Genomic DNA, 56129 nt, shown 5'->3' with positions numbered 1-56129 from the left:
GCGGCTCCTCGGCGGCGTGCTCGGCAGCCCCCGCGCCTGGCGCGTGCTCGACGCGGTGATCGCCGTCGTCATGATCGTGCTGGGCATGTCGCTCGTGCTCCCGCGCTGATCTGGTCCTCCTGTCGATCCGGTCTTCCCCCGTTCGTCGTGGGTGCATACCGTGTTGACAAGAGAGGACACCACCATGGAATACCTGCTGATCGTCGCGACCGACCCCGACGCCGAGCCGTTCGTGCCCGAGGAGGACAACGTGGGCGACTGGGTCGACGACCTCGAGGCCCGGGGCATCCGCATCCGGGGCCAGCGACTGCGGCCGCCGGCGGATGCCACGCTCGTGCGCGTGCGCGACGGGGAACTGCTCGTGACCGACGGGCCGTTCACGGAGTCGAAGGAGTGGATGGCCGGCTACGACATCCTCGAGGTGGAGAGCCTCGACGAGGCCGTCGAGATCGCCTCGCGGCATCCGATGGCCCGCTTCGGTCGCATCGAACTGCGCCCGGCGTGGCCCATGGACGTGCACGAGCCCGGCGCCGAGCGCCACGCGCGCGAACGGGCCGAGGAGACCGCGGCCCTCGGATGACGCACGGCGCACCCGCGCACCACGACGCCGTCGCCCGCGCCCACCGAGACGAGTGGGCGCGGGTGGTGGCGACGCTCATCCGCCATACGGGCGACTGGACGCTCGCCGAGGAATGCGCGGCGGAGGCGTTCGCCCGTGCGGTCGAGCGCTGGCCCGCGGAGGGCGTGCCGCGCAACCCCGGCGCGTGGCTCACGACGGTGGCTCGGAACCTCGCGATCGACCGTCTGCGCCGGCGCGCGAACGAATCGGCCAAGCTGCGTGAGGCGGCGGCGTTCGACGAGGTCGAGGGCGGCCGGAACGTCGGGCGGCGGGCGGGCGTGCCTTTGCCCGCGTCCGGCGACGATGCGTCCGAGGCGGAACCGGGGCTCGACTGGGGCGACACCGCCCGAGACGGTGTCGACGACCGTCTGCGCCTCGTCTTCACGTGCTGCCACCCGGCGCTCGCGCTCGAGGCGCGCGTCGCACTCACCCTCCGCACGCTCGGCGGCCTGACCACGGCCGAGATCGCCCGCGCGTTCCTCGTGCCGGAACCCACGATGGCGCAGCGCATCGTGCGGGCCAAGCAGCGTATCCGCAACGCGGGCATCCCGTACCGGGTCCCGGATGCCGCGGCGCTGCCCGAGCGGCTCGGCGGCGTGCTCGCCGTGCTTTACCTCGTGTTCAATGCGGGCTACTCCGCCTCGGGCGGCGACGCCGAGCGGCGCGGCGCCCTGGCCGACGAGGCGATCCGGCTCTCGCGGCTCGTCGTGCGGCTCATGCCCGAGGCGGCCGAGGCGGCGTCCCTCCTCGCGCTCATGCTGCTGCAGGACTCGCGACGGCGTGCGCGCGTCGACGCCAACGGGGAGCTCGTGACGCTCGACCTGCAGGAGCGGGCGCGGTGGGACGCCACGGAGATCGCGTCGGGTCTCGCGATCCTGCGGAGCCTCGAGCGCCGGCCCCGCGGCATCCGCGGCCGGTACCGGCTGCAGGCCGAGATCGCCGCGTGCCACGCCACCGCGCCGACCGCCGACGCCACCGACTTCGAGCGCATCGCGTCGCTCTACGACGCGCTCGCCGCCATCGACCCCTCACCCGTGGTCGCACTGAACCGCGCGCTCGCGCACGGATTCGCGGGGCGCGAACAGGCCGGCCTCGACGAGCTCGACCGGCTCGCGGCATCCGGGGCCCTCGGCCGCTACCACCTGCTGCCGGCCGCGCAGGGCGAACTGCTCGCGCGGCTCGGGCGAGCGGATGCCGCGGCTGCACGCCTGCGGGCCGCGCTCGAGCTCGCGCCCACCGACGCCGAGCGCCGCGCGCTGCGGCGACGCATCGACGAGCTCGCGGCGGCATCCTGAGCGGCCTGCTGGGCTGACCGGGCCCCACCCCTCCCCGGCCCCCACCCGTTCGCGAGTCGTCACGGACTGCTGGCTCCCAGAGGTGAGAAGCAGCCATCCGTGACGACTCGATCGCGGGCGATGGAGCACGGCTTCCTGGGCTGTCCGGCCGCGTGCGAGACGGCCAACCTCGGCGCAACCCCCTGACGGGATGCAGCGGACGGCATACCCTGAGCGCGTGGCCTTCCGGAACCTGCGCGTCGCGGTGCGCCGTACGCGCATCCTCCCCGAGTGGGTGCGGCGAACGGATGCCGCGGCCGCGCGAGCCGTGAATCGGCGCCACACGCATCCGCACGTCGACGCCTTCTGGTCGCGGCTCACGGGCTTCGCCGACCGCGGCGTGCTCTGGTGGACGCTCGCGGGGGTGTTGGCCGTCACCGGGCGACGCCGCGCCGCCGGCCGCGGCCTCGGCTCGCTCCTCGTCGCGAGCGGGCTCACGAACCTCATCGCGAAGCAGGTCTTCGGCGGCGACCGGCCGCTGCTCGCCGACGTGCCGATCGGGCGCCGGCTGCCGGTGCCGCCGATCACGCCGCCGTTCCCATCGGGCCACTCGGCGAGCGCGGCGGCGTTCGCCGCGGGCGTCGCGATCGAGCGACCGAGCATCGGGGCCGTGCTCGCGCCACTCGCGGTCGGCGTCGGGTACTCGCGGCTGCACACGGGCGCGCACTGGCTCTCCGACGTCGTGGGCGGACTCGGGCTGGGCGCGGCCGTCGCCGGGCTCGGCGCGCTCGTGGTGCGCCCGGGGCGCGACGCGGCGACGCCGGGCCGGGATGAGCGGCCCGAGCGACCTCCCGGGGTCGATCGGCCGCTGCCCGCGTCGCCTGACGGCGAGGGCGTCTTCCTCGTCGTGAACCGCTCGTCGGGCACGAGCGTGGTGCGCACCGACCCGCTGCGATCCATCGCCGACCGGTTGCCGCACGCAGAGGTGCACGTGCTCGACGAGGACGAGAGCCCGAGAGAGGCGGTGTGGGCGGCCCTGGCCGGCACGACACCGCCGCGCATCCTCGGCGTGTGCGGCGGCGACGGCTCGGTGGCCGCGGTCGCGCACGAGGCGATCGCGGCGGGCCTGCCGCTCCTCGTCGTGCCGGGCGGCACGTTCAACCACTTCGCGCGCACCGCGGGCGCGGTATCCGTCGATCTCGTCATCGACGCGGTCAAGCGCGGGGAGGGGGTGCGAGTGGATGTCGCGGAGCTGGCCTTCGGCGACGATGATCCGATCACGGTGCTGAACTCGGCATCGGTGGGCGTCTACCCCGACTTCGTCGCCGTGCGCGAACGACACGAGCACCGTCTCGGCAAGTGGCTCGCCGCCCTGGTCGCGGCCGCGCGCGTGCTGCGCCGCTCGCAGCCCGTGACCATCGTCGTGAACGGGCGCCGCGCACGGGTGTGGACCCTCTTCGTCGGCGTGGGCGCGATCGAGCCCGGCACGCTGGCGCCGCTGCAGCGTCGCCGGCTCGACGACGGAGTGCTCGACGTGCGGCTGCTGCACGCGGGCTCACGCACCGGAGCGGCCGCGTCGCTCGCCTTCGGCCGACGCGCGAGTGCCGTGTTCCGCGCCCTCGGGCTGCTGCCCCGGCACATCGAGGTGTTCCGGACCGAGTCGATCGAGGTCGTCGTGCGACCGCGGGAGGGCCAGCCTCCCGGCTTCGCGCACGACGGCGAGGTCGCGATCGCGGCCCCGCTCGAGGCGACCGCCGCCTACCCGGGGCGCGGGTACCGCACGAGGATTACGATCGCACGGGGGGCGCTCGACGTGTATCGACCGGCGAGCGGCGGCAACCACCCGGTGAGAGGCGAGCAGTGAATCCGTACGAACAGCGACCGTGGCTGGTGCACTACGCCACGGGCGTCCCGCACGAGATCGAGGAGCCGACGCAGACGCTCGTCGACATGATCGACGACGCGGTCGACCGGTTCGGGCGGCGTCCCGCGCTCGAGTTCTTCGGCGCCGAGACGCGCTACCGCGAACTCGGCGAGCAGATCGCGAAGGCCGCCGAAGGACTCCGCCGCCTGGGCGTCGGCGCGGGCGACCGGGTCGCCCTCGTGCTGCCGAACTGCCCGCAACACGTTGTGGCGTTCTACGCCGTGCTCCGGCTCGGCGCCATCGTCGTCGAGCACAATCCGCTCTACACCGCGCGGGAGCTTCGCCACCAGTTCGAGGACCACGGCGCGACGATCGCGATCGTCTGGAACGCGGTCGCCGACACGGTCGCGGACTTCCCGCGCGACATCCGCCCGGCGCACATCATCGCGGTCGACCTCAGCCGCGCCCTGCCCTTCGCGAAGCGGGTGGCGCTGCGCCTGCCGATCCCCAGGGCGCGCGCCTCGCGAGCCGAGCTCACGACGAAGCCGACCGCGCGCGGCATCCTCGAGTGGGACAAGGTGGTCGACACCCGCCCGATCTCGAAGCGGCATCCGCGGCCGGTACTCGGTGACACCGCGCTGCTGCAGTACACGACCGGCACGACGGGCAGCCCGAAGGGCGCCGTGCTCACCCACCGCAACCTGCGGGCCAACGCCATGCAGGGCCGCGCGTGGGTGCCGGGCCTCCGCGACGGCAAGGAGGTGTTCTACGGGGTGCTGCCGCTCTTCCACACCTACGGCATGACGCTGTGCCTGACGTTCGCGATGAGCCTCGGCGCCCGGCTCGTGCTGTTCCCGAAGTTCGACGTCGACCTCGTGTTCCAGGCGGCCAAGCACTCGCCACCCACGTTCCTGCCGGCCGTGCCGCCGATCTACGACCAGTTGGCGCGCACGGCGGAGCATCGCGGCACGGCCCCGCTCCGGGGCATCCGGTATGCGATCTCCGGCGCGATGGCGCTGCCGCCGGCGACGGTCGACCGCTGGGAGACCGTGACCGGCGGCCTCCTTGTCGAGGGATACGGCATGACCGAGTCCTCACCCGTGGCCATCGGGAACCCCATGGGCCCGACCCGTCGCCCCGGCACCGTGGGCGTGCCGTTCCCGAGCACCGAGATCCGGGTCGTCGACCCCGAGCACCCCGACGAGGATCGCCCTGCCGGCGAAGAGGGCGAGCTCCTCCTGCGCGGACCCCAGGTGTTCGAGGGCTACTGGCGCCGACCGTCCGAGACGGCCGAGACGCTGCTGCCGGGCGGTTGGCTCCGTACGGGCGACATCGTGCGGGTCACCGACGACGGCTTCGTCATGATCGTCGACCGGGTCAAGGAGCTGATCATCACGGGCGGCTTCAACGTGTCGCCGTCGGAGGTGGAGGGCGTGCTGCTCAGCCACCCCGACGTGCGCGGCGCGGCCGTCGTGGGCCTGCCTCGGGCGGCGGGCGGCGAGGATGTCGCGGCGGCCGTCGAGCTGCGCGAGGGTGCCGTGTTCGACGCCGGCGCGATGCGCGACTTCTGCCGCGAAAGCCTCACGCCCTACAAGGTGCCGAAGCGGATCGTCGAGGTGGACGAGCTGCCGCGTTCGCTCATCGGCAAGGTGCTGCGGCGCCGGGTGCGCGACGACCTCATCGCCGCGCGCGGGGCCGGATGAACGCGACGGCCGCGTGTATGTTTCCGTTCCCGCGCGGTGTGCTTGGTCGACAGGGCACACAGCGCGGGAACGGAGACGTTCGGTGCGCGATCGCAGACGCCCTTCAGAGCAGCCGGCGCGCACTCGCCCACGCCGTGAGCTCGTGCCGGCTCGAGAGCTGGAGCTTGCGCAGCACCGCCGAGACGTGCGTCTCCACGGTCTTCGTCGAGATGAAGAGCTCGGCAGCGACCTCCTTGTAGGCGTAACCGCGGGCGATGAGCCGCATGACCTCCTGCTCACGCGCCGAGAGCCGGTCGAGCTCGTCGACGGCCGCCGCCGTCTCCCCCACGGCCGCGCCGAACGCGTCGAGCACGAACCCGGCGAGCTTCGGAGAGAACACCGCGTCGCCGCCCGCGACCGCGTGCACCGCGCGACTGACATCGGCGCCCGACGAGCCCTTCGTGATGTAGCCGCGAGCACCCGCGCGGATCACGCCGACGACGTCCTCGGCCCGGTCCGACACGCTCAGGGCCAGGAACCGCGTGCCGGGCACCGCCGGCGCCGCGCGCCGGATCACCTCGGCGCCGCCACTCGTGCCGGCGGGAACGGATGCCCCGGGCAGGTGCACGTCGAGGAGTACGACGTCCGGCGCGGCATCCGTCACCGCGGCGACCGCCGACTCGACGTCGTGCGCCTCGCCGACGACCACGATCGTGTCGTCGAGGTCGGCCTTCAGGCCCGACCGGAAGATCGAGTGGTCGTCGACCAGGACCACGCTGACGCGCTCAGCCACGGGTCGCCTCCTCGGCCGGGAAGCGCAGCCGCACCTCGGTGCCGACACCACCTGCGCCCGGTCGCACCGTCGCCGATCCGCCGGCACGGCGCATCCGCCCGATGATCGACTCGCGCACGCCGAGCCGGTCGCCCGGCACCGCCGCCAGCCTGAATCCCGGTCCGCGGTCGCGCACGAACACCTCGACCGCGTCGGGGCGTGATTCGACGTACACCGAGACCTCGCCGCCGGCGTGCCGCGCGGCGTTCAACATCGCCTCCCGCGCCGCGGCCGCGAGTTCGCCGCTCGCGGGCTCCCGCGACTCCCCCACCACGACCAGGTCGACGGTCACGGGATAGTCGATCTCGAGCGCCGAGGCGAAGTCGCGCAGGTCGGCGACGAGGTCGCTCTCTCCTGGGGCATCGCCCGCGTAGAGCCAGTCGCGCAACTCCCGCTCCTGCGCCCGGGCGATGCGGGCCACCTCGCTCGTCGCACCGGCCCGATTCTGGATGAGCGCCAGCGTCTGGAGCACCGAGTCGTGCAGGTGGGCGGCGATCTCGCTGCGCTGCTCCTCGCGGATGCGCTTCGTGCGCTCGCCGGTGAGGTCGCGCCAGTGCGCGATGAGCGTGGGGGCATACACGAGCCCGATGCCGAGCACCGCGGCGAGCGCGGCTGCGAACGCCGGAACGGGGCCGAGTGGGGCGACCGGACCGAACACGAGCGCGAGCGCCGTCACGACGAGCAGTGCCGTGGCGGTGCCGCGCACGGCCAGTTCCGAGCGGGGTCCACGTTCGGGGTCGGGCCGGTCGATGAAGGTCGACCAGGCGCCGGAGGCCACGGCGAGTCCCACCCCGGCGAGGGTCGCCCAGAACCACCACGACCAGGCTTCGCCCTCGCCACTCACGAGCGGCCGACTCAGGATCCACGCGGCGACCATGACGGCGACGGATGCCCCGACGAGCAGCCAGGCGACGGGCGACCGCCGCCTGGGACGCGCCTCGGGCGACTCGCCTGGGGTGGCCGACCACGGCACGAATGCCCACAGCCACGCGTAGAGCAGGAGACCGGCGCCCGCGACGGGAGTGAGCGCGACGAACGCGACCCGCACGATCCAGGCCGGCCAGCCGAGGTGCAGGGCGAGGCCCGCGGCGACGCCGGTCGCGACGCAGTCCCGCGGGCGGGCGAGCGGCGGCCGCGCGCCTGCGTCGGGGCCGTCGGGGGAGTCGGGGGCCGGGGTGTCGGGCGCAGCGGCGGCGGTCGCGTCATCCGCCGTGATGTCCTGCGCACGCGACCCCATGGCTGCCATCCAAGCAGACGCAAGCGCAGCCGCCGATGCCCCGGGCCCGCGAATCAGGGTCGAGTCAGGGTTCCACCCCATAGCGGCCTCCGCGTCGTCGCTGCCAGCATCGGGGCATGGAGACGAACCCGACCGCCCCCGAGACGGACCCCGCCCCAGACGACGTGAAGGGGGACTCCACCTCGCCCGGCGGACCCGCCGACGGGGCGGTCGGTTCGGCTCCGCCCGGAATGCCCGAGGAGAGCGGCGACGGCTTCTTCGGATGGCTGCGCGGCCTCGGCGTGCCGCGTCGCCCGGGATGGCTCGGCGGCGTCGCCGCGGGCGTGGCGGCCCGGCTCGGCATCGACCCGATTATCGTGCGTGGCATCGTCGTCGTGGTCGCGGTGCTCGGCGCGCCGTTCGTGCTGCTCTACGCGATCGCGTGGCTGCTGCTGCCCGACATCGACGGGCGCATCCACCTGGAGCGCCTCCTCCGCGGCACGGTCGACCCGGCGATCGTCGGCATCGCCGTGATGGGCGTGATCGGCCTCATCCCCCTCGTGCAGGGCGGCTGGCTCGGCTGGCGATGGTGGCCGGACTGGCCGTCGATCTGGGTGGGCGGGATCGACGTGCTCGCGCCCATCCGCGTGCTCTGGGTGCTCGCCGTCATCGTGGGGATCACGGTGTTCGTCATCTGGCTGATCCGACGGGCGAATGCACCCGCGACAGACGCGCCTACCGTGCCCGACGCATCCGGTGTCGCCGCGATGTCCGCGGCCACCCGCGCGCCCGCGGCATCCGCCCGATCCGATGCGGATGCGACATCCGCATCGCCCATCGCGCTCATCCCCACCCCTGGTCCCGGTCCGGCTCCCGAACCGCCCGTGCCGGCCATGGGCGCCGACGCCGGCGAGATCGCCGCGTGGCGAGCGCAGCACGAGGCATGGCGCCGGTCGCATGCCGAGTGGCGGCAGTCGCAGCAGGATTCAGACCGCGCCGCCCGCGCCCGTGCCGCTGCCGAGAACAAGGCGAGGGCCGTGGCGCTTGCCGCGGAGTCAGAGGCGGCGCGGCGCCGCCGACGCGCCGAGCGGCCGCGGGCCGGCGCCGCCTACGTGTTCACCGTGCTCGGCATCGCCCTCGTGGGCGGTTCGCTGGCGGCGATCTGGGCGCTCGGCTCGCCCGAGCTGACCGCATACGTCTCCGCGTTGGCGCTCGCCGTCGCCACCCTCGTGCTCGCGCTCGGTATGTTCGTCGCGGCCGTGCGCCGGCGGCGCGCCGGGTTCCTCGCGTTCGTCACGACCGTCACGACCCTGGTGATGCTCGGAGCGACGATCGCCCCCGCGCGCACCTTCGTTCCGCCCGGCTACGGCATCTCGATGCTCGAGTCCCAGTCGTTGGTGCAACCCATAGGCGATGCCCACCTCGTGGCATCGGCTGAGCTGCGCAGGGTCCCCGGCATGCCGACGATCGACATCGAGCAGGGCATCGGCGATGTGTACCTGACCGTCCTGGACGGCACGCAAGTCGTCCTCGATGCACGGGAAGCCGGGCGGGTCGACGTCACGTGGGTTTCCGCTGATGGGAGGGCGCGGGCGGCGACGACCGGCGACGCCGACGTCATCCACACCCTCGGCCGCACCAGCGGGGCGTCCGCTGACGCGCGCCTCATCGTGCACCAGCCGCCGGGCGGCACCATCTACGTGACAATCCACGAGGGAGACGAACGATGAGCGACACGAACCTTTCCGGCCCCGGCGAACTGGCTGACACTGCGGTCATCGGCGCACCGGAAGCGCCGGCGACCCGCCCTGCGGCATCCGATCCCGAGGCCTCGCCCCTGTCACGACCCACCGTGCGATGGGGTGCGCTCGTGTGGAGCCTGATCTTCGGCGCCGTCGGCGCGACGAGCCTCTGGGTGGTCGTCGATCGGGATAGCCGCGACGCCGTCGACGAGTGGCTCCTCGACCTGACGCCGCTCGCGGCGACGCTCTACCTCCTGCTCGCGCTCGGCGCTCTCATCGCCGTGTTCGGGCTCGTCGCCCTGATCCGGCGCGGCGAGCGCGCGCGGGTCTGAACGCTGCGCCCCGCACCCACAGCCTCCGCCTCTACCGCGGGGCCCTTCGACTCATCGGCCCATCGGCTCATCGGCTTGAGTGGAATACGCGCGGGTGAGTACCGACCGTTGCGTACTCAGTCGCATCACGCTCACTCAGGCGCAGCACGACGCCGACCGATCGGGGCTACAGCTCGACACCGATGAGCACCGGCTCCGGCCGCAGCATGATGCCGAACTCGGACTGCACGCGGCTCTGCACGAAGCGGGCGAGCTGCGCCACCTCCTCGGCCGACGCGCCGCCGCGGTTGGTGAGCGCGAGGGTGTGCTTCGTCGAGATGGCCGCCCGCGACCCGGGCAGCGCGAAGCCACGACGGATGCCACTGTGCTCGATCAGCCACGCGGCCGAGAGCTTGACGAGCGGCTCACTCGGTGCGGCACCCGCTGCGCCACCGGATGCCGCGAGCGACGCCTGGTGTGTGAAGAACTGGTCGAGCGGCGATTCGTCGAGGCCCCCGGCGGCGATCGACACGACCTCGTCGGCGCGGTCCTCCTCGAGGTACCAGCGCGGGGCGTCGCCGGGCAGCGTGCGGGCGACACGCTCGGTGACCATCGGGTTCGTGAAGAACGACCCTGCGCTCACCGAGTCGGGGTCGGACGGGTCCAGCACCATGCCCTTCGACGCGCGCAACGCGAGCACCGCCGCGCGGACGCGCGCGATGGGCACGCGGTCGCCGAGGTTCACGTGCAGCGCGTCGGCGAGCTGCCCGTAGGCGATCGGCTGGCCGAGCGGTTCACCGAGCACGGCGCGCTCCGCCGCGGTGTCGTGCAACCGGAGCTCCACCGACACCACGACGCCGCGAAGCCGCCGCTTCAGCACTGACGTGCGGTACCCGAGCTCGAGTTCGGCCGCGCTCATGCGGCGTGGGACATCCGCCCCCTCCTCGAGGAACTCGATCACCACGAGCGTGGACTCGAGCTCCTGACCGTAGGCGCCGATGTTCTGCACGGGCGCGGCGCCGACCGAGCCCGGGATGCCGGAGAGCGCTTCGATGCCGGAATACCCGTGTTCGACGGTCCAGGCGACGAGGTCGTCCCAGTTCTCGCCCGCCTGCACGCGGACGCGCACGGTGCCCCGGGCGGGTGCGTCGAGCGCGTTCGGAGCGGCACTCGGCGGCGAGTCCGGCGGCACATACGGACTCGGCAGCACCTCGATACCCTTCGTCGCCACGCGGATGACCGTGCCGTCGAACCCGTCGTCACCGATCAGCAGGTTCGAGCCGCCGCCGAGCACGAGCCATGGCTCGCCTTCGTGCCACGCCTCGACGGCGAGGTCGACGAGGTCGGCTTGCGTGGACGCGGTGGCGAGCCGGCGGATCGGCCCGCCGACCCTGAGCGTCGTGAACTCCGAGAACGGGATGTCGGCGGTCATGTCAGTCGAGCAAGACCCGCGCCTGCGCCTTGCCGAGCACCGTCTCGTCGCCGACCTTCACGGTGAGGTCGATGCGGGCGGCTCGGGACTCGGCGTCGAGTTGCCCGACCTTCGCGATGACCTGCACGACCGCTCCGAGCTTCGGGTCGACGACGACGGGTCGGGTGAAGCGGGCCTGGTAGTCAACGATCCGGCCCGGGTCACCGGCCCAGTCGACGACGGGCTGCACCGCGAACCCCATCGTGAGCATGCCGTGGGCGAGCACGCCGGGCAGCCCGACCTGGTGCGCGATGTCGTCGCGGTAGTGGATGGGATTGAAGTCTCCGGATGCCCCGGCGTATCGCACGAGCGAGTCGCGTGTCAGTGCGAACGACTGCTCGGCGACGATGTCGCCGGCGGCGAGGTCGTCGAAGGCGGGCATCAGTCCTCCCCTCGCACCACGAGCGTGGAGATCGCCGTGACGACGTGGGCGCCCGAGGCATCCACGATGCTCGATTCGGCCGTCACCATCGAGTGCGCGCCGAGCGTCTTCACGCTCGAGACGGTGAGCGTCGCCGTGAGCAGGTCGCCGGCGACGATCGGCCGCGTGGAGGTGAAGCGCTGGTCGCCGTGCACGACCCGCGAGAAGTCGATACCCGAGTCCGGTTCGGCCAGCAGTTGGGCGAGGGTCCGCTCCTGCACGACGACCGCGAAGGTGGGCGGCGCGACGACGTCAGCGTACCCGGCGGCGCGCGCGGCCTCGGGATCGAGGTTGATCGGGTTGGTCGCGAAGACGGCGCGGGCGAACTCGCGCACCTTCTCGCGTCCGACGAGATACGGCTCGGTCGGCGGGAACGTCCGCCCCTGCAGCTCGGGGTTCACTGGCACCCCGACAGTCTATGCGGGCGCCTGCGCACTTCCTTCGAGCCGGTCGCGAGCTGGCGGGAGCCGGCCGGAGCAGATCGCCGGCCGGTCGCGAGCAGGCCGGCGCCGGTCGCTCAGCGCTTGCCACCGCCGAGGAGCCCGCCGAGGATGTCGCCGAGCCCGCCGCCCGAGCCGCCGGAGCCGCCGGAGCCGCCGGAGCCGCCGCCCATGAGCCCGCCCAGCAGATCGCCCAGCCCGCCGCCGGAGCCGCCCGACCCCGATTGGGATCCGCCACCGAGCAGGCCGCCGAGGATGTCGCCGCCCGAGCCTGACTCCGCCGGTTGAGCTGCCGGCTCGGCCGTCGGCTCCTTCTTGCTCATGAACTGCTTGGCGAGGAAGGCCAGGACGATCGGCGCGAGGATCGGCAGGAGCTTCTTGATGAGGTCGCCCGTGCCGGTCTCCTTCTTCTCCTTGGCGTCCAGCGCCTGCACCACCTGGTCGGTCTCGTCGCCGAACACGTTCTTCACGATCTTGCGGCCGTCGTCCTCGTCGACGTCGGCGAGTCTCACTCCGCCCTCGACGAGCGACGGGTCGTGCTTCGTCACCGCTCGCTCGAGCGAGGCGGCCCCGGCGGGGTCGCTGGCATTGGCACCCATGCCGGCCACGAGCGCCGGGAGCGCGTCGTCGATGGCCTTGCGGGCCGTGGATTCGTCGACGCCGAGCCTCGCGGCGATCTCACCGATCGGCAGTTGCGACCTGAGTTCATCGAGCCCGGCCATGTGGTTCTCCCCCGTTTCCGGCGCCCAGCGGCGGACGCTCGGCTCCACAGTATTCGGGGCGGCGACGCGGGCGGAAGAGGACGATCCCTTGCGGACAAGCGGTCGCGGCTCCGGCACACGGCCACCGGCGGGCGTCAGCTCCTGCCACCGGGGCACCCTCACGGGGTCCCGGCGCTGCCGGCGTAGAGGTTCAGGCCGAGCTCGCTCGCGACGTCGGCCACCGCGGCCTGTGCCCGCACGCTGTTGCCGGCATCGTCGAGCGGCGGCGAGAAGGCCGCGATCGCGAGCTCGCCGGGCGCGACCGCGACGATGCCGCCGCCGACGCCGCTCTTGGCCGGAAGCCCCACGGTGTAGGCCCAGTCGCCCGACCGCGTGTACATGCCCTCCATCGTCATCTCGGCGAGGATGTGCGGCACGTTGCCGCTCGAGATGACGCGAGTACCCGTGATGGGATTCCGCCCGCCGGCCGCGAGCGTGGCGCCCATCGTCGCGAGGTCGACGGTCGTGATGAGGGTGGAGCACTGCCGCGTGTAGACGTCGACGGCCTCCATCGGATCGCAGAAGATCGAGTCGCCGCCGTAGAGGAGCCAGGCCATTGCCCGGTTGTGGAAGTTCGTCGTCTGCTCGGAGTCGTTGACCTCGTCGCTCAGCTGGAGTTCGCGCGCGGCGAAGTCGCGCTGGGCGCTGAGGATCCTGTTCCAGCGGTCGTCGGCGCCGGTCGCGGTGACGAGGCTCGTCGAGGCGATGGCCCCGGCGTTCACGAGCGGCGAGAGCGGGCGATCCTTGTTCAGGTCGAGCGCCATCACAGAGTTGAATGGCAGCCCGGTGGGGTCGGCGCCGATCTTCGCGTGGAACGCCGCAGCGCCGACCTGCTCCATCGCGAGCGCCATCGTGAACACCTTCGAGATCGACTCGATCGCGAACTCGAACCGGTCGTCGCCGGTCGAGAACACCCGGCCGTCGGCCGTGACGACCGCCACCGCGAAGAGCGACGGGTCGACCGAGGCGAGGTAGGGGATGTAGCTCGCGTTGGCGCCGCCGGGGTCGTCGCGGTGGGCCGCGTGCGCCGAGCCGACCGCCTGCGCGATGGTTGCGTCGTCGAGGGACATGCGGCTCATCGTAGGCGCGGATGTCGGCGAACGGAACGACACGACGCGCCTCTCGTCCACTCCTCGCGGTGACCCGCGCTGGAGCGTCTCCCAGCAGAATCGGTCGATTCGTCTCCTCGTCCACGGATCCGGTGGCGGGGGAGGCCCGTGCGGGCGGCGCCGGACCCGGCCCATGCGGGCGTCGCCAGCGCGGCCCGTGCGGCCGCCAGCCGTGGTCCGTGCGAGACTCGAGGAGTGACCGCATTCCGCCCCGCCGACCGCGAACTGGCCGGCCGATTCATCCGCCTCACACCGTTCGACCCCGCCGACATTGCGGCGCTCTTCATCGCGCTCGGGCGGCCCGAGGTGTTCGCCGGCGGTTTCGGCGGCGGACCGCAGGGCCAGCCGGCGGATGCCGCGGCGTTCGAGCGGTTCGCGACCGCCTACTACGCCGGTGGCCCCACCGCGCTCCCGTTCACGGTGCGGCTCCGGGGCGGACCCGACGACGGCGCGATCGTCGGTGCGACCGAGCTCGGCGACCTCCACCTCGTCAACGAGTCGGCGCACATCGGCTGGACCGCCTACGATCCGCGCGTCTGGGGCACCGCGGTGAACCCCGAGGCGAAGCTGTTGCTGCTCACGCTCGCATTCGACCACGGGTTCGGCCGCGTGAAGCTGCAGGCCGACGAGCGCAACACTCGCTCGCGCGCCGCGATCGCGAAGCTCGGTGCGCGGTTCGAGGGCATCGCCCGACGCGAGCAGCCCCGGGCCGACGGTTCGTGGCGGGATTCCGCGGTGTACTCGATCCTCGTCGACGAATGGCCGGCCGTGCGCGCCGGGCTCGAGCAGCGCCTCGCGGCGTGGGGCGACGAGCCCGTGCGCCTCGAGGCAGCGAGCCGCGCCGGGAGCTGACTCAGCGGGTTGCGCGCCGGCGCAGCCGCGCCGCGACGACCAGCAGCGCGCCGGCGCCCACGGCGAGCACCGCGCTCCATCCGACGGACGCGACTGCGGGGTCGACGCCGGTCGCCGGAAGCGTGCCCGCCGGCGAGGATCCGCTGCCCGGAGTGGGGCCCGGAGTCGGCGCCGGCGTCGCCGCTGCGCTGAGCACGAAGTCCTGGTCGGCGATCGCCTCGCCTGCGGCCGTGATCGTGATCGTGCGGGTCGCGGGTGCGACCGACTCGTATCCGGCGGGCACGGTGATCGTGATGGTGTAGTCGCCGTCGGCGCCGGTCGTGAGCGTGGTCGGCCCGTCGGGTCCGGTCACGGTCACCGTGACATCCGAGATCGGAATGCCGTCTTCGTCTTCGACGACGCCCTCGACGCTGCCCGTGCGCGCGAGCTCGAAGTCGACGTTCGTCACGTCGGCATCGGCGACGGATTCAGTGCGGGTCGACGCACCGACGACGAGGTAGCCGTCGGGCGTCGTCATCGTGACCTCGTAGTCGCCTGCGGGCAGCAGCGGGAAGCTGTAGGTGCCGTCGGCGGCCGTCACGGTCGTGAGCGTTCCGGCCGGGCCGACCGCGGTGACCGTGACGCCGGGCACGCCCGTGCCGGCGGCGGTGACCGCTCCCGAGAGTGTGGGGTTCGCCGCGACGACGAAGTCCACCCCGGTGATGGGCGTCTCGCTTCCCTCGGGAATCGTGAAGGGCGGCGGACTCGTCGCGAGGGTGTAGCCGTCGGGTGTCGTGATCGTCGCCGTGTGCGTGCCGGCCGGCACCGTGTCGAACAGGTGGTAGCCGTTCGAGTCGGTCGTCGTGGTGACGCCGTCGATCGTGACGGTGACGCCCGGCATGGGGTTGTCGTCGGTGTCGGTGACGCGCCCCGACACCGCCACGGGCACGAGGTCGCGGATCGAGAAGTCGACCACCGCGTCGGTCGTCGTGAGGTCGGCCGGCTTGCGGTTCGCGTCGACGGCGATCTTGCCGGCCGGAGGAGTCGCCTGCACGGTGTACCCGCCGGTCGCGAAGAACCCCGGGAACGAGTAGAGGCCGCCGCCCGCGGTCGTGGTCGTCGCGACCACCGTGCCGTTGCCGTCGATGAGGGTCATCTCCACGCCGTCGACCGGTCCGGTGCAAACGTCCGTCACGGTTCCGGTGATGTCACGCGCGAGCGACGCGAACCACGTCTGGTAGACGGGGAATCCCGCGCGACGCGTGAAGACGAAGGTCGGCGAGCTGATCGGCGTCGACGGCTCGAACCAGGCAGCCGCGCCACTCGTGTCGGCGGCCGCCGCGTTGCCGGTCAGCGTGAGGGTCGCGGGATCCCAGGCCGGCACATCCGTCGCCACGCCCGTGCACGAGGGCTTGCCGACCACGCCCGGCGCGCAGTAGTTGAAGCCGCCCTGGAAGCCGAGCTCGGCGGCGGTGAGCGCCGCGCCGTCGCTGCCGATCGCCTGGATGCGCACCTGGTCTGCGTCGATGTCGCCGAGCGCGAACGTTCATCCGGAGGTGGGGGTCGGCGTGGGAAACGAGTACGTGGTCGTCGACGGCGCGGTCTCCGAGTCGGCTTTCGGGCGGAGGTTCAGGTACGGCTCGTCGCGGCTGGAGCCGTATTTCGCACCGACCGGGGTGCCCTCGGACAGCCAGGTGGATGCCCCTGAGATGACCCCGACCTGGCCGGCGCGCGAGTCGCTCGACACGGCGGCGGTGAGCGCCGGCTGCCCGGCGAGCGTCATCGAGGTCTGGAACGCCCCGCCGCTACCCGTGAGCGTTGTCCAACTCGCCCAGCGGGCCGTCGTGACGGCGGAGGCCGGCGTGACGCCCACGAGCGCGGCCACAGCGGGGGCGGCGACGCCGATGAGCAGTATGCGGTTCCCCCGAGGCCTGCCGCTCATGCTAGCGCGGCTCGGCCGCTCCCGCGGCCCTCCCACCGATCGCGCGGGCACTTGACAATGAGGCACTACGGAGGATCGCGGGAGGGAACGGCCACGAAGCGCCACCGTGCTCGACCGAGGAGCAGGCGACTCAGTCCACCGGGATGAGCGTGTACTTCGTGTCGAGGAACTCGTGGATGCCCTCGAACCCGCCCTCGCGGCCGATGCCCGACTGCTTCACGCCGCCGAACGGCGCTGCCGCGTTCGAGACGAGCCCCGTGTTGAGGCCCATCATGCCCGTGGCCAGGCGGTCGATCATGCGGTGGCCGCGGGCGAGGTCCTTCGTGAACACATAGGAGATGAGCCCGTACTCGGTCGAGTTGGCGAGGCGCACCGCCTCGTCCTCGTCGGCGAACGTCGTGATGCCGAGCACCGGCCCGAAGATCTCCTCGCGGAGCAGGCGCGCATCGGACCTGACGTTGCCGAGCACCGTCGGCGCATAGAACGAGCCCGCGCCGTCGATCGGCGCTCCCCCGGCGAGGACCTTCGCGCCCTTTTCCACGGCGTCCTTCACCAGCTCGTCCGTCGATGCGACCGCGTTGTCGTCGATCAGCGGGCCGATCGCGACGCCGTCCTCGGTGCCGCGACCGACGCGCATCGCAGAGACGCGCTCGGTCACGCGCCGTGCGAACTCGGCCGCCACCGCCTCGTGCACGATGAAGCGGTTCGCCGCCGTGCACGCCTGCCCGATGTTGCGGAACTTCGCGATCATCGCACCGTCGACCGCCTTGTCGAGGTCGGCGTCCTCGAACACGACGAACGGGGCGTTGCCGCCGAGCTCCATCGAGGTGCGGAGGATCCCCTGCGCCGACTGCTCGATGAGCTTGCGGCCGACCTCGGTCGAACCGGTGAACGACAGCTTACGCAGGCGCGGGTCGGCGATGATCGGGCCCGATACCTTCGACGAACTCGTGGTCGTCACGACGTTCACCACGCCCTTCGGCAGCCCGACCTCCTCGAGCAGCTGGACGAACGCGACGGTGGTCAGCGGCGTGAGCGCGGCGGGCTTCACCACGACGGTGCAGCCGGCGGCCAGCGCCGGCGCGATCTTGCGGGTGGCCATCGCGAGGGGGAAGTTCCACGGCGTGATGAAATACGATGGGCCCACCGGCCGCTGGGCGACGACGATGCGACCGGTGCCCTCGGGGTTCAGGCCGTAGCGGCCGGTGATGCGCACGGCCTCCTCGCTGAACCAGCGCAGGAACTCGGCGCCGTAGTTCACCTCGCCGCGCGCCTCGGCGAGCGGCTTGCCCATCTCGAGCGTCATGAGGAGGGCGAAGTCCTCACGGCGCTCGATGAGCCGGTCGAAGGCCCGGCGGAGGATCTCGCCGCGCTCGCGGGGGGCCGTGGCCGCCCACGCGTCCTGCGCCGCGACGGCCGCGTCGAGCGCGCGGATGCCATCGGCGGGCGACGCGTCGGCAATGGCTTTCAGCACCTCGCCGGTGGAGGGGTCGCGGATCTCGAAGGTCTTGCCGCCTTCGGCGGCGACCCACTCGCCTCCGATGTGGAGGCGGTCGGCGACGCGGTCGAGGATGCTGGTCTCCTGCAGGGTGTGGGTCATGCTGCGTTCCGTTTCGTTGGGTGTCGGCCGTCGGATGGCGGTTCGGGGGTCGGGGATCGATCAGGGATCGAGACCGCGGAGGCGGTGCGCCTCGGCGACGCGCTCCACGGCGAGCGCGGTGGCGGCGGTGCGGAGCGAGAGGCCGCGGGCCTCGGCGTAGCCGAGCACGTGCTGCCAGGCGCTGAGCATCCGCGCTTCCAGTCTGGACTCGACCTCGTCGGCGCGCCACCAGTAGCCCTGGTTGGCCTGCACCCATTCGAAGTACGACACGATCACGCCGCCCGCCTCGGCGAGCTGGGCGCGTGCGTCGTGAGCGGGGTCGCGATGTGGGCATCGGATGCCGCAGCCGATGCAAAATCGGCGCGGTCGCGGCATCCGACACCGTCACTGGTCCTTGAGCGTGCCGAAGGGTCGCCGTGAGCAGGTCGGTCATGCGGCCCGGAGTCCTTCCGCGACGACGCCGAGGCCCTCGATGAGCAGCTCGTCGGAGATCGTGAGCGGCGGCAGGAACCGGATGACATTGCCGTAGGTGCCGCAGGTGAGCACGAGCACGCCGTTCGCGTGGGCGTGCGCGGCGACCTTCGAGGTGAGGGCCGCGTCGGGGGCGCCCGTCTCGGGATCGACGAGCTCGATCGCGGCCATCGCGCCCCGTCCGCGCACGTCGCCGATGCGGGCGTCGGCGGTGCGGAGCGCGTTCAGGCGTTCGAGGAGCAGGGCGCCGATCCGGCCGGCGCGCTCGATGAGGCCGTCGGCGTCGTACGACTCGATCGAGGCGAGCGCGGCGGCGCACGCGAGCGGGTTGCCGCCGTAGGTGCCGCCGAGCCCGCCCGCCATGGCCGAGTCCATGATGTCGGCGCGGCCGGTGACGGCCGACAGCGGCAGGCCGCCGGCGATGCCCTTGGCGGTGACGACGAGGTCGGGCACGATGCCCTCGTGCTCGCTCGCGAACCAGGCTCCGGTGCGGCCGAAGCCGGTCTGCACCTCGTCCGCGATGAAGACGACGTCGTTGGCGCGGCACCACTCGACAAGCGCGGGCAGGAAGCCCTGCGCGGGCACGATGAAGCCGCCCTCGCCCTGGATCGGCTCGATGATGATCGCGGCGAGGTTCTCGGCGCCGGCCTGCTTCTCGATCTGGGAGATGGCGCCGGCGGCAGCCTCGGCACCGGAGAGGCCGCCGTCGCGAAACGGGTACGAGAGGGGCGCACGGTACACCTCGGGCGCGAACGGCCCGAAGCCGCTCTTGTACGGGATGTTCTTCGCGGTGAGGCCCATGGTGAGGTTCGTGCGGCCGTGGTAGGCGTGGTCGAACGCGACGACGGCCTGCTTCTTCGTGAAGTTGCGGGCGATCTTCACGGCGTTCTCGACGGCCTCGGCGCCCGAGTTGAAGAGCGCCGAGCGCTTCACGTGGTCACCCGGGGTGAGCGCGTTGAGCTTCTCGGCGACGGCGACGTAGGAGTCGTACGGCGCGATGGTGAAGCAGGTGTGCGTGAACGCGTTGAGCTGGGCCGTGACCGCCTCGACGACGCGCGGGTTGGCGTTGCCCACACCCGTGACGGCGATGCCCGAGCCCAGGTCGATGATCGAGTTGCCGTCGGCGTCGACGATGACGCCGCCGCCCGCGGCGACCACGGCGATCGGGATGGTCGTGCCGACGCCCGCGGCGACGGCCTCGGCCCTGCGCGCCATGAGCTCCTGCGAGCGCGGGCCGGGAATGGCGGTGACGAGGCGGCGCTCCTGGGCGAGCGCCGGCCCTCCGGCGACGGCGGCCGGGGTGTCGACGAGGGTCATGGCTGCTCCGATGCAAGGTGACGACAGTGGCGGGTGCCGCCAATGCTAGGACGGGCGCAGCGGATGCCTTAGCGCCCCCATGTACACTCGGATGCAACTTGTTGGACATCACGTACAAGCACCGAGCCCGCGGCATCCGGGAGGTACCAAGCGTGCAGCCCACCGTGCAGACCCTGCTCGCCCGCTCCGAGCTCGACCTCACGCTGCTCACCCCCGCCGACGCGCTGCCCGCCGACGCGCTCACCGCGCACGTGACCTGGGCGCACAGCTCCGACCTTGCCGACCCCACGCCGTTCCTCGACGATGGCAACGTGCTGCTCACGACCGGCACCCAGTTCGAGGCCGACCTCGTCGACGCCTGCACGCGCGAGGGCCTACCGCTGTTCGAGGTGCCGTACCGGGTGCCGTTCATCGCCATCGTGAGATTCGTCGCCGATGCGCTCGCCGAGGACACGTATGCGCGGCACACGTGGTCGCTCGCGGCGCAGCGCGCCATCTCGCTCGCGGCGCTCCGTCCCGACGGGCTCTCGGCGACGCTCGGCGAGCTCTCGAATCGCATCGGCGCGTGGGTCGGCCTCGTCGACGCGTCGGGTTCGCTCGATCGCGAGGCGCCAGAGGGCGGCCTCGGGCAACCCGCGCTCGGCGAGATCGTGGGTGAGGCGAGGTCGATGCTCCGCCGGGGCCAGCGCGCGAGCCGCACGCTCATGACCGGCGAGTCGGTCGGACAGCCGCAGCGGATGACGCTGCAGACCCTCGGCTCGGGCGGAGCACTGCGTGGCGTGCTCGCGATCGGCGACTCGGCGGAGCTCGACCAGGCCGGCCGTGAGGTCGTCACGTCGGTCATCGCCCTCGCCGGACTCGCGCTCGAGCAGAACCGCGACCTCGACCGGGCCCGCGGGCACCTGCGCACGGGCCTGCTCCGCTCGATCCTGGCCGCAGACCTCGCTCTCGCGGAGCGCGTCGCCGGTGAGATGTGGGGTCCCCTGCCCACGGCGCCGCTGCGGATCGCGGTGACGGATGCCCCGCCGCAGCACCTCGACCGCCTCGCCGAGTTGCTCGAACTGCGCGTCGAGGAGCGCGACGGCCGCCTCTTCTTCGGCCGCGACGACGACACCGTGGTCGTCGTCCTCGAGGACGCGGATGCCGCGCTCGCGGCCGAGATCGCGACCGAGTTCGAGCTTCCCGTCGGCATCTCCGACGCGGTGCCCGCCGACGGCATCGCGCGCGCGCACGAGCAGGCGCTGCGTGCGCTCGACCGCGCCCGCGAGACGGGGTCGGGCGTCGTCGCGTTCGACGAGATCAGCCGGCAGGGCGTCCTCGCCCTCCTCGCCCGCACCGACGCCCGCGCCGTCGCGCTCGCGACCCTCGCACCGCTCGCCGAGCACGACGCGACGGGCGGCACGTCGCTGGTCGGCACCATGCGCGCCTGGCTGGAGCACGGCGGCCAGTTCGACGCCACCGCCCATGCCCTCGGCGTGCATCGCCATACCGTTCGCAGCCGCATCGCCCTCGCCGAGCGGCTCCTCGGGCGCGACCTTTCGGGGTTCCACGCGCGCGCCGACCTGTGGGCGGCGCTCCTCGCGGTGGACTGAGCAGGCGGCATCGACGCGGCCGCACTCGGCCGTGGCATCCGTTCGCACCCTTCCCCGCAGCGGGCGCCGGGCGTACTCTGGAACGAGCGGAGGAGGTAGTGATGCAAGCGACAGTCGGCGAACGCCTCGTCATCCACGGCAAGCAGGTCGGCCAGGCCGACCGGCACGGCAAGATCCTGGAGGTCCGCGGCGCCGATGGCTCGCCGCCGTATCTCGTGCGCTTCGACGACGGGCACGAGACGCTCCTCTACCCGGGTGCGGACTGCGAACTCGAGCACGAGCACCAGGCGCACTGAGGCGACGGATGCCGCGGCATCCCTCGCGCTACCGTTGAGGGATGTTCCACTCCTACGCGGCGATCGGTGACAGTTTCACCGAGGGGGTCGGCGACGAGCTCCCCGATGGGACGGTGCGCGGCTGGGCGGACTTCGTCGCCCTCGGGCTGGCCGCCGCGGCGCACGAACCCGTACGATACGCGAACCTCGCGATCCGCGGACGCAAGCTCGGGCCCATCATCGACGAACAGCTCGAGGCCGCGATCCGGCTGCGGCCCGAGGTGATCAGCTTCAACGGCGGAGGCAACGACATGCTGCGCCCGCGCATGCCCGAGGAGCGAGTCGCCGGGCGGTTCCGTCAGGCCGTGCACCGGATCCGCGACGAGGGCATCCACGTGCTCATGCTGAGCGGCGCGAACCCCACCGACCACCTGCCGCTCGGCCGCGTGTTCGACGCGCGCGGCGCCCGTCTCACCGCGGCCCTCGTCGACCTCGCCGAGCTCCCGGGCGTCACCTTCGTCGACAACTTCAACGATCGCGGCCTTCGCGACATCCGGTACTGGTCGCCCGACAAGCTGCATCTCAACTCGCTCGGGCACGCTCGCGTGGCGAGCAACGTGCTCACCGCGGTCGGCGTTCCCGTTCCCGATGAGTGGGGCGTCGCCGAGGTGGCCGCCGCCCCGCCCGGGCCGCGCAGCCGCAACACGGCGGCCTACTACCGCGAGTTCGTGCTGCCGTGGATCGGCCGGCGCCTCACGGGCCGGTCATCGGGCGACGGCCGCATGGCGAAGCGGCCGACGTTGGAGCCGCTGGCTCCGGATGCCGCGCGCTGACACGCCACCCACCGAACGTTTCCGTTCGCGCCCGACGTTCCCGGCCGAACAGGCACACCACGCGCGAGCGGGAACACTCGGCGGTTCATTCCGAGCCGAGCACGTCGGCGACGAACGCGCGGGTGCGACGCGCGAGTCCTTCGATGCGCATGAGCTCGTGCACGCCCGGCAGCACCTCCGACGGTGCAGCGGGCCGGCCGAGGCGCACGGTCTCCTGGCACGCGAGGTCGGCGCACATGTAGGTGCCCACGCTGTCGCCGCGCTCCCCAGCCGGGCCCGCGCGGCGTGCCGAGAACAACACGACCTGGTCGGCCGGCTGCTGCGTGTGGCAGAGGGTGCAGATCGCAGCGCGGTGGTGCGACCCGTTCGTGGCGGCGGCGCGCAGCACGACGCCCGCGGGCGACCCGTCGAGCTCGGTCACGAGGTAGCCGCGGGCCGGGATGCGCGGGTCGCGCCACGCGAACGCGTCGAGGTGCGCCCACTCGGTGACGAAGAACCGCACCGGCAGCGACAGTTGTGCGAGCTCCGCCTCGGTCGCGTTGCCGAACGACTCGCGGAGCTCGTGCTCGACCAGTGGCTGCATGCGTCCCCTCCCGGTGCGTGCCTCCCAGTCTACGAACGGCGCGCGTGCCGATGCGCGGGTGGATGCCGCTGCGGTCAGTCGATGGCGAGTCGCGGGCGGTCGTCGATGCGCGGACACCATCCGGCTGGCGTGCGCTCGTAGGCGTGCGAGGGGCCATCGGTCACGAGCCGGGCGAGCGCGTCGAGGAACCGGTCGACGTCGTCGGCCGAGGACCCGGCGCCGAGGCTGGCGCGCAGCCCGTTGGCGCGATGCGCTACGCGGTCGAAGAGCGGGTGGGCGCAGAACCGCCCTGTGCGCACCGAGATGCCGTGTTCGGCGGCGAGCGCCGCGGCGACGAGCCCGACGGAGCCCTGCTCGAGCTCGATCGTCGCGATGCCGATCCGGTCGGCCGCGTCGTCGAAGCCGCGGAGGACGCGGACGCCCGGTAACCGCGCGAGCCCCGCGTGCAGCCGCTCAGTGAGGGCGGCCTCGTGCTCATGGCGGGCCGTGTCGCCGAGGCGCTCGAGTTCGGCGAGCGCTCGGGCGAGCGCCGCGAAGCCGACGACGTTCGGGGTGCCCGCCTCGTGGCGGTCGGCGCCAAGCTTCCAGTCGACGCGGTCGAGCCGCACCGACTCCACTGCTCCCCCGCCGGCGAGGTACGCCGGCGCGGCGTCGAGCCAGTCGGCACGGCCGACGAGTGCGCCCGAGCCGAACGGCGCGTACGACTTGTGTCCCGAGAATGCGAGGTAGTCGATGCCGGATGCCGCGAGGTCGACCCGCCGGTGCGGCAGCAGTTGCGCGGTATCCACCGCGATGCGCGATCCGCGTGCGTGCGCGAGCTGCGCTATCCGGTCGATCGGGAGCACCTCGCCCGTCACGTTGGAGGCGCCGGTCACCGACACGAGCGCCGCCGGTCGGGCGGCGAGCTCGGAGTCGAGCGCGTCGAGGGTTGCCGCGATCGTGCTCGACCCGACCAGCACGCGCCGCCGACGCCACGGCAGCAGGTTGGCGTGGTGCTCGAGGTCGAGCACCACGGTGTCGCCGGGCACGGCGGTCGCCAGCAGGTTGAACGCGTCGGTCGTGTTGCGCGTGAAGACCACGAGGTCGTCGACGCGGGCGCCGACGTGCCGGGCCACGGCGATGCGTGCGTCCTCCACGAGGGTCGTGACGGCCTGCGACGGGTAGCCGCTGCCGCGGTGCACGCTCGCGTAGTACGGCAAGACCCGGGCGACGTGCGCGGCCACGGCGTCGAGCGCTGGCGCCGACGCCGCGACGTCGAGGTTCACGTGCCGCACGAACCCTCCGCCGAGCACGGGCACTTCGAGACCCGCGTCGACGAGCGCGGCGAGCGGTCCGGGTGCCGGGAGCGCGGGCGAAGGCGGCGTGCGCTCATCGGTGGCGATCATGACGGCTCCTCGGGGTGGCTGGCGTCGAGGGTGGTGTGGCGTCGAAACTACGACCGGCCGCGCCGCGCCTCAACCGGCGGCGTCGCATGAGGTCACGCCGTGTCATGGCGCGACACATTCGGGCGCGGCACAACGCGGCGGGCGCGTCACGACGCGGCGATCGGCCTCTCAGGCTCGCCGAGAGAGAGCATCAGCCGGTTCGCCCAGTTGAAGAACGCCGCGGAGTGGATGACGTCGGAGACCGCCTGCCCGTCGAATCCGGCCGCGCGCAGCGCCTCGAGGTGTTCGGGCGCGAGACGCGACGGCGTGGCGGCGAGCGCGACGGCCGCGTCGATCAGGGCCCGCCACGCGGCATCCTGCACCGCGTCGATGCCCTCGTCGAGTAGGCGTTGCACGTCGTCGTGGCGCTTCGAGTGATGGGTCGCGAAGCGCGCGTGCACCGACGCGCAGAAGATGCAGCCGTTGAAGCGGCTCGTGGCGGCGGCCGCGAGTTCGCGCTCGGCGCGCGGAAGACCGTCGGCCGCGTTGTAGAAGACGTCCTTGTCGGTCAGCGTGCGCGCGCGCAGGATGTCGGGATCGCGCACGAGCAGGCGGAAGTAGTCGCTCTTCGCGCGCGAGCGGTCGACGAGGCCCGCCCACTGGCGCTCGGTGAGGGTCGCCTCGTCGGCGGGTTCGAGCCACGGCAGCCAGCCGAGCTCGTCCTGCGTGAACGCGCGGGGCACGGCGGCCCCGGGGTGGGTGATCGTGCGGGCCGGCCCGGCGGTCGCGGCATCCGTCGACACCGTCGACACCGTCGACTGGTCGATGGGCTGATCGGTCATGCTGCGTCCTCCGTGGTGAGCAGGCGGAGCCCGGCCGCGACGCGAAGCTGGAACGCGAGGAACGACACGAGCTGGGAGAGGGTGACGATGCCGGCGGTCGACCATCCGGCGTCGGCGAGGCGGGCGAGTGCGGCGACCGATGCCTCGCGCGGGCGGAACACGAGCAGGTGCGCGTGCTCGAGCGCGGCGTCGAGCCGTTCGCCCAGCGCCGCGCGGGTGTCGGCGTCGTCGATCGCGAAGCGGAGGCCCGCGACGCTCTCGCCCGCAAGCGGGGCGTCGGCGGGGTACTCGCCGTACGGCCCCGTCGTGCGGGCGGCGATCGCGAGGTCGGCGACCGCGTCGGCGAGTGGGTCGCCGCCGGCCTGTCGCGTGACCGCCGCGTAGTGGGCGACCGCGCCCTCGTCGTCGTGCAGGGCGGCGACGAACTGCGCCACGGCCGCACGCTCGGAGGCGCTCGCGTGCGTCTCGTCGATCGTCGTGAAGAGGGCGTCGTAGCTGGCCTGCGCGTTGTCGCGCGTGGCGGGGCGATGGCGCCGTAGGGCGTCGACGCGCCCGCCCGGCGTCACACCGGCGAGCCGGTCGATCACATCGGTCATGGTCGGTCCTTCCGTGGTGGTTTCGTGCTGGATGGCGTCGTGCGGTTCGAGGATCAGTGGGCGGATGACGCGAGCTCGCGGCTGCGGCCCGCCTCGCCCCAGCCCAGGGCGGGCGCCACCTCGGTGGCGATGAGCTCGAGGGAGCGCAGCACGAGTTCGTGCGGCGGGTCGACGGAGTGCACCTGGAACGCCACCTCGGTCGCCTCGGCGGCGGCCGAGTCGCGCGCGAGCGACTCGATGACCTCCACCGGCGTGCCGACGTGCGTGTCGTACGTGGCGATGAGGTCGTCGAGCGAGTCGCCGAGCGGCGGCTGGCCGGCTCGCGCGAATCCGACCGCCGCCCGGCGCAGGCCCCGCTCGGCCCAGCGCCGCGCCTCCTCGCGGGAGTCCGCGACGAAGAGCGTGCGCGACGCGAGGATGCGCGGCGGGACGCCGTCGGGCAGCGCCTCGCGATAGGCGTCGATGACGGGCAACTGGAGCTCCGAGAGCGTGCGGCGCGGGGCATCCGCCGGCCTCGGCTGGGTGCGGGAGAGCATGAGGCCGTGGCCCGCCCGACCCGCTCGCGTGCCGCCGAAGGCCGAGAACGTGGCCTGCCAGATGCGGCCGAGCAGGTCTCGTCCGGGCGGTTGCAGGTGGTTGCCGGGGTGCCCGAGCTCACCGCCGGCGAGCGCGGCGACGAGCGTGTCGAGCTTCTCGCCGAACACCCGCCCCCGATCCTCGGCGCGTTCGCCGAATGCGAGGAACGACGCGGGGGTCGACCCCGAGCCGAGGCCGAGCTCCACGCGCCCGCCCGAGAGCAGGTCGAGCACGATGGCATCCTCAGCGACGCGCACCGGATCCTCGAGCGGCAGGGTGACGACGCCCGTGCCGAGCCGGATGCGGGCCGTCGCCGCCGCGGCGTGCGCGAGGAACACGAACGGCGACGGGAGGCCGCCCTCGGCCGCATGGAAGTGGTGCTGCGCGACCCACGCCGAGTCGAAGCCGTGCCGTTCGGCGACGACGATCTGCTCGGTGGCGATGCGATACCGTTCGGCGGCGGGGGCCTCGTCGAGGAGTCGGGTGAAGAATCCGATGCGGGTCATGCGAGGGCCTTTCCGGCGGGGAGGGTTCGTCCGGGCACGGCGTCGAGCAGTTCCCGGGTGTAGTCATGCTGCGGCGAGCGGAAGACCTGTTCGGTCGGCCCGCTTTCGACGACGCGGCCGCGGCGCATCACCGAGACCGAGTGGCTGATGCGCTGCACGACCGCCAGGTCGTGCGAGATGAAGAGGTAGCCGAGGCCGAGCTCGCCCTGCAGCTGCTCGAGGAGCTCGAGGATGCGCGCCTGCACCGTGACGTCGAGCGCCGAGACCGCCTCGTCGAGCACCACGAGCTCGGGTTCGAGCGCGAACGCGCGGGCGATCGCGACGCGTTGCCGTTGGCCGCCCGAGAGCTCCGCCGGCCGGCTGGTCGCGAGGTGCGCCGGCAGGGCGACCCGGTCGATGAGGCGGGTCGCGGCATCCGCCCGGGCGCGCCGGTCGCCGAGGCCGAAGTTGCGCAGCGGCTCGACGACGATCTCGGCCACGGTCTGCCGCGGGTCGAGCGACGCGAACGGGTTCTGGTACACGAGCTGCACCCGTCGGCGGAAGTCGCGCTTCGCGGCGCCGGCGAGCATCGTGACGTCGACGCCGCCGAGTTCGACACGGCCGGCGTCGGGGGTGACGAGCCGGGTGACGATGCGCGCCGTGGTGGTCTTGCCCGAGCCCGACTCCCCCACGATCGCGTGGGTGGTGCCGCGCAGCACGCGGAAGGAGACGTCGTCGACGGCGCGGAACGGGGCGCGGCCTCGGCCGACCGAGTACTCCTTCACGAGCCCGGATGCCTCGAGCACGACCGGGTTCTCCGCCGCTGCGTCGCCGGCATCGCGCAGGTAGGCCGGCGGGCACGGACGACGGAACTCGTGCTCGCCGAGGCCGGGAGCGTCGGCGAGGAGGCGTTGCGTGTATGCCTCGGCGGGCGCGTCGAGGATCGACGCGGTCGCGCCCTGCTCGACGACTCGCCCGTGCTGCATGACGACGATGCGCTCCGCGCGCTCGGCGGCGACCCCGAGGTCGTGGGTCACGAGCAGCACCGCCGTGCCGTGCTCGCGCCGGAGTTCATCGATGAGGTCGAGGATGCGCCGCTGCACGGTCACGTCGAGCGCGCTCGTGGGCTCGTCGGCGATCACGAGCTCGGGCTGGAGGGCGACGGCGTTCGCGATGAGCACGCGCTGCCGCATGCCGCCCGAGAGTTCGTGCGGGTACTGGCGGGCCCGGAGCGCCGGGTCGTCGAGCCCCGCTCGTTCGAGCAGTTCGAGCACGCGAGTGCGCACCGTGCGGCGGTCGCCCCGGCGGTGGACCCGGAACGTGTCGGCGAGCTGCACCCCGATGGGGCGCACGGGGTTCAGCGACGAAACCGGGTCCTGCGGGATGTACCCGATGCGGGCGCCGCGCACGCTCTCGAGGCGGCGATCGCTCCAGCTCGAGAGGTCGATGCCCGAGAGTCGCACCTCGCCCGCGGCGATGTGGCCGCCCGACGGCAGCAGGCCGAGCACCGCGCTCGAGGTCGTCGTCTTGCCCGAGCCCGATTCGCCGACGAGCGCGACGACCTGGCCCGGTTCGACGGAGAACGACACGTCGTGCACCACGTGCAACGGTCCCGCCGAGGCGCGGTAGGCGACGTCGAGGTGCTCGAGTTCGAGGAGCGCGGTCATCGGGTCCTCCCGAGGGACTGGCTGATGCGGTTGGCTGAGAGCACGACCGCCACGACCACCAAGCCGGGCAGCACGGTGAGCCACCACGAGGTCGCGACGTAATTGCGGCCCTCGGCGATGAGCAGTCCCCACTCGGGCGTCGGCGGCGGGGCGCCGTAGCCGAGGAAGCCGAGCGTGGAGATCGCGAGGATCGCCGCGCCGAACTGCAGGGCGGCGAGGCCGATCACGGCGGTGAGCGAGTTCGGCAGCACGTGCCGCACGAGCACCGCGGACAGGCGGCCGCCCGAGCCGAACGCGGCCTCGACGAAGTCGGCCTGGCGCACTCGCACGACCTCCGACCGCGAGACGCGCGCGAACGCCGCGATCGAGCCGACACCGACCGCGATCGCCGCGTTCACGGTGCCGAATCCCAGCAGGATGATGATGCTGAGCGCGAGGAGGAGTCCCGGGATCGCGAGCAGCACGTCGACGAGCCGCATCACGACGGCGTCGACGACGCCGCCGATCGATCCGGCGAGCACGCCGAGCAGCGTGCCGCCCGCGAGGCCGACGGTGACGGCGACGAAGGCGCCCGACAGCGAGTGCACCGCCCCGTAGACCACGCGAGTGAACAGGTCACGCCCGATCGCGTCCGTGCCGAAGAGGTGCGCGAGGCTCGGGCCCTGCAGCTTCTCGGCGGGCACGCCGCTCACCGGATCCTGTGCCGTGAACAGCCACGGCACGAGGGCCCACGCGATCACGACGGCGATGACGAGCCATGCGAGCACGAGCCCGGGCGGAACGGATCGCAGCCGACGGGCGGCACGTGCGGCCGGTCCGGCGGCGGCCGCGGCGGCGGCGGTCGACGGGACGCTGCCGTCGAGGGCGGGCAGCACGGCGATGCCGACGGGGGGTGCCGCGGCATCCGCTCGCACGGGAATGTCCACCGGGGCGCTCACGCCGCCACCGCCTTCCGCTTCAGCCTCGGATCGAGGATCGGGTACACGAGGTCCACCGCGAGGTTCACGAGCACGAACACGAGCGCTGCGAGGATCACGATCGCCTGCAGCACGGCGACGTCCTGGTTGGCGACCGCCTGCTCGGTGATCCGCCCGATGCCGGCGCGGCCGAAGACCGTCTCGGTCACGACGGCGCCACCGATGAGCTCGCCGATCAGCACGCCCGCGATCGTGATCGCCGGCAGCAGCGCGTTGCGGGCGACGTCGCGCCAGAGCACGCGCGCGGGCCCCGCGCCCTTCGCTCGCACCACGGCGACGAACGGCGACAGTTGCACCTCGTCGATGGAACGCGCGAGGATCTGCGCGAGCGGCGCCGAGATGGGGATCGCGAGGGTCAGCACCGGCAGGATGAGCGCCTGGACCGGATCGGCACCGATGACCGGCACGAGCCGGAGCTGGAATGAGAACACCTGGATGAGCACGATGCCGAGCCAGAACACGGGCACCGAGACGAACACGCTCGGCAGTGCGCGGAGCACGCGGCGCAGCCAGCCGAACGGAGCGAGCGTCGAGAGGAACGCGAGCGCGACGGCGAGGACCACCGCGACGAGGAATCCGAGTCCCGCGAGGGGGAGGGTGTCGGGCAGCGCCGAGCCGATCAGCTCGCGCACGGGGGTGCCATACTGCACGGAGGTGCCGAAGTCGCCCTGCAGGAACCCGATGAGCGTGTGCAGGTACTGCTGCAGCGGCGGCACGTCGGCGCCGTAGGCGGCGCGGATGTCGGCGATCTGCTCGGGCGAGAGTCCGAGCTCGGGGCTCTCGAACCTGATGAGGATCGCGTCGCCCGGCAGCGCCTGCAGCATCACGAACGTCGCCGTGAACGCGATCGCCAGCACGATCAGCGCCTGGCCGGTGCGCCGTGCGAGGTAGGCCACCGTGGTGCTCCTTCCCGAGCGGGTGGTGAGGGGGTGCGGCGGATGCGCGGGTCGTGTCCCGGCATCCGCCGCACCGAGTGCCGGCTACTGGTTGTCGAGCCAGGTGTCGTAGAAATGCGGGCGGGCGACGGCCTCGGTCGTGAACCCGTGCACGTACGGCGCGGCGCCGTACACCTGCGGCTCCTCGAAGAGCGGGATCACGTAGGCCTGCTCGGTGAGGTAGTCCTGCACCGCCGCCGATGCCTCGTCGCGCTTCGCGGGGTCGGGTTCGGATGCCACGGCCTCGAGGAGCCGGTCGAGCTCGGCGTCGTCGGAGCGCAGCGTGTTGCGGTTCTTCGTGTGGTACTGGCTCTTGATCACGTCGTTGTCGGCGCGTCCGACCATGGAGTGGTAGAGCGGGGTCTTCAGCGGGTCGAGGATGTCCTCGGCGTAGCTGCCCGAGTCGGCGGCCTTCACGGTGAGCTCCACGCCGATCTTCGCGAGCTGCTGGCTCGCGAGCTCGAGGGTCTGCTTCGAGAGGGGCTGCGGCTTGGCCTCGTAGACCGCGAGCGAGAGGCGCTGGCCGTCCTTCTCTCGCACGCCGTCGGCCCCGACCGTCCAGCCGGCCTCGTCGAGGAGATCCTCCGACAGCTCGGGATCGAACGCGAGGCCCTCGGACTCGTCGACGTAGCCCTTCGCACTGGAGGCGAGCTCCGACGTCGCCACGGGGTAATTCTCGGTGAAGATCGTGTCCACGACCTCCTGCGCGTCGACGCCGTGCACGAGCGCCTGGCGCACCCGGATGTCGCTGAGCAGCGGGTTGGTGAACCGCAGGCCCAGCGAGTTGTTCACGCCGCGCGTGGGCGCCGCGACGATCTCGAAGCCCGCGTCCTGCACCTGTGCCTCGTCGAACGCCTGCACGTATCGGATGACGTCGGCCTGGCCGGCGAGGAGCGAGCCGATGCGCACGCTGTCCTCAGGGGTCACGACGATGTCGATCGCGTCGAGGTACGCCCTTCCTTGGTGCTCGAACGACGGCGGCGCCCAGTCGTAGTCCTCTCGGGCTTCGAGATGCAGCGACGTGCCGAGCTCCTCGTCGGTGATGACGAACGGGCCCGAGCCGACGATCTCGGTCGACGAGCCGGCCCCGAAGTCCTCGAGCCTGCGGTCGAGCGTCTTGGGCGAGAGCAGGCCCGAGTTGATGGTCGAGGTGGCCTGCAGGAAGCCCGGTGCGGGCGCCGAGAACCGGAACGTCACGGTGTCGGGGTCGACGACCTCGCTCGAGGCGTAGTTGTTGATCGCCTCCGAGATCGTGAGCCCGAGGTCGGCATTGCCGAGGCCGTAGGTGTCGAAGTTCTTCGCGACCGCGGCGGCGTCGAGCGGGGTGCCGTCGGAGAAGGTCACGTCGTCGCGCAGGTCGAAGGTGTACTCCGTGGCATCCGCGTTCACCGTCCAGTCGGTCGCGACCCACGGCTCGATCCCGAGGGTGTCGGGGTCCTGCCAGGTGAGGCGGGCGGTGATGTTGTTCACGATGCCGCCGTTCGGGTAGAAGCCGGCCTGCGGCGGGTAGAGCGTCGTGTGCGCCTGGTGCTCGAGGTAGGTGAGCGTGCCGCCCTCGACGGGGTCGCCGACGGCGGCCGACCCGGCCCCGGCGGCCTGCCCGACGCACGAGGCGAGCAGTGCCGTGGCAGCGAGCGCGGCGGTGCTCGCGAGGGCGAGGCGGCGAATGCGTGGTGTGGACATCTGCGGTGGTTTCCTTCGATGGTGATCAGCGGACGGTGCCCCTGGTGGGGGTGTGCTCGTCGAAGCTACGGATGCCGCGGGCCTCGTTCAAACGCCCGACGACCAACGCCGTCACGACCGGTCACGGGCCGAAACCGCGCGTCACGGGACGTCACGTGCACGTTCTCTGGGCGCCCCAGATCGAGGTGGTCGCGGAGCGTCTCGCCCTCGTACTCGGTCGGGAAGACGCCGCGACGCTGCAGCTCGGGCACGACGCCGAACGCGAATGCCTCGAACTGCGCGGGCTGCACCGCCGAGAGCACGTTGAACCCGTCGACGGCCCCGGCCTCGGCCCACGCCTCGAACTCAGCGGCGATCTCGTCGGCCGAGCCGACGACCATCGACGCGGTGACGGATGCCGCGACCACGAGGTGGCGCAGCGTCGGCGGCCGTTCGCCCGATGGGCTGCGGCCGGTGCGCTCGGCGACGATCTCGACGAGCTCTTGACCCGCGCCGCTGAAGCCCGCGACGAGCGACGACGTGGCCGCGCGATCGGGCGAGAGCGCGGAGACGTCCACGCCGAGGAGGGTCGACAACTGCGCCAGCGAGCGGTTCGCGGGGAACGCGGCGGGCGGCCCGTCGGGCCAGTCCTCGGCGATCTGCACGAGCTCGCTGAGCTCATCGGCGATCGACTGCGCGTGCTCGCGGGTGTCGCCGACGATCGGCAGCACGGGTGCGATGACCTTGAGGGTGCGGTCGTCGCGCCCCGACTCGAATGCCAGCGAGCGCAGTTCCTCGCGAACGGCGACGGCGTGTTCGAGTCCCGTGACCGCGACGAGCGCGAGGTCGGCGGCCTGCGCCGCGAAGAGCTTCGACCGCGGCGAACTGCCGGCATGCACGAGCGGGAGGTGTCCCTGCACGGGACGAGTGACGTTGAGCGGGCCGTCGACGCTGAGCTGCGCACCGTGGAAGTCGGTGCGGTGCAGGCGCGACGGGTCGAGGTAGACGCCGGCCGCGGCATCCGCCACGATCGCCTCGTCCTCGAACGAGTCCCAGAGGCACCGCAGCACGTGCTCGAACTCGACCGCGCGGTCGTAGCGCGATCCGCTCGCCTCGTGGAAGTCGCGGCCGTGGTTGCCGGCGACGCGCGGCTCGGCGCCGGTGACGAGGTTGAGCCCCGCTCGTCCGCCCGAGAGCAGGTCGGCCGACGCGGTCGCGCGGGCGAGCGTGTACGGGTCGGCGTAGCTCGTGTTCGCGGTCGCGATGAGGCCGATGCGCCGGGTGAGTCCCGCGAGGTAGGTGACCGCCGAGAGCGGGTCGACCCGCGCCACGAGGTAGGGATCCTGGAACTCCAGATCGTGGCCCGTGGCGAGCCAGTCGCCGAAGAACAGGTAGTCGAGTCGGGCGGCCTCGGCGACCTCGGCGGTGCGGCGGAGCACGGCCGCGTCGCCGCGCGGGTCGCGGTGCGCACCCGGGTAGCGCCATCCCGACGGGTACGCGCCGATCGCCCTGACCATGGCGCCGATGATGAGTCGTGTCATTCGTGTGCCTCCCCGCCCCGACGCTAGGCAGGCCGGGCGGATGCCGCGAGGGCCGGCCGTCACACGGCGGCACCCGCCGTCACACGGCTCAACGGGGCGTCACGCGGCGTCATCACGACGCCGGGTCCGCCCACGGTCCTCAGATGCTCGACCGCCGCGCGACGAGCGGGCATTCGAACGGGTCGCGCTCGCCGAGGCCGACGCGGTTGATGTATCGGAGCACGATCACGTACGACTGCCACAGGGTGGTCTGCGTGTACGGCACGCCGTGTTCGCGACAGTACTCGGCGATTATGCCGGCGGCCCGTCGCAGGTGCGGTCGGGGCATCGACGGGAACAGGTGGTGCTCGATCTGGTAATTGAGCCCGCCCATCGCGAAGTCGAGCACCCGGTTGCCGCGGATGTTCCGGCTCATGAGCACCTGGCGGCGCAGGAAGTCGAGTCGGGCGCCCTTCGGCACGAGCGGCATGCCCTTGTGGTTCGGTGCGAACGACATGCCCATGTAGAAGCCGAAGACGCCGAGTTCGATGGCGAGGAACGCCACCGCCTTGTCGGGCGAGAGCACGAGGAAGACGAGCGCCACGAAGCCGACGATGCGCAGCGCGAGGAATGCGATCTCCACCGGTCGGTGGGTCATCGGCTCCCTCGCGAGCACGCGGTGCACGCTCGACGCGTGCAGGGACACGCCCTCGAGCAGCAGGATCGGGAAGAAGAACGTCCCCTGGTGCGCGATGAGCCACCTGGCCGACCGCGAGCGTTGCCGCGTCGCCTGCTCGGGCGTGAACGCGACCACGGGGAGTTCGATATCGGGGTCGGCGCCGATCTGGTTCGGATTCGCGTGGTGGCGGGTGTGCTTGTGCTGCCACCAGCCGTAGCTCATGCCCACGAAGCCGCCGAGGATCAGGCTGACCCAGTCGTTCCACTTGCCTGACCGGAAGATCTGCCGATGCGCCGCGTCGTGGCCGAGGAACGCGGTCTGGGTGAACAGGAACGCGAACCATGCCGCGGTGAACATCTGCCACCACGTATCGCCGATCCACGCGAACGCGACGATCGTGACGGCGAACGCCACGGGCACCGCGCTGAGCTTCGTCCAGTAATAGCCGTAGCGACGACGCATGAGGCCGCTCTGCTTGATGCGCCGCGCCAACTCGGTGAATTCGCTGTTGGTCGCCGCGACGCGCGGATTGCGAACCGTGGCCGTCGCGACGGCCGAATCTGTCTCGGACATCCAGACCACCACCCCAGGGAGACGACGAGCACCTCACTGCGCTGAACGGTTCTTCCCCCCGATCTTCAGGCTACGCACGCGCAGGCGAGATCGGAGATGTGCCCATGTGATTCACAGCTTGGATACCGGCGCCGCGATCCTCATCGCACGCACGCCTCGAACCCCCGTCAACCCGTGAGAGACGGGGCCGCCTCGCCGTAGAATCGTCTGATACCCGCGTCGTTCGCCGACGCGATCCACCGACCCTTGGAGACCACCCTTCCGTGACGAGATCCGACCGCGATCGCACCGCCGACCTGCACGACCACAACGGGACCGCGTTCGCGAGGCAGGAGGCCCCCGACGCACCGCCGATGCGGCTCGCGGATGCCTCGGAGCTCGTGCTGGTGGCATCTGCGCCGGCGATCTCGCGGTTCGACCGTGACGACCTCGTCATCCGCAAGGGCCAGTACGCGCTCCGCGACGGCCACACCACGCCGCGCGAGTCGATGGTCGAGGATCTCCTCGCGATCGGCCGCGCGCTCGACGCCGCCGGCATCGGCTACCTGCTGGTGCGCGGCGACGACGACCGGCTCGTGATCGCCGTCGACCGCGCCGACCGCAAGGCCGTGGCGAGGGCCTTCGCCGCGGCGTTCGCGAACGAGCCGTTCTACGCGCTGCCCGTCGCGCCCGACCGGGGGGCGGGGTCGCATCCGGTGCTCCTCGCCGACGGCCGCCTCTCGGCGCATCGGAAGCCCACCGTGCTGCGACTGCACCGCCCCCGCGTCGAGCCGATCGGGCGGCTTCGCTATGGCCCCGAGTCGGGCGTGCAGGTCGAGTTCTGGCGTTTCGGCGACGACGTCATCGAGGCGCCCGTCGAGAACGCCCTCATGCGGCGGACGCTCCCCCGTTCCGAGGCCGTCGACGACGTCGTGCACCTGCACGGCCGCGACTGGCCGACGCTCGAGCACATGTTCGAGCCGCTCGCGAGCGACGTCGACTTCGAGATCGACATGGTCTTCTCCTGGGTCGACGGCTCGAGCGACGAGTTCGTGCGCGAACGCGCCAAGCGCATGTCGAGCTATGTCGTCGGTGAGGGCGACGACTCCGAAGCGCGCTACCGGCAGATCGACGAGCTGAAGTACGCATTGCGCTCGGTGCACCTGTTCGCGCCCTGGGTGCGGCGCATCTTCATCGCGACCGACTCGCCTGCGCCGGCATGGCTGGCGGAGCATCCGAAGGTCACGCTCGTGCGCAGCGAGGAGATGTTCGCCGACACCTCGGTGCTGCCGACGCACAACTCGCACGCCGTCGAGTGCCAGCTGCACCGCATCCCCGGACTCGCAGAGCACTTCCTCTACTCCAACGACGACATGTTCTTCGGCCGGCCGGTGCGCCCGTCGCTGTTCTTCTCCCCGGGTGGCATCACCAAGTTCGTCGAGGCCACCACCCGCATCGGGCTCGGCGAGACTCACCCGGGCCGCTCGGGCTTCGAGAACGCCGCACGCGTGAACCGGGCGCTGCTGCGCGAGCGCTACGGCAAGGTCACCACGCGCCACCTCGAGCACTGCGCCGCGCCGCTGCGCACGAGCGTCATGGCCGAACTCGAGGCGGAGTTCCCCGAGGACTTCCGGCGCACGGCGGCCAGCCGGTTCCGCTCGGCGACCGACATCTCGGTCACGAACTCGCTCTACCACTACTACGCGCTGATCACGGGCCGGGCGGTGGTGCAGACCGACGCTCGCGTGAAGTACGTCGAGACGACGCTGCGCAAGGCGATCCCGGCGATGAGGCGGCTCCTGAGGCGTCGCGACCAGGACATGTTCTGCCTCAACGACGGCAGTCTTCCCGAGATCTCCGTCGAGGAGCGCACGACTGCCGTGATCGAATTCCTCGAGCGCTACTTCCCATTCCCGGCGCCGTGGGAGCAGGCGACGGATGCCGCGAGCGGCGTGCAGCTCGAGGCATCCACCACCGCCGACCTCACCGCCTGACGCGCGCGCGGGAGGTCACGCCGTGATGGTATGACGCGACCTCCCGGCTCGCCGTCGTCAGGAGACGCCTGCGGCGACACCCCCGATGATCAGCACGAGCGCACGTCGCTCGAGCCGCGTCGAGACGCGCTCCGAAACCCGTTCGGCGCGCTCCTGCACCTCGTCCCCGTAGTCGCCGGCGAGCATCCCGTCGACGATGGCCTCGAACGCGTCGCGGCGCTCCGCCCCCGCGAGATCCTGCGTCGCGACGAGGTCGGCGCTGAGGTCGTCGGGCAGCGCTGCGACGAGCGCAGCGATCCGCTCCGCGACCCGCTTCGCACGGTCGCCGTAGTCGCCCGCCACCGCCTTCGCGCGGATCTCGGCGCGCAGCGCGGGCCGCTCCGACTCGTCGGCCTGCGCGAGCTCGACGAGATCCGCACGAAGCGCTTCCGGCAGCTGCGACCAGCGCAAGTCGCGCAACCTCCCGGCAGCCGGGTCGCTCGGCGGTTCCGTCGCGTCCGTCGCCACGATCGCCGGCGTGGCGTACGCGGGCACCGCACCGATCATGAGCGTGCCACCGGCCAGGGCGAGCGCGGTCGCGGCACCGGTGAGGGCGAGCCGGGTACGTCGCGGGGTGGTCTTCTGCGTCATCGTGTCGCTCCTGTCGTGTCGTCGTCCGGGGCGATCCCGGGTCGTGCTCCACCATTCCGCGGCCATGTGCGACCGACGTGCGGGATATGTTCGGGAATCGTTCGGACACTGGGCACGGCGAGCGGCCGCCGCATCCGTTTGCTTGGATGAGTGCCATGGACGATGCGCGCGGACTTGTGCTCGTCGTCGAGGACGAGACGCACATCGCCGATCTCGAACGCCTGTACCTCGACGCAGCGGGCTTCGGCGTGCACGTCGAGCGTGACGGCGCGGCCGGCATCGCGTCGGCCCGCCGACTTCGCCCGGCGCTCATCGTCCTCGATGTCGGCCTTCCAGGACTCGACGGCGTCGAGGTGTGCCGGGCGCTGCGCGCCGAGGGCGACTGGACGCCCATCATCTTCGTCACGGCGCGCGACGAAGAGGTCGACCGGATCCTCGGGATCGAGCTCGGCGCCGACGACTACGTGACCAAGCCGTTCTCACCGCGCGAGCTCGTCGCCCGCGTGAAGGGCGTCCTTCGCCGGCATCGCGGGCCGGATGTCTCCCGCGTCGTCGAGCTCGGGGCGATCCGCCTCGACACCGCGCGCCGCACCGCGCAGGTCGATGGCGCCGACGTGCGGCTCACGCCCACCGAGTTCGACCTGCTCGCCGAGCTCATCGAGCACCCGGGGCGTGTGTTCACGCGCGCGCAGCTCCTCTCGACCGTGTGGGGTCAGGCCGACTACGCGGGTGGGCGCACCGTCGACGTGCACGTCGCGCAGTTGCGCGCAAAGCTCGGTGCGCGGTCGCCGATCCGCACGGTGCACGGCGTGGGCTACGCGGCAGATGCCTGACGACAGGCGCAGGCGGGGCCGCACGCTGAACACGCGGATCACGCTGCTCGTGGTCGGCGTTGCGACGCTCGTGACGGTGGTCGCCGGAGTCGCGTCGCTGCAGCTCGTCCGCGGCGCGCTCGAGCAGCAGGCGCACGAGCATCTCGCCACCCAAGTCGGCATCCTCGCCGAGGAGGGCGACCTCGAGACGGCGGCACGCCAGGCCCAGGCGTGGGCGCAGGACGTCGGCGACCAGTGGGCGGTCGTCGCATCCGACGGCTCGGTGCGCGGCAGCGCCCGTCGGTGGGTCGACGCCGAGGTCGCACGCGACGTGCTCGCAGGCACCGCGGTGTCGGACACGACGCGCGCATGGCGGGCTCCCGTCATCCTCGAGGCACAACCGGTCGGGGCGGGCGGGATCGTGCTGGCCCGCCCCGAATCGGCGATCGCCGCCGCGACGCGCGAGCTCGTCGCGCGATTCCTCCCGATCATCGGGGCCGCTGCGATCGCGGCGATTCTCGGCGGCGTCCTGCTCGCCGGCCGCATCGCCAGCCCGCTCGTCGCGACAGCGAATGCAGCGAATGTGCTGGCCTGCGGCCGTCGCGGCGTCGCCGTGCCCGGTTCCGACATCCCGGAGGTCGACGACGTCGCGCACGCCCTCGCCGCACTCGACTCTGCACTCGTCGCGAGCGAGGGACGGCAGCGCGAATTCCTCCTCTCGGTGTCGCACGAGCTGCGCACCCCGCTCACGGCAATCCGCGGCTATGCCGAGGCGCTCGCCGACGGGCTCGTCGACTCGGCATCCGTCGCCTCGGTCGGGCGCACGCTCACCGCCGAGACCGAGCGCGTCGACCACTTCGTCGGCGACCTGCTCGAGCTCGCTCGCCTGGAGTCCGACGACTTCCGCATCGAGCCGTCGCCGGTCGATCTCGCGGCGCTCCTCCGGGAGGCCGCCGAGGCGTGGGCCGCGAAGGCGGCCGCGCTCGGGGTCGCGATCGTCGTCGACGCGGATGCCGCCCCCACCGTCGTCTCCGATCCGCGACGGGTGCGGCAACTCGTCGACGGCCTCGTCGAGAACGCACTGCGCGTCTCACCGCCGGACTCCGCACTCGAGCTACGCGCCGCGGCCGCACCCGGCGCGGGCGGCGGCGCCGCGATCGCGGTCCGCGACGAGGGCCCGGGGCTCTCCGACGACGACCTCGCCCGCGCGTTCGACCGCAGCGTGCTGCGCGAACGCTACGGGTCGTCGCGGCCCGTCGGCACGGGTCTCGGCCTCAGCATCGCGCAGCGGCTCGCCGCCCGCCTCGGCGGCTCAGTCAGCGCGGCCCGCGCACCGGGGGGCGGCAGCGTCTTCACGGTGGACCTGCCCTCCGGCGTCAGCCCGCGAGCACCGGGATCGGCATGGTGAACGGCGGCTCCTTCGGCACGGGCGGGGTCGTGGCATCCGCGATCCTGGTGCCGGAGGCCACGAGCCGGCGCGCACTCTCGTCGGCGTCGATCCAGTCGAGCGCGGGGAAGGCCCCGAGCGGCACCACCGAGTGCAGCACGGTCGTGGGGTACACGTGCACGAGGTTGAAGGCTCGCGCGCCGTCGCGGCCGCGCGTGCCGCCGACCGGCACGTTGAGGTCCTGCGTGTAGCAGCTCGCCGACGCCACCGAGACGGGCACGCCCGCGAACGTCGCGGTCGACGAGTAGTGCAGGTGACCGGCGATGATCGAGCGGATGTCGCTGCCGGCGACGACCTCGGCGAGACCCGCCTGGTCGCGAAGCTCCACCGAGACCGCGAGGTCGAGCACGCTCGGCACGGGCGGATGGTGCATCGCGAGGATGGTGCCGTGCGGCGCCGGGATCGACAGCTCCTCGGCGAGCCAGTCGAGCTGCGCCGGTGCGACCTCGCCGTGGTGGTGGCCGGGCACCGTCGAATCGAGCGTGATGACGCGCAGGCCGTTCATGTCGTCGACGCGGTCGACCGGCCGATACCCTCCCACCCGCTCGTCGAGGAGGCCGCGGCGGAAGGCCGAGCGGTCATCGTGGTTGCCCATGACCCAGATCGCCTGCGCACCGAGCCGCGCCGCCACGGGGTCGACGATCCGTCGGATGCGGTCGTACGCGTCGACCTCGCCACGGTCGGCCAGATCGCCCGTGAAGACGATCGCCTCGGGCCGGGCGCCGGATGCCTCGAACTCGTCGAAGAGCATGCGCAGGTGCTGCTCGCTCGAGACGCGGTCGTACAGTAGCCCGCCCCCAGCGAGCAGGTGCGTATCGCTGATGTGGAGCAGGAAGTGGTCCGGCCGTGGGTACTCGGCCGTACGGGTGTTCACGTTTCGTCCCATTCGATCGGTGAAGACGCGCTTCGATGGGCGTCGGGGTAACGCTAGCCGAACACGTGAATCTGAACGGGCAATGAATACGGCATGTGACGGAGACGAATCGTGCCGTGCCGACGGCGCTCAGCCCCCGCTCAGCCTCCCGGCTTGTCGGGCTTCTTCGTGTGCCCGGGCGGGTCGGGGCGTCCGTTGCCGGTGTCGGTCGTGGGGTCGGGCGTCGGGACCGGCTCGACCGGCACGTCGGTGCCGGGGTCGGTCGACCCGCCGCCAGCCGGCGGCGGCGGCGGGGTGCTCGGCGTGGGCGTGGGCGTGGACGGAGGCGTCGGTCCCGGGCTGGGCAGGATCGGCGCGTACGAGTTGGGTGAGCCGGGGTCGGTCGACGTCGGCCGCGGGCTGGTGCCGCCTCCGGAGGCCTGGTCACCGGGCCCGGATCCGCCGGCGAAGGAGATCAGCGCCACCGCGCCACCGAGCATCGCCACGGTGGCCATCGTGGCCGACACGATCAGCACATGCAGGCGCCGCTCGAACAGCCAGGCGCCGGTCGCCGTGAGGCGCGGCTCGAGCGATGCCACGACCGGAGCCGCTGCCGCGAGCATCCGCGCTCGCCAGCTGCCGACCGGGGGCGCGGCCCGGCGCGCATGGCGTCCGCGGGGTCGACGCAGCGGTTCGTCGGATTGCCCCCGGTCGTGATCCTCCCCCTCGAACACGTGCTCACCTCGCCTCGGACTCCACATCTCACCCCGTTCGGGGGGTGCGGCACCATATGAGGATATGCGGCGCGGCCGGTCTGCTCCATCCACAGGTGACGGACGGTCACCATTCCGGTGACACCCCGGAGCGTCAGTCCTTCTGACGGGGCTTGCGGAACGGCATCGCGTCGTCGCCGTCGCCATCGCGCCGGTCGCGCGACCGATCGTCACGAGTGTCACGGCCGTCGCGCCGATCGTCACGCCGTCGCGGGCCGCCGGTGTCGCGTCGGAGCTCGATGAGCCGGCCCGAGATGCGCGTGCCATCGAGCCGCTCAAGGGTCTCGCGCGGCAGGTCGGCCGGCAACTCCACGAGCGAGAAGTCGGGCCGGATCTGGATGGCCCCGAAGTCCTCCCGGCTGAGTCCACCCTCGTTGGCGAGTGCGCCGACGATCTGCCGGGGCTCCACCCGGTGCCGTCGGCCGACGGCGATGCGGTACGTGGACATCAAGGCGTCACCGGCCCGGTGCCGCCGTTCGGGTCGATCGGGGCGCTCGCGGTCGCCCCACCCGCCGCGGTCGCCGCGCTCGGGTCGGCCGCCACGCTCGGATCGGCCGCCGCGCTCGTCTCGCTCGCGCCGCGGCGGCCGCTCGGCACGGGCCGGACGCTCGGGCTCCGGCTCGAGGAGGAGCGGCGCCTCGCCCTGCGCCACCACGGCGAGCGCGGCCGCGACATCCGCTTCGGGAACATCGTGGTTGCGCACGTAGTGGGCGATGATGTCGCGGAAGCCGTCGATGCGCTCGGCCTGCTCGAGCGCTGCGCTGATGCGATCGTCGAACCGTGCGAGGCGGGTGACGTTGACCTCGTCGACGCTCGGCAGCTGCATCTGGGTGATCGGCTGCTTCGTCGCCTTCTCGATGCGGGCGAGGAGGCCACGCTCGCGAGGCGTGACGAAGCTGATGGCGTCGCCCGTGCGGCCGGCACGGCCGGTGCGCCCGATGCGGTGCACGTACGGCTCGCTATCGGTGGGGATGTCGAAGTTCACCACGTGGCTGATGCGTTCGACGTCGAGGCCGCGCGCTGCGACATCCGTTGCCACCAGGATGTCGAGCTTGCCCGACTTCAGCTGGTTCACGGTGCGCTCGCGCTGCGCCTGCGCGATGTCGCCGTTGATCGCGGCAGCCTCATACCCGCGGGCGCGGAGCTTCTCGGCGAGCTCCTCGGTGACGTTCTTCGTGCGGACGAACACGATCATGCCCTCGAAGTTCTCGACCTCGAGGATGCGCGTGAGGGCGTCGACCTTCTGCGCGTACGAGACGACGAGGTAGCGCTGCGTGATGTTCGCGGCGGTCTGGGTCTTCGTCTTGATGGTGATCTCTCGGGGGTCGCGCAGGTACTGCTGCGACATCCGCCGGATCGCCGCCGGCATGGTCGCGGAGAACAGGGCGACCTGCTTGTCGGCGGGCGTGTCGGCGAGGATCGTCTCGACGTCCTCGGCGAAGCCCATCTTGAGCATCTCGTCGGCCTCATCGAGCACCAGGTACTTCAGCTCCGACAGGTCGAGGGTGCCCTTGTCGAGATGGTCCATGATGCGGCCGGGCGTGCCCACGACGATGTGGACGCCGCGGCGCAGTGCCGACAGCTGCACGCCGTAGCCCTGGCCGCCGTAGACCGGCAGGATGTGCACGTTCCTGAGGTGAGCGGCGTACCGCTCGAACGCCTCGCAGACCTGTAGCGCGAGCTCCCGGGTCGGGGCGAGCACGAGCGCCTGCGGCGCCTTCTGCGACACGTCGAGGCGCGCGAGGATCGGCAGCGCGAACGCCGCCGTCTTGCCCGTGCCGGTCTGCGCGAGGCCGACGACGTCGCGGCCGGCGAGGAGGGTGGGGATGGTCGCCGCCTGGATCGCCGACGGCGTCTCGTAGCCGACGTCGTCGAGCGCTTTCAGCACCGGACCCTCGAGGCCGAGGTCGGCGAATGTCGTCTGAGGGGGCTCGACGGGAGCCTCGGCCTCGACGGGAAGTTCGTCGGAAGTCACCCTTCAGGGTAGACCGTGCGGATGGGAGACGTCACGTCGTGGCTGCCGGCGCTAGCCTTTAGTCGGCGGATCCGGCGGTGACGGCGAGAGGACCGGGAAGGTGACATCGTACGCGGCGATCGTCTACAACCCCGTCAACCTTCCGGTTGACCGGCTTCGCCGCGCGGTCCGTGCGGAGCAGCGACGTCTCGGCTGGGATGAGGCCCGCTGGTACGCCACGAGCCGCCATGATCGCGGCCAAGGGGCGGCGTCGGCGGCACTTGCGAGCGACCCGGCTGTGGTCATCGTCGCCGGAGGCGACGGCACCGTCCGCTCGGTGGCCGAGGCCCTGCACGGGAGCGGCACGCCCCTGGGGCTGGTGCCCGCCGGGACCGGGAACCTCCTCGCCCGGAACCTCGGCCTGGAACTGGGTGACCTCGAAGCGTCCGTCCGCACCGCATTCGGCGGAACGACGCGACCCGTCGACATCGCGATCGCCAATCTCGTCGGCAGCGACGGCGAGCGGACCAGGCGCGTGTTCGTGGTCATGGCAGGGATCGGGCTCGACGCGGAGATGGCCGAGGCCACGAGCGCGCTGGCCAAGCGGCGAATGGGCTGGCTCGCGTATGTCACGCCGATCGCACGGTCGATCATCGCGAACCGGCAGTTCCGCCTTCGCTACCGCATCGACGGCGGCAGCACCCGATCGACGCGAGCACACACCATCATCGTCGGCAACTGCGGCACCCTCACGGGCAACATGCTGCTGCTCCCAACCGCACAGGTCGATGACGGGCTCCTCGACGTCGTCATGATGCGTCCCAAAGGGCGGTTCGGCTGGGCGAGAATCGCTTTCCGACTGATCGTCCAAGGTGTCGCGAGGCATTTCCGGCAGGCCGAGCGCATGATGCGGTCCACCGTCGACCTCCAGTCACTCGCCTACGCCCAGGGCGCACGGTTCGATGTCCACTTCGACACGCCCCATGGCATCGAGCTCGACGGCGACAGCTTCGACCCCATCCTCGCCGCACAGATCAGCGTTCACCCCGCGGCGCTGAACGTCCGCGTGGCCGCTCGCTGACCGGGGCGTCGACACCGATCGCCCGGGCGGGTGCGCCTATCGCTTCGCGCGAGCGGCGCGTTGCCGCAGGATGCCGAAGACGACCGTACCCAGGAACAACACGACGCCGATCACGCCCAGCCAGAGCAAGCCCTCGAGCGCGAAGCCGACGATCGCCAACACCAGCCACACCACCAGCAGAATCACCAGCACGGTCCACATACCCCTACGGTACCCCTGGCGGACCGCGAAGGGACCGAACGGCGCGAGGCCGACGTCTCGTCATCCCGGACCCGGCCCTGCATCCAGGCGTTACCGCAAGCCGCCATCGACGGATGCCGCGGCGGCCCTCTCTTCGCTCGCGGAGGAGCCCCTCGCGGAGGAGCCCGCGGGGTTCTGGGCGAAGGGCGCCCAGTGTGCGGCATCCGGCCGCAGATGGCAAGGGGGTCGCCAACGAGGCCCGCATGGGGAAGAGTGGGCGATTCGCGATCGAAGAGGAGGAGCCCGATGCTCACACTCACCGACAACGCAAGCACCGCTGTCCGGGACATCGTCGAACGGAGTGGTGGCACCGGCGGCGCAGGACTGCGCATCGACGCCGACGACGCCGAGTCAACGGACTTCGCCGTGGCGATCGTGCCGACGCCGCTCGAGCACGACACCGTGGTCGAGCAGGACGGCGCACGCGTCTACCTCGGCGAGAACGCCGCGTGGGCGCTCGATGACAAGCTGCTCGACGCGCGCGTCTCGGAGGACGGCCGCGTCGCGTTCGATCTCCTGCGTCAGGAGCCCTGACACCGGATGTCGCACCCGGCGCCCCCGTAAGCCTCGCCCGCGGGGGCGCCGTGACGTCATGGCGTCAGTGCTCGGGCGGGGTGCCCCCGAGGCGTCAGCGCCCCACCCGGCCGAAGAGCCCGGCGATCGGCGCGAGCAGCGACGGCCGCGCCGCGACCCATGCGGCCGCGATCAGCACGAGCGAGCCGACGAAGAGCCAGAACCCGATCCAGTCGTTCGCGTCGCGGGCCGTGTAGATGTGGTTGAGGTTCCGGAGCGCGCCGGTCGTGAGCACGAGGGTGACGTGCACCACGATGAAGCCGACGAAGTACAGCATCACCGGGAAGTGCACCGCGCGCGCCCACTCGACCGGGTAGACGCGGTTGAGCCTCGCCGCACCCTTCGGCCACAGCCCCGACATGCGCACGCCGGTCAGCACGGCGAGCGGCGCGGCGATGAAGATGGTCGCGAAGTAGGCGAGCACCTGCAGGCTGTTGTAGTTGACCCAGCCGTCCTCGAGCGGCCAGTCGAGCGACGCGTACTGCAGGCCCGCCGAGATCGCGTTCGGAACGACCTCCCAGCTCGTCGGCACCACGCGCATCCACTGGCCCGTAGCGAACAGCAGCACCACGAACACGACGCCGTTCACGAGCCACAGGATGTCGAGCGACTGGTGGAACCAGGCGTTGAGGCTGATCTTGCCCGCCCCGCCCTTCGACCACCGCGGCGTCCAGTACGCGGCCGGACGCCGCTCGAGGCGCACCTGCAGGCCCGAGCGGATGATCAGCACCATGAGGAACACGTTGAAGAAGTGCTGCCAACCGAGCCAGGCCGGCAGGCCGACGGGCGCCCCCGCGGGCAGGTGGGTCTCGCCCGGGTACGTCGCCATGAAGTCCTGCATGAAGTCCAGCCCGATGAACCATCGCGTGAGCTGCACCACGATGGTGGCCGCGCCGATGATCGCGAGGATCCCGATGACGGATGCCCCGACCCACTGCCTGAGGGTGAAGCGACCATAGCGCTTGGCCTCGGTGGCTGCCGACGCGGCGGGCACGGCCTGCGGAGCCGGGGCCGGGGCGGTCGCGCGCGGGGAGGCCGGCTTCGGCGCGGGCGCCGGAGGGGCTGGAGCGGCGGCCGCGGCGGCCGCTGGCTCGGGCGCGGCGGCCGCTGTGGGTGCCGGCGCTGCGGTTTCCGGTCGCGGAAGACCGCGGCGAACCTGGGGTTCGGCGGGTGCCTCGGCGACGGATGCCGCCGCTGCGGGCTGCTCGGATGGCGCCGGCGCTTCGGCGGCCGCGGGCCCGGCAGGGGCCGCGGGAGATGCCGCGGCCGTCGCGACCGTCGCGGACGGCGGCCACGGGTCTCCCCCGGCGACCCGCGGAAGTCCGCGGCGCAGGCTGCGTCCACCGGTCGCGGGAGCAGCAGTGGCGGCAGGTGCGGGTGCGGGTGCGGGTGCGGCAGCCGGCGGCGCGGTTGTCGCTTCGGCGGGATGCCCCGTGGTCGGCGCGGCGGCGGCATCCGTCACCGACGTCGCAGCGACGGTCGGCACCTCGCCTGGATCCGGCCACGGACGCCCGCCCGGAACGCGGGGCAGGCCGCTCCGAAGGCGGCGACCACTCGACGCAGGTGCAACCACGGGGACCGCGGGAGCCGTCGGAGGCTCGACGCTCGCCGCGACCTCGGGCGCAACCACGAACTCGACCTCCGATACGGGGGCCGCAACCGGCGCCTCGACCCGCGCCGCAGCCATGTCGACGGGCGCGTCACCCGACGGGGGCCACGCGTCACCGCCGCGTTCGCGCGGCAGTCCTCGGCGAATGGTGCGCCCTTGGGTGGCCACCGACTACTTCTTCCGCTCGGCGAGCGCAGAGATCAGCTGGGGCACGACGGTGAAGACGTCGCCCACGACGCCGAAGTCGGCGACCTCGAAGATCGGCGCGTCGGGGTCCTTGTTCACCGCGACGATGGTCTTGGCGGTCTGCATGCCGGCGCGATGCTGGATCGCACCCGAGATGCCGAGCGCGACGTACAGATGCGGCGACACCGACACCCCCGTCTGTCCGACCTGGTGGCTCTGCGGGATGTACCCGGCGTCGACGGCGGCGCGCGAGGCGCCGATGGCGGCCCCGAGCGTGTCGGCGAGCTGCTCGACGAGCGCGAAACTCTCGGCGGAGCCGAGCCCGCGGCCGCCCGAGACGACCTTCGTCGCACCCTTGAGCTCGGGCCTCGTCGACGTCGCCGTGACGGACTCGAACGACTCGATCGACGCGGCCGCCTTGCCCGACGGCTGCGGTTCGAGGGTCTCGATCGCGACGGGCCTCGCCTCGGCGCGCGCCTCGACGGCCCCCTCGCGCACGGTCACGACGAGCGGGCCGAAGGTCGCCGCCGAGTCGACGTTGTACGCGCCACCGTACACGGAGTGGTGGGCGATGACGCCCTCCGCGTCGCGCGAGAGGCCGACGGCATCGACCGCGAGGGCCGCGCTCGTGCGCGCGGCGAAGCGGCCCGCGACATCCCGTCCTTCCATGGAGTTCGAGATGAGCACCGCGTCGGGCGCCACGACCGCTGCGGCCGCGGCGAGCGCGTCGGCGATCGGCACCGAGAGCCGGGCCACCACCGCCTCCGTCTCCACGACGAGGACGCGCTCGGCACCGGCGGCCGCGGCCTGCTCGGCGATCGCCTGCGACCGCCCGGCCGCGGTGACGGCGAGTGCCACCGGGGTGCCGATGAGCGACGCCGCGCCGAGGAGTCCCGCGGCGCTCTTGGCGAGCTCGCCCGTCGGGGTCGCCTCGAGGAGCACGAGGATGGGGTCTGCTGGGTAGTCGGTCATGTCGTCCTCTCAGGCCAGCCGGTTCTCGACGAGGAACTCGGCGATCTTCACGCCGCCGTCGCCCTCGTCGGTGATCTTCACGCCGGCCGAGCGAGGGGGCTTCTCCGCGATCGCGGTCATGATCGACGCGGCGACGGAGAGATCCTGCGGATCGATGCCGAGATCGGCGGCAGCGAGGGTCTCGAACGGCTTCTTCTTCGCCGCCATGATGCCCTTGAAGTTGGGGAACCGCGCGTCGGGCAGCGCCTCCGTGATGGAGATCACGGCCGGCAGCTTCGCGCTGAGCCGCATCGTGCCGTCGTCGCTGTCGCGCCCGCCCGAGACCGAGTCGGCCGCGATCTCGACCGACGACAGCGCGGTCAGGTTCGGCACGTCGAGCAGTTCGGCCAGCATCGCGGGAAGCACCCCGCCGCTGCCGTCGGTCGAGAGGTTCCCGGTGATGACGAGGTCGAACCCGGTCTTCCGGATCGCGGCGGCGAGCGTGCGGGCGGTGAGGCCCAGGTCGGCTCCAGCCAGGCCGGGGTCGGCGACCTGGACGGCGGATGCCGCTCCCATCGCGAGTCCCTTGCGGATCGTCGCCGCGGCCCGCTCGGGCGCCATCGACATGACGACCACCTCGGCCTCGTTCGCGTCGGCGTGGGAGAGCGCCACCTCGAGGGCGCGCTCGCCGATCTCGTCGAGCACCGGCTCGCTGGCAGCGCGATCCGCGAGTCCCGTCTCGAGATCGAGCTTGCGCTCCCCGTAGGTGTCGGGGACCTCCTTCACGATGACGATGATCTTCATCAGGCTCGCGTCCTTTCCCTCACCGGCGAGCGACCCCGCTCACCGCGTCTAGTTAATCATGCATAACCTAGATCGCGAGTCGACGGCCGTCGGTCACGCACGGCGCGACCGGCGTTCGTGGTCACCCGGCCCCGTCCGGAAGGCTCCGCCCGACGACCAGCCGCATGATCTCGTTGGTGCCCTCGAGGAGCGTGCCAGCCCATCTTCTCCTCGTTCCGCCCGAACCCGAGGCCCGGAGTCCCGTCGGGCACGACGATCGCGCTGATCCCCCTGGATCCCGGCTCCCCGGTGCGTGCCATGACGAGGTGGACCGCCGACGACCCGGCGCCCGAGACGAACTGCTTGACGCCGTTGATCACGTAGTCGTCACCGTCACGGCGGGCCGACGTCGTGATCGCCGCGGCATCCGACCCAGCGCCCGGTTCGGTGAGGCAGTAGCTGCCGAGGTCGGTCATGGCGGCGAGGCCGGGGACCCACCGCTCGCGCTGGGCGTCGTCGCCATAGGTGTCGATCATCCACGCGACCATGTTGTGGATGGAGATGTACGCGGCGATCGTCGTGTCGCCCTTTGCGAGCTCCTCGAACATCGCGACCGCGTCGAGTCTCGACAGGCCCGACCCGCCCACGTCCTCCCGCACGGACTCGCCGCCGAGACCCAACTGCCCGGCCAGGCGCAGCGTGTCGACGGGGAAGTGCTTCTCCGCATCCCAGCGCTCGGCGTTCGGCGCGAGTTCAAGGTCTGCGAACTCGCGCACCGCCTGGATCAGGGCATCGCGCTCTTCGGTCATGGTCCCGGTCCCGTACGGGTCGGTGCCCCGCCGGAATGGCGGAACTCGATGGTTCCCCGATACCGGATGCCGCGGCTGCGGCGGCAGAGCGGTACGGGGGTTCCGCAGAACTCAGCGCGATGCGGCCCGCCCCTCGGCGAGCTGGATCGCCCACGCGGCGTTGACGAGTCCCAGGTGACTGAACGCCTGCGGGAAGTTGCCGAGCTGCTCGCCCGTCTCGGCATCGACCTCCTCGGCCAGCAGTCCGACGTCGTTGACGTGCTCGATCGCCCGCTCGAACACCTCGCGGGCCTCGGTCACCCGGTCGCCCTGCGCGAGCACCTGGGCGAGCCAGAACGTGCAGAGCAGGAAGCTCCCTTCGTGCCCGGCCAGCCCGTCGACGTCGGATCCGCTGCGGTAGCGGCTCACGAGGTTCCGCTCGTCGGTCAGTCCGTCGATGATCGCGTCGACCGTGGCCCGGATGCGCGGGTCGTCGGCGGGCAGGAAGCCGACGATCGGGAGCATCAGCGCGGAGGCGTCGAGGTCGGGCGAGCCGAACGACTGGGTGAACGCCCCGACCTCGGGGTGCCAGCCCTCCTCGAGGATGGCGGCCCGGATCAGCTCCGCGGTGCGGCGCCATCCGTCCACCCGGTGCGCCGCATCGAGTCGATCGGCGAGCGCGATCGCCCGGTCGAGTGCGACCCAGCACATGAGCTTCGAGTACAGGAAGTGACGCGGTTCGCCGCGGATCTCCCAGATGCCGTTGTCGGGGAGCTGCCACTGGTCGGATGCCGCATCGGCGAGCGCGATCAGGAACCCCCGCGTCGACGGGGTCAGCGCGTCCAGTTGCCCGCGCAGCAGGAACGCGGCGTCGAGGAGTTCGCCGTACACGTCGAGCTGGGGCTGGTCCCACGCGCCGTTCCCGACGCGCACCGGCGCGCTCCCACGCCAGCCCGACAGGTGCGGAAGGCTCCGCTCCGTGAGGTCGTGCTCGCCGCCCACCCCGAACATGATCTGCAGGTGCCGCTGAGGCAGCGAGGTCGCCCCCGCGGTCGTCATGAACTCGAAGAACTCGTGCGCCTCGTCGGGGCATGCCGCGACCCAGAGCGCCTGCATCGTGAAGCTGGCGTCGCGCACCCAGGAGTAGCGGTAGTCCCAGTTCCGCTGGCCGCCCACGACCTCGGGGAGCGACGTCGTAGCCGCGGCCACGATGGCGCCCGTCGGCTGGTAGCTCAGCGCCTCCAGCACGCGGCCCGAATGCCGAACCAGGTCCTCCCACGGTCCGTGGTACGCCTGGTGGATGTCCGACCAGGCCCGCCACGCGGCGATCGTGGCGGGCAACCTCGCCTCGACCGCCGCCTCGGAGTACACCGACGGCACCGCCGTGCCGATGCCCGCGAACTGCAGCGCGAAGGCCGCCGACTCCCCCTCCTCGAGGGTGAACCGCGCCGTCACGGCGGTGGCGGACACGGTCACCGGCAGCGTCGTCGAGAGGGTGAGTCGTGCGGGACCGCCCTGCACGACGACCCCGCCCGCGACGGCGTCGAACGTCGGGACGACGAGCCCGTAGTCCGGCCGTGGCCGGAAGTCCATGGCCAACGCGACCCGCCCGCTCGTGCAGCGGACCGTCCTGAGCACGGTGTGCGGCGCATGCTCGCCGAGCCGGTGCGGATCACCTGCGGCGCCCACCTCCATCGCCTCCGTGATCTCGAAGATCCCGGTGGCGGTTCGGTAGGTGCTTCGCAGCACCATCGTGCCGTCGACGTATTCGCGGGAGACCGCGGCCGCCGCTTCGCCGGCGGGCCGGATCCACCAGTGGCCGCCGTCGTCGTCGAGCAGCGACGCGAACACCGATTCGCTGTCGAATCGGGGAAAGCACAACCAGGCCACGCAGCCGTCGCTCGTCACCACCGCGGCGGAGTGCCGATCGGAGAGGAGTGCGTGGTCGCTGATCGCGAGGGTGCTCATGCTTCGCTCGGACGCTGCCGGCGCATCCGGAGCGGGCCCACGAGCAATCCTGCCGCAACTCCCAGCAGGAGCGCCACCGTGGTCTCACCGATCGCGTTCGCCGATCCGTCGACCGCCGGGTCCCGCAGCGAGCTCGCCGCGAGGATCACCGTGGTGGCGACCGCGGGGCAGCCGTTCACCCGCGTGGCCCGCACGTCTCACCCTCCCGTGCGAGGGCCGGAGCGGATGCCGGAGCACCGCTGCCGGGCGCTGGGGCCGACTCGCGGGCGACGGATGAGGCATCCGACCGTGCTCGTTCGAGTTCACCGGAGCGCGCAGCCTGCGCGATCCGGAAGGCGCGCGGGCCGTGGATGCGGGAGTACCAGTGCAGGAGATCAGACATGATGTCGGGTTGTCGGGCCGTCAGTCGACCACCCGCACCTCCTTCCAGAAGGCGACGTAGTCGGAGAAGTCCCGGCCGACGCGCCGGATCGCGGCCGGGTACGGCTCGGGGTAGGTCCACGCGCGGTCCTCGAGCACGACGTCGCCGCTCTGCACCGCGAGATACTGACACGCACCCTTCCACGGGCACGCGTACGGCGTCGGGCTGTGCACGAGATGCTCGGACTTCACGCTCGTGGGCGGGAAGTACCAATTGCCCTCGATCGAGATCAGCTCGTCGCGACCCGCTTCGGCCAGGACCGTGTCGCCCAGCATCGCCTTCATGATTCCTCCGTAGGTTCGACTCTCCTGGATCGGACTCCCACCGTAGGCACCGCGCGGGGATGTCGACGGTGATGCAGGTCACAGTCCGTCCAGCGCACGGGTGGTGGGATCGAGGAAGGCGGACTCGGGATCGTCGCACCGATGAGCCGGCAACGGCGAGCGCGGGAGGTGAGGGGTCACGGAACGTGTGGAACGCGCCCTTCGGGAGTTCGAGCCGATGCGCAGCCCGCGCGGAGGTCACGTGCAGGCGGTCGCCCGCACGGTGGGGCGACCGCACCGCTCTGCGGCGTCCGCCCGGCGAGGACCCTGCGGAGATCGGACACGGAGGGAGTCCCGGCGAGGCGCCCGTCGGCCGGGTAGACCCTGCAGGCGAGTTCGGCGGTCGAACCCTCTGACGGGAACGCGTCGACCCCGTCGACGAGGATCGTCGGCGACCCCGCGAACGGAACGGCTGCCGCGGGTTCGGGCGGCGACAGCGGGGTGAACCTCACCGGCACTTCGTCGGTCGCATCGATCGTCCGCACGATCTTCGTGCCCCGCTCCAACCCGAGGCTCGTGCTGGCTCGATTGGATGAGGTCGTCGCCATCCTCGAGCTGGCGGCCGTCTGCCCGGCGGCGAGCACGTCGAGGATCACTGGCCCGTCGACGAGCAGGAACGACAGCATATCGGCGTGCTCGACACCGTTCGGGCGACCGCGTCGGTCACCGCGATCGAGGGCACAGCAGCGGATTGACCGGCAGCGCGAGCGATCAGCTCCTGCGCTTCGCGTACCCGGCCCGCGCGCGGTCGATCAGGTTCTTCGCGGTGCCCCAGATGCCGCGGCGGAACAGCAGCACGCAGAGGATGAAGATCGAACCCGTGATGATGCCGATGCCGTCGAACCCACTCGTCGCGAGACGGTCTTCGAGCAGCACGATGACCGCCGCGCCGACGGGGCCGCCCCAGAGGGTGCCCATGCCGCCCAGCACGGTCATGAGCACGACCTTGCCAGAGGTGGTCCAGTCGAGCTCCTGAAGCGACACGAACCCGTGGCTGATCGCGAACACGCCGCCCGCGACGCCGGCGATGCCGGCCGAGAGCACGAACGCGATCAGCTTGTACTTCTCCACGTCGTAGCCGAGCGCACGCGTACGTGCCGAGTTGTCTCGGATCGCGACGAGCACCCGCCCGAACGGGGAGTTCACGATGCGCCAGGCCAGCCACGCGCCGGCCACGATGAGGATCACGACGACGTAGTAGAAATAGAACGCTTCGGTCTCGATGAGCTCGATGCCGAAGAACGATTTCGGGACGCCCTGCAGGCCGTTCTCGCCTCCGGTGACGTCCTTCCACTGGTTCGCGACGAACCAGATCATCTGTGCGAACGCGAGCGTCACCATCGCGAAGTAGATGCCCGAGCGGCGGACCGCAAGGTAGCCGATCGGCACCGCGATGATCATCGCGGCGATCGCCCCGCCGACGATCGCCACCGGGAACGGCAGCCCGAAGTTCTGGGCGATGAGCCCCGCCGAGTAGGCCGACACGCCCCAGAAGGCGGCGTGCCCGAACGAGAGCGCGCCCACGAATCCGAGCAGCAGGTCGACGGAGATCGCGAACAGCGCCCACGCTGCGATGTCGACGGCGATGGGCGGGTAGACCCACCACGGCAGGCCGAGGACGGCGACGAGGGCGATGGTGCCGAGCAGGAGTCGGCGGATGCTGCGCGCGCGCCGCGCCCGCGGGTCGAAGTCGCTGACGTCGAACTTCGTGGGCAGCGGGGTTTCGAGGTCGGTGCTCATACCGCTTCCTTCCTTCCGAACAGGCCCGCGGGGCGCACTGCGATGACGACCGCCATCAGCACGAAGATGAGCACCTGTGAGAACGTGCCGGCGTATCCCTGGCCGTAGGCCTCGACGAGCCCCACCAGGAAGCCCGCCACGACCGCGCCGAGCACGGAGCCGAGGCCGCCGATGACCACGATCGCGAACAGGATGATGATGAAGTTGGTGCCCATGGTCGCAGTGATCGCACGGAACGGGGCGGCGAGCACGCCGGCGAGACCGGCAAGGGCGACGCCGAAGCCGAACACCGGGGTGACCCAGGCGCTCACGTTGATGCCGAGCGCTCGGGCGCGCTCGGGCTCCTCGGTCGCGGCGCGCACGATCATGCCGACACGCGTCTTACTGAGCACGAACCACACGACGAGGCAAACGGCCAGCGCGAACAGGAAGACGAACAGCTGGTAGGAGGGGACCTCGACCGACCCGATCTGGAGGAGGCCCCCAAGCCCGGCAGGCAGTTCGTAGGGCAAGCCCGAGACGCCGTACTGCCGCTTCACGAGGTCGACGAGCACGAGGCTCAGGCCGAAGGTGAGGAGGAAGTTGTAAAGGATGTCGAGCTTCAGCAGCCACTGCACGAGGAGCAGCTCGATGATGATGCCGAAGATGAACATGAGGATCGGCACGATCACGAGGGCCGCCCAGAACTGGATGCCGAGCACGTCGAGCAGCACTGCGGACGCGACGGCGCCGAGCATGTAGAACGACCCGTGGGCGAAGTTGACCACGCCGAGCGCGCCGAAGATCACGGCGAGGCCGAGTGCCGCGAGGGCGTAGAACCCGCCGGCGGCGAGCCCTTGCACGGTGTATTGAAGGAATGCGTCCATGATTTCGCTTCCGATGAGGAGTGGGGTGGACGGCTCAGCCGCCCACCCCGCGGATCTCAGTGACCGGCTACATCGAGCAGTTCGGGTTCACGTCGGGGAAGGCGTCCTCGGCGGGGATCGTGGCGGTGATCTCCTCGTAGTCCCAGTCCTCCTCGACGTCGGCGGCATCTTTCACCTTGGCCACGTAGGAGTCATGCACGACCGAGTGGTCGCCCGCGCGGATCTCGCCGTTGCGTAGGAACACGTCGTCGACCTTCAGGCCCTCGAGCTCCTCGATGATCGCGTCCGCGTCATCCGTGCCCGCCCGCTGGATCGCGTCGAGGTACTGGTAGGCGGCCGAGTAGTTCGCAGCGTGGGCGAACGAGGGGCGCGTGTCGGTCAGGTCGAGGAACCGGTCGGCGAACTCGCGGTTCTGCTCGTCGTAGTTCCAGTACCAAGCGTCGGTGAAGGTGGTGCCGGAGAACTCGTCGACGCCGAGCGAGTGGATGTCGGTGATGAACATGAGTCCCACCGCGAGCTGCGCCTGGTCACGAACGCCCGACTGGTTGAACTGCTTGACGAAGTTGATCAGGTCGCCGCCCGCCGCCATGGTGCCGATGACATCGGGATCGGTCGAGGCGGCGCGCGTGATGAACGTCGAGAAGTTGTCGTTCGGGAACGGCGTTGCGATGGCCTCGTTGACGGTGCCGCCCGCGTCTTCGACGGCCGCGGTGAAGGATTTCACCATGTCCTGACCGAACGCGTAGTCGGGGTAGACGAGGCTCCAGGTCTCGCCGCCGTCTTCGACGACGCCGGCGGCGCCCTTGGCGAGCATCTGCGTGTTGTACGCCCAGTGGAAGGTGTACGGGTTGCAGGCCGCACCCGTGAGTTCCGTCGTCGCGGCGCTGATGTTGATGTGGAGCTTCTTCTTCTGGTTGGCGACCTCGGCGACCGCGAGGGCGGCCGACGATGCGGGCACGTCGAGGATGACGTCGGCGTTCGAGCGGTCGTACATCTGCTGGGCCTGGGTGTTGGCCACATCGGGCTTGTTCTGGGTGTCGGCCATGACGATCTCGATCTGGTCTTCGGTCACGACCGCCTGGTCGCCGTACTCGGC

Annotated in this window: 54 protein-coding genes and 1 pseudogene (2 of these 55 running past the window's edge); 16 read left to right on the top strand and 39 right to left on the bottom strand. The window is 71.9% G+C overall.

The window, feature by feature from the left end; all coding sequences use genetic code 11:
• The 5 genes from IEX31_RS11485 to IEX31_RS11465 form a co-directional block, all read left to right on the top strand.
• Positions 1 to 109, top strand: partial view of a LysE/ArgO family amino acid transporter gene (locus IEX31_RS11485; RefSeq protein WP_188743573.1) — the final stretch only. The gene continues 629 nt to the left of window position 1, outside the view; the window shows 109 of its 738 coding nt (coding positions 630-738); the start codon falls outside the window, past its left edge; it ends in the stop codon at positions 107 to 109.
• A gap of 75 nt (positions 110 to 184) precedes the next feature.
• Entirely contained in the window at positions 185 to 580 is a 396-nt protein-coding gene (locus IEX31_RS11480) for a YciI family protein (RefSeq protein WP_188743572.1), read from the top strand.
• On the top strand, positions 577 to 1914 hold the full coding sequence (locus IEX31_RS11475) for an RNA polymerase sigma factor (protein WP_188743571.1): 1338 nt from the start codon (positions 577 to 579) through the stop codon (positions 1912 to 1914). The genes IEX31_RS11480 and IEX31_RS11475 overlap by 4 nt, the downstream gene beginning before the upstream one ends.
• A 217-nt stretch (positions 1915 to 2131) precedes the next feature.
• Positions 2132 to 3757 (top strand): bifunctional phosphatase PAP2/diacylglycerol kinase family protein, encoded by a 1626-nt coding sequence (locus IEX31_RS11470; RefSeq protein WP_188743570.1) that lies wholly within the window; start codon positions 2132 to 2134, stop codon positions 3755 to 3757.
• Positions 3754 to 5460 carry a long-chain-fatty-acid--CoA ligase gene (locus IEX31_RS11465; protein ID WP_188743569.1) on the top strand — a complete coding sequence of 569 codons (1707 nt, stop codon included), beginning with the start codon at positions 3754 to 3756 and terminating at the stop codon, positions 5458 to 5460. Before IEX31_RS11470 ends, IEX31_RS11465 begins: the two co-directional genes overlap by 4 nt.
• A 103-nt stretch (positions 5461 to 5563) precedes the next feature.
• Here IEX31_RS11465 and IEX31_RS11460 read toward each other — a convergent pair whose 3' ends face one another.
• Together IEX31_RS11460 and IEX31_RS11455 are read right to left on the bottom strand one after the other, a co-directional pair.
• Entirely contained in the window at positions 5564 to 6232 is a 669-nt protein-coding gene (locus tag IEX31_RS11460) for a LuxR C-terminal-related transcriptional regulator (RefSeq protein WP_188743568.1), read from the bottom strand.
• Positions 6225 to 7508 (bottom strand): ATP-binding protein, encoded by a 1284-nt coding sequence (locus IEX31_RS11455; protein ID WP_188743567.1) that lies wholly within the window; start codon positions 7506 to 7508, stop codon positions 6225 to 6227. The genes IEX31_RS11460 and IEX31_RS11455 overlap by 8 nt, the downstream gene beginning before the upstream one ends.
• Before the next feature lie 116 nt (positions 7509 to 7624).
• Here IEX31_RS11455 and IEX31_RS11450 point away from each other — a divergent pair, with 116 nt between their 5' ends.
• Positions 7625 to 9217, top strand: a complete 1593-nt coding sequence (locus IEX31_RS11450) for a PspC domain-containing protein (RefSeq protein WP_188743566.1) — start codon at positions 7625 to 7627, stop codon at positions 9215 to 9217.
• Positions 9214 to 9561, top strand: a complete 348-nt coding sequence (locus IEX31_RS11445; RefSeq protein WP_188743565.1) for a hypothetical protein — start codon at positions 9214 to 9216, stop codon at positions 9559 to 9561. Before IEX31_RS11450 ends, IEX31_RS11445 begins: the two co-directional genes overlap by 4 nt.
• Positions 9562 to 9727: 166 nt before the next feature.
• Here IEX31_RS11445 and IEX31_RS11440 read toward each other — a convergent pair whose 3' ends face one another.
• The 5 genes from IEX31_RS11440 to glsA all read right to left on the bottom strand — a co-directional run bounded on the left by IEX31_RS11440 (position 9728) and on the right by glsA (position 13703).
• Positions 9728 to 10972: a UDP-N-acetylmuramate dehydrogenase gene (locus IEX31_RS11440; protein WP_188743564.1), complete on the bottom strand. Its 1245-nt coding sequence runs from the start codon at positions 10970 to 10972 to the stop codon at positions 9728 to 9730.
• Between the two features lies 1 nt (position 10973).
• The gene (locus IEX31_RS11435; RefSeq protein ID WP_188743563.1) at positions 10974 to 11393 is read right to left on the bottom strand and encodes a MaoC family dehydratase; all 420 of its coding nucleotides are present in this window, start codon (positions 11391 to 11393) and stop codon (positions 10974 to 10976) included.
• The gene (locus tag IEX31_RS11430) at positions 11393 to 11839 is read right to left on the bottom strand and encodes an FAS1-like dehydratase domain-containing protein (protein WP_188743562.1); all 447 of its coding nucleotides are present in this window, start codon (positions 11837 to 11839) and stop codon (positions 11393 to 11395) included. The genes IEX31_RS11435 and IEX31_RS11430 overlap by 1 nt, the downstream gene beginning before the upstream one ends.
• 110 nt (positions 11840 to 11949) lie before the next feature.
• A complete protein-coding gene (locus tag IEX31_RS11425) occupies positions 11950 to 12594 on the bottom strand; it encodes a DUF937 domain-containing protein (RefSeq protein ID WP_188743561.1) in 645 nt (214 codons plus the stop codon).
• A 158-nt stretch (positions 12595 to 12752) separates the two neighbouring features.
• Positions 12753 to 13703 (bottom strand): glutaminase A, encoded by a 951-nt coding sequence (gene glsA, locus IEX31_RS11420; protein WP_229662291.1) that lies wholly within the window; start codon positions 13701 to 13703, stop codon positions 12753 to 12755.
• A gap of 234 nt (positions 13704 to 13937) precedes the next feature.
• On the opposite strand from glsA, the gene IEX31_RS11415 reads away from it, so the two are divergent.
• Entirely contained in the window at positions 13938 to 14594 is a 657-nt protein-coding gene (locus tag IEX31_RS11415) for a GNAT family N-acetyltransferase (RefSeq protein ID WP_188743559.1), read from the top strand.
• Between the two features lies 1 nt (position 14595).
• Here IEX31_RS11415 and IEX31_RS11410 read toward each other — a convergent pair whose 3' ends face one another.
• The 5 genes from IEX31_RS11410 to gabT form a co-directional block, all read right to left on the bottom strand.
• Complete coding sequence (locus IEX31_RS11410; protein WP_188743558.1) at positions 14596 to 16086, bottom strand: MSCRAMM family protein; 1491 nt, start codon at positions 16084 to 16086, stop codon at positions 14596 to 14598.
• Positions 16087 to 16119: 33 nt separating this feature from the next.
• Positions 16120 to 16515, bottom strand: coding sequence for a hypothetical protein (locus IEX31_RS11405; protein ID WP_188743557.1), 396 nt, complete (start codon positions 16513 to 16515; stop codon positions 16120 to 16122).
• Between the two features lie 130 nt (positions 16516 to 16645).
• Positions 16646 to 18115 carry an NAD-dependent succinate-semialdehyde dehydrogenase gene (locus IEX31_RS11400; RefSeq protein WP_188743556.1) on the bottom strand — a complete coding sequence of 490 codons (1470 nt, stop codon included), beginning with the start codon at positions 18113 to 18115 and terminating at the stop codon, positions 16646 to 16648.
• 60 nt (positions 18116 to 18175) lie between these two features.
• A complete protein-coding gene (locus IEX31_RS11395) occupies positions 18176 to 18490 on the bottom strand; it encodes a hypothetical protein (protein WP_188743555.1) in 315 nt (104 codons plus the stop codon).
• 54 nt (positions 18491 to 18544) lie between these two features.
• The gene (gabT, locus tag IEX31_RS11390; RefSeq protein ID WP_188743554.1) at positions 18545 to 19903 is read right to left on the bottom strand and encodes a 4-aminobutyrate--2-oxoglutarate transaminase; all 1359 of its coding nucleotides are present in this window, start codon (positions 19901 to 19903) and stop codon (positions 18545 to 18547) included.
• 98 nt (positions 19904 to 20001) lie between these two features.
• On the opposite strand from gabT, the gene IEX31_RS11385 reads away from it, so the two are divergent.
• The 3 genes from IEX31_RS11385 (at position 20002) to IEX31_RS11375 (ending at position 22603) form a co-directional block, all read left to right on the top strand.
• Positions 20002 to 21495 (top strand): helix-turn-helix domain-containing protein, encoded by a 1494-nt coding sequence (locus IEX31_RS11385; RefSeq protein WP_229662290.1) that lies wholly within the window; start codon positions 20002 to 20004, stop codon positions 21493 to 21495.
• 101 nt (positions 21496 to 21596) lie between these two features.
• Complete coding sequence (locus IEX31_RS11380; RefSeq protein ID WP_188743553.1) at positions 21597 to 21791, top strand: DUF1918 domain-containing protein; 195 nt, start codon at positions 21597 to 21599, stop codon at positions 21789 to 21791.
• Positions 21792 to 21832: 41 nt separating this feature from the next.
• Positions 21833 to 22603: an SGNH/GDSL hydrolase family protein gene (locus tag IEX31_RS11375; RefSeq protein ID WP_188743552.1), complete on the top strand. Its 771-nt coding sequence runs from the start codon at positions 21833 to 21835 to the stop codon at positions 22601 to 22603.
• Positions 22604 to 22688: 85 nt separating this feature from the next.
• Here IEX31_RS11375 and IEX31_RS11370 read toward each other — a convergent pair whose 3' ends face one another.
• The 11 genes from IEX31_RS11370 to IEX31_RS11320 form a co-directional block, all read right to left on the bottom strand.
• On the bottom strand, positions 22689 to 23186 hold the full coding sequence (locus tag IEX31_RS11370; protein ID WP_188743551.1) for an FBP domain-containing protein: 498 nt from the start codon (positions 23184 to 23186) through the stop codon (positions 22689 to 22691).
• 74 nt (positions 23187 to 23260) lie between these two features.
• Positions 23261 to 24571, bottom strand: coding sequence for an aminotransferase class V-fold PLP-dependent enzyme (locus IEX31_RS11365; protein WP_188743550.1), 1311 nt, complete (start codon positions 24569 to 24571; stop codon positions 23261 to 23263).
• A gap of 146 nt (positions 24572 to 24717) precedes the next feature.
• The gene (locus IEX31_RS11360; protein WP_188743549.1) at positions 24718 to 25392 is read right to left on the bottom strand and encodes an alkylhydroperoxidase domain protein; all 675 of its coding nucleotides are present in this window, start codon (positions 25390 to 25392) and stop codon (positions 24718 to 24720) included.
• On the bottom strand, positions 25389 to 25988 hold the full coding sequence (locus IEX31_RS11355) for a CMD domain protein (protein ID WP_188743548.1): 600 nt from the start codon (positions 25986 to 25988) through the stop codon (positions 25389 to 25391). The genes IEX31_RS11360 and IEX31_RS11355 overlap by 4 nt, the downstream gene beginning before the upstream one ends.
• A gap of 53 nt (positions 25989 to 26041) precedes the next feature.
• A complete protein-coding gene (locus IEX31_RS11350; RefSeq protein WP_188743547.1) occupies positions 26042 to 27070 on the bottom strand; it encodes a putative FMN-dependent luciferase-like monooxygenase in 1029 nt (342 codons plus the stop codon).
• On the bottom strand, positions 27067 to 28716 hold the full coding sequence (locus IEX31_RS11345; protein ID WP_188743546.1) for a dipeptide ABC transporter ATP-binding protein: 1650 nt from the start codon (positions 28714 to 28716) through the stop codon (positions 27067 to 27069). Before IEX31_RS11345 ends, IEX31_RS11350 begins: the two co-directional genes overlap by 4 nt.
• A complete protein-coding gene (locus tag IEX31_RS11340) occupies positions 28713 to 29588 on the bottom strand; it encodes an ABC transporter permease (RefSeq protein ID WP_373285520.1) in 876 nt (291 codons plus the stop codon). The genes IEX31_RS11345 and IEX31_RS11340 overlap by 4 nt, the downstream gene beginning before the upstream one ends.
• Before the next feature lie 62 nt (positions 29589 to 29650).
• A complete protein-coding gene (locus IEX31_RS11335; RefSeq protein ID WP_229662289.1) occupies positions 29651 to 30589 on the bottom strand; it encodes an ABC transporter permease in 939 nt (312 codons plus the stop codon).
• Positions 30590 to 30673: 84 nt separating this feature from the next.
• Complete coding sequence (locus IEX31_RS11330; protein WP_188743545.1) at positions 30674 to 32311, bottom strand: TIGR04028 family ABC transporter substrate-binding protein; 1638 nt, start codon at positions 32309 to 32311, stop codon at positions 30674 to 30676.
• Positions 32312 to 32376: 65 nt separating this feature from the next.
• On the bottom strand, positions 32377 to 33831 hold the full coding sequence (locus tag IEX31_RS11325; protein WP_188743544.1) for an NtaA/DmoA family FMN-dependent monooxygenase: 1455 nt from the start codon (positions 33829 to 33831) through the stop codon (positions 32377 to 32379).
• A 139-nt stretch (positions 33832 to 33970) separates the two neighbouring features.
• Positions 33971 to 35062 carry a fatty acid desaturase family protein gene (locus tag IEX31_RS11320; RefSeq protein ID WP_188743543.1) on the bottom strand — a complete coding sequence of 364 codons (1092 nt, stop codon included), beginning with the start codon at positions 35060 to 35062 and terminating at the stop codon, positions 33971 to 33973.
• A 353-nt stretch (positions 35063 to 35415) separates the two neighbouring features.
• Between IEX31_RS11320 and IEX31_RS11315 the strand changes: the two genes are divergently transcribed.
• Positions 35416 to 37035 (top strand): stealth family protein, encoded by a 1620-nt coding sequence (locus IEX31_RS11315; RefSeq protein ID WP_188743588.1) that lies wholly within the window; start codon positions 35416 to 35418, stop codon positions 37033 to 37035.
• Between the two features lie 57 nt (positions 37036 to 37092).
• On the opposite strand, the gene IEX31_RS11310 is transcribed toward IEX31_RS11315, so the two are convergent.
• Positions 37093 to 37665 (bottom strand): hypothetical protein, encoded by a 573-nt coding sequence (locus tag IEX31_RS11310; protein ID WP_188743542.1) that lies wholly within the window; start codon positions 37663 to 37665, stop codon positions 37093 to 37095.
• 155 nt (positions 37666 to 37820) lie between these two features.
• Between IEX31_RS11310 and IEX31_RS11305 the strand changes: the two genes are divergently transcribed.
• Both IEX31_RS11305 and IEX31_RS11300 read left to right on the top strand, forming a co-directional pair.
• Positions 37821 to 38498, top strand: a complete 678-nt coding sequence (locus tag IEX31_RS11305; RefSeq protein WP_188743541.1) for a response regulator transcription factor — start codon at positions 37821 to 37823, stop codon at positions 38496 to 38498.
• Positions 38491 to 39885, top strand: a complete 1395-nt coding sequence (locus IEX31_RS11300; protein ID WP_188743540.1) for a sensor histidine kinase — start codon at positions 38491 to 38493, stop codon at positions 39883 to 39885. Before IEX31_RS11305 ends, IEX31_RS11300 begins: the two co-directional genes overlap by 8 nt.
• Here the strand turns inward: IEX31_RS11300 and IEX31_RS11295 are convergent.
• The 3 genes from IEX31_RS11295 to IEX31_RS11285 form a co-directional block, all read right to left on the bottom strand.
• Complete coding sequence (locus IEX31_RS11295) at positions 39854 to 40798, bottom strand: metallophosphoesterase (RefSeq protein ID WP_229662288.1); 945 nt, start codon at positions 40796 to 40798, stop codon at positions 39854 to 39856. The genes IEX31_RS11300 and IEX31_RS11295 overlap by 32 nt on opposite strands.
• A gap of 140 nt (positions 40799 to 40938) precedes the next feature.
• Positions 40939 to 41400 (bottom strand): hypothetical protein, encoded by a 462-nt coding sequence (locus tag IEX31_RS11290; protein ID WP_188743538.1) that lies wholly within the window; start codon positions 41398 to 41400, stop codon positions 40939 to 40941.
• 244 nt (positions 41401 to 41644) lie between these two features.
• The gene (locus tag IEX31_RS11285) at positions 41645 to 43525 is read right to left on the bottom strand and encodes a DEAD/DEAH box helicase (RefSeq protein ID WP_188743537.1); all 1881 of its coding nucleotides are present in this window, start codon (positions 43523 to 43525) and stop codon (positions 41645 to 41647) included.
• A 100-nt stretch (positions 43526 to 43625) separates the two neighbouring features.
• Between IEX31_RS11285 and IEX31_RS11280 the strand changes: the two genes are divergently transcribed.
• A complete protein-coding gene (locus tag IEX31_RS11280; protein ID WP_188743536.1) occupies positions 43626 to 44585 on the top strand; it encodes a diacylglycerol/lipid kinase family protein in 960 nt (319 codons plus the stop codon).
• Positions 44586 to 44621: 36 nt separating this feature from the next.
• Here IEX31_RS11280 and IEX31_RS11275 read toward each other — a convergent pair whose 3' ends face one another.
• Positions 44622 to 44786 (bottom strand): hypothetical protein, encoded by a 165-nt coding sequence (locus IEX31_RS11275; protein ID WP_188743535.1) that lies wholly within the window; start codon positions 44784 to 44786, stop codon positions 44622 to 44624.
• A 285-nt stretch (positions 44787 to 45071) separates the two neighbouring features.
• On the opposite strand from IEX31_RS11275, the gene IEX31_RS11270 reads away from it, so the two are divergent.
• Complete coding sequence (locus tag IEX31_RS11270; RefSeq protein WP_188743534.1) at positions 45072 to 45359, top strand: iron-sulfur cluster biosynthesis family protein; 288 nt, start codon at positions 45072 to 45074, stop codon at positions 45357 to 45359.
• 94 nt (positions 45360 to 45453) lie between these two features.
• Here IEX31_RS11270 and IEX31_RS11265 read toward each other — a convergent pair whose 3' ends face one another.
• From IEX31_RS11265 to IEX31_RS11215, 11 genes and pseudogenes are all read right to left on the bottom strand, one after another.
• Positions 45454 to 46884 (bottom strand): cytochrome b/b6 domain-containing protein, encoded by a 1431-nt coding sequence (locus IEX31_RS11265; RefSeq protein ID WP_308423499.1) that lies wholly within the window; start codon positions 46882 to 46884, stop codon positions 45454 to 45456.
• A gap of 294 nt (positions 46885 to 47178) precedes the next feature.
• Positions 47179 to 48165, bottom strand: a complete 987-nt coding sequence (locus IEX31_RS11260; RefSeq protein ID WP_188743532.1) for an electron transfer flavoprotein subunit alpha/FixB family protein — start codon at positions 48163 to 48165, stop codon at positions 47179 to 47181.
• A 9-nt stretch (positions 48166 to 48174) separates the two neighbouring features.
• Entirely contained in the window at positions 48175 to 48948 is a 774-nt protein-coding gene (locus IEX31_RS11255) for an electron transfer flavoprotein subunit beta/FixA family protein (protein ID WP_188743531.1), read from the bottom strand.
• A 188-nt stretch (positions 48949 to 49136) separates the two neighbouring features.
• Positions 49137 to 49736 (bottom strand): annotated as a pseudogene (locus tag IEX31_RS11250) (acyl-CoA dehydrogenase family protein); the annotation flags it as partial.
• Positions 49737 to 49847: 111 nt separating this feature from the next.
• On the bottom strand, positions 49848 to 51683 hold the full coding sequence (locus IEX31_RS11245; RefSeq protein WP_188743529.1) for a glycoside hydrolase family 15 protein: 1836 nt from the start codon (positions 51681 to 51683) through the stop codon (positions 49848 to 49850).
• Entirely contained in the window at positions 51680 to 51877 is a 198-nt protein-coding gene (locus IEX31_RS11240) for a hypothetical protein (RefSeq protein WP_188743528.1), read from the bottom strand. Before IEX31_RS11240 ends, IEX31_RS11245 begins: the two co-directional genes overlap by 4 nt.
• On the bottom strand, positions 51859 to 52065 hold the full coding sequence (locus IEX31_RS11235) for a hypothetical protein (RefSeq protein WP_188743527.1): 207 nt from the start codon (positions 52063 to 52065) through the stop codon (positions 51859 to 51861). The genes IEX31_RS11240 and IEX31_RS11235 overlap by 19 nt, the downstream gene beginning before the upstream one ends.
• Positions 52066 to 52085: 20 nt before the next feature.
• Positions 52086 to 52388, bottom strand: a complete 303-nt coding sequence (locus IEX31_RS11230; protein ID WP_188743526.1) for a DUF427 domain-containing protein — start codon at positions 52386 to 52388, stop codon at positions 52086 to 52088.
• Between the two features lie 750 nt (positions 52389 to 53138).
• Positions 53139 to 54167, bottom strand: a complete 1029-nt coding sequence (locus IEX31_RS11225; RefSeq protein WP_188743525.1) for a branched-chain amino acid ABC transporter permease — start codon at positions 54165 to 54167, stop codon at positions 53139 to 53141.
• On the bottom strand, positions 54164 to 55033 hold the full coding sequence (locus IEX31_RS11220) for a branched-chain amino acid ABC transporter permease (RefSeq protein ID WP_188743524.1): 870 nt from the start codon (positions 55031 to 55033) through the stop codon (positions 54164 to 54166). The genes IEX31_RS11225 and IEX31_RS11220 overlap by 4 nt, the downstream gene beginning before the upstream one ends.
• Positions 55034 to 55100: 67 nt before the next feature.
• Positions 55101 to 56129, bottom strand: partial view of an ABC transporter substrate-binding protein gene (locus IEX31_RS11215; RefSeq protein ID WP_188743523.1) — the 3' portion only. The gene runs 219 nt beyond the window's last position; only the last 1029 of its 1248 coding nucleotides appear in the window; the start codon falls outside the window, past its right edge; the stop codon is at positions 55101 to 55103.

The sequence above is a fragment of the Agromyces bauzanensis genome, from assembly GCF_014645655.1.
Lineage (GTDB): Bacteria > Actinomycetota > Actinomycetes > Actinomycetales > Microbacteriaceae > Agromyces > Agromyces bauzanensis.
This window is presented reverse-complemented; position numbering and strand designations above follow the sequence as displayed.

Bases quoted from the DNA above. Each gene is read 5' to 3' on its own strand.
- IEX31_RS11480 (WP_188743572.1), top strand. From the start codon at position 185: ATGGAATACCTGCTGATCGTCGCGACCGACCCCGACGCCGAGCCGTTC.
- IEX31_RS11475 (WP_188743571.1), top strand. From the start codon at position 577: ATGACGCACGGCGCACCCGCGCACCACGACGCCGTCGCCCGCGCCCAC.
- IEX31_RS11455 (WP_188743567.1), bottom strand. From the start codon at position 7,508: ATGGGGTCGCGTGCGCAGGACATCACGGCGGATGACGCGACCGCCGCC.
- IEX31_RS11450 (WP_188743566.1), top strand. From the start codon at position 7,625: ATGGAGACGAACCCGACCGCCCCCGAGACGGACCCCGCCCCAGACGAC.
- IEX31_RS11445 (WP_188743565.1), top strand. From the start codon at position 9,214: ATGAGCGACACGAACCTTTCCGGCCCCGGCGAACTGGCTGACACTGCG.
- IEX31_RS11440 (WP_188743564.1), bottom strand. From the start codon at position 10,972: ATGACCGCCGACATCCCGTTCTCGGAGTTCACGACGCTCAGGGTCGGC.
- IEX31_RS11435 (WP_188743563.1), bottom strand. From the start codon at position 11,393: ATGCCCGCCTTCGACGACCTCGCCGCCGGCGACATCGTCGCCGAGCAG.
- IEX31_RS11425 (WP_188743561.1), bottom strand. From the start codon at position 12,594: ATGGCCGGGCTCGATGAACTCAGGTCGCAACTGCCGATCGGTGAGATC.
- glsA (WP_229662291.1), bottom strand. From the start codon at position 13,703: ATGTCCCTCGACGACGCAACCATCGCGCAGGCGGTCGGCTCGGCGCAC.
- IEX31_RS11405 (WP_188743557.1), bottom strand. From the start codon at position 16,515: ATGAGCGGCAGGCCTCGGGGGAACCGCATACTGCTCATCGGCGTCGCC.
- IEX31_RS11400 (WP_188743556.1), bottom strand. From the start codon at position 18,115: ATGACCCACACCCTGCAGGAGACCAGCATCCTCGACCGCGTCGCCGAC.
- IEX31_RS11395 (WP_188743555.1), bottom strand. From the start codon at position 18,490: ATGCCGCGACCGCGCCGATTTTGCATCGGCTGCGGCATCCGATGCCCA.
- gabT (WP_188743554.1), bottom strand. From the start codon at position 19,903: ATGACCCTCGTCGACACCCCGGCCGCCGTCGCCGGAGGGCCGGCGCTC.
- IEX31_RS11380 (WP_188743553.1), top strand. From the start codon at position 21,597: ATGCAAGCGACAGTCGGCGAACGCCTCGTCATCCACGGCAAGCAGGTC.
- IEX31_RS11375 (WP_188743552.1), top strand. From the start codon at position 21,833: ATGTTCCACTCCTACGCGGCGATCGGTGACAGTTTCACCGAGGGGGTC.
- IEX31_RS11370 (WP_188743551.1), bottom strand. From the start codon at position 23,186: ATGCAGCCACTGGTCGAGCACGAGCTCCGCGAGTCGTTCGGCAACGCG.
- IEX31_RS11365 (WP_188743550.1), bottom strand. From the start codon at position 24,571: ATGATCGCCACCGATGAGCGCACGCCGCCTTCGCCCGCGCTCCCGGCA.
- IEX31_RS11360 (WP_188743549.1), bottom strand. From the start codon at position 25,392: ATGACCGATCAGCCCATCGACCAGTCGACGGTGTCGACGGTGTCGACG.
- IEX31_RS11355 (WP_188743548.1), bottom strand. From the start codon at position 25,988: ATGACCGATGTGATCGACCGGCTCGCCGGTGTGACGCCGGGCGGGCGC.
- IEX31_RS11350 (WP_188743547.1), bottom strand. From the start codon at position 27,070: ATGACCCGCATCGGATTCTTCACCCGACTCCTCGACGAGGCCCCCGCC.
- IEX31_RS11345 (WP_188743546.1), bottom strand. From the start codon at position 28,716: ATGACCGCGCTCCTCGAACTCGAGCACCTCGACGTCGCCTACCGCGCC.
- IEX31_RS11330 (WP_188743545.1), bottom strand. From the start codon at position 32,311: ATGTCCACACCACGCATTCGCCGCCTCGCCCTCGCGAGCACCGCCGCG.
- IEX31_RS11325 (WP_188743544.1), bottom strand. From the start codon at position 33,831: ATGACACGACTCATCATCGGCGCCATGGTCAGGGCGATCGGCGCGTAC.
- IEX31_RS11320 (WP_188743543.1), bottom strand. From the start codon at position 35,062: ATGTCCGAGACAGATTCGGCCGTCGCGACGGCCACGGTTCGCAATCCG.
- IEX31_RS11315 (WP_188743588.1), top strand. From the start codon at position 35,416: ATGCGGCTCGCGGATGCCTCGGAGCTCGTGCTGGTGGCATCTGCGCCG.
- IEX31_RS11310 (WP_188743542.1), bottom strand. From the start codon at position 37,665: ATGACGCAGAAGACCACCCCGCGACGTACCCGGCTCGCCCTCACCGGT.
- IEX31_RS11305 (WP_188743541.1), top strand. From the start codon at position 37,821: ATGGACGATGCGCGCGGACTTGTGCTCGTCGTCGAGGACGAGACGCAC.
- IEX31_RS11300 (WP_188743540.1), top strand. From the start codon at position 38,491: ATGCCTGACGACAGGCGCAGGCGGGGCCGCACGCTGAACACGCGGATC.
- IEX31_RS11290 (WP_188743538.1), bottom strand. From the start codon at position 41,400: ATGCTCGCGGCAGCGGCTCCGGTCGTGGCATCGCTCGAGCCGCGCCTC.
- IEX31_RS11275 (WP_188743535.1), bottom strand. From the start codon at position 44,786: ATGTGGACCGTGCTGGTGATTCTGCTGGTGGTGTGGCTGGTGTTGGCG.
- IEX31_RS11270 (WP_188743534.1), top strand. From the start codon at position 45,072: ATGCTCACACTCACCGACAACGCAAGCACCGCTGTCCGGGACATCGTC.
- IEX31_RS11260 (WP_188743532.1), bottom strand. From the start codon at position 48,165: ATGACCGACTACCCAGCAGACCCCATCCTCGTGCTCCTCGAGGCGACC.
- IEX31_RS11255 (WP_188743531.1), bottom strand. From the start codon at position 48,948: ATGAAGATCATCGTCATCGTGAAGGAGGTCCCCGACACCTACGGGGAG.
- IEX31_RS11245 (WP_188743529.1), bottom strand. From the start codon at position 51,683: ATGAGCACCCTCGCGATCAGCGACCACGCACTCCTCTCCGATCGGCAC.
- IEX31_RS11235 (WP_188743527.1), bottom strand. From the start codon at position 52,065: ATGTCTGATCTCCTGCACTGGTACTCCCGCATCCACGGCCCGCGCGCC.
- IEX31_RS11230 (WP_188743526.1), bottom strand. From the start codon at position 52,388: ATGAAGGCGATGCTGGGCGACACGGTCCTGGCCGAAGCGGGTCGCGAC.
- IEX31_RS11225 (WP_188743525.1), bottom strand. From the start codon at position 54,167: ATGAGCACCGACCTCGAAACCCCGCTGCCCACGAAGTTCGACGTCAGC.
- IEX31_RS11220 (WP_188743524.1), bottom strand. From the start codon at position 55,033: ATGGACGCATTCCTTCAATACACCGTGCAAGGGCTCGCCGCCGGCGGG.